This window comes from Pseudarthrobacter sp. CCNWLW207, assembly GCF_037203945.1.
In the GTDB taxonomy this organism is placed as follows: Bacteria; Actinomycetota; Actinomycetes; order Actinomycetales; family Micrococcaceae; genus Arthrobacter.
Window position 1 is genome coordinate 346,029 of record NZ_JBBCBS010000004.1, and the last position, 43,702, is coordinate 389,730.

41 protein-coding genes and 1 pseudogene are annotated in these 43,702 nt (G+C 65.0%); 21 read left to right on the forward strand and 21 right to left on the reverse strand.

The window, feature by feature from the left end; all coding sequences use genetic code 11:
* The first annotated feature begins 65 nt into the window (after positions 1–65).
* The 3 genes from glgC to V9L17_RS09485 are packed head-to-tail and all read left to right on the forward strand — an operon-like array spanning position 66 to position 3,488.
* Positions 66–1,469, forward strand: a complete 1,404-nt coding sequence (gene glgC, locus V9L17_RS09475; RefSeq protein ID WP_337348294.1) for a glucose-1-phosphate adenylyltransferase — start codon at positions 66–68, stop codon at positions 1,467–1,469.
* Positions 1,470–1,528: 59 nt separating this feature from the next.
* Positions 1,529–2,980, forward strand: a complete 1,452-nt coding sequence (locus V9L17_RS09480) for an SDR family NAD(P)-dependent oxidoreductase (RefSeq protein ID WP_337351231.1) — start codon at positions 1,529–1,531, stop codon at positions 2,978–2,980.
* Positions 2,981–3,020: 40 nt separating this feature from the next.
* The gene (locus tag V9L17_RS09485; RefSeq protein ID WP_337351232.1) at positions 3,021–3,488 is read left to right on the forward strand and encodes a pyridoxamine 5'-phosphate oxidase family protein; all 468 of its coding nucleotides are present in this window, start codon (positions 3,021–3,023) and stop codon (positions 3,486–3,488) included.
* A gap of 58 nt (positions 3,489–3,546) precedes the next feature.
* Here V9L17_RS09485 and V9L17_RS09490 read toward each other — a convergent pair whose 3' ends face one another.
* From V9L17_RS09490 to V9L17_RS09500, 3 genes are all read right to left on the reverse strand, one after another.
* On the reverse strand, positions 3,547–4,398 hold the full coding sequence (locus tag V9L17_RS09490) for a transglutaminase family protein (protein WP_337348297.1): 852 nt from the start codon (positions 4,396–4,398) through the stop codon (positions 3,547–3,549).
* Entirely contained in the window at positions 4,395–5,321 is a 927-nt protein-coding gene (locus V9L17_RS09495) for an alpha-E domain-containing protein (RefSeq protein WP_018761308.1), read from the reverse strand. Before V9L17_RS09495 ends, V9L17_RS09490 begins: the two co-directional genes overlap by 4 nt.
* 63 nt (positions 5,322–5,384) lie before the next feature.
* Positions 5,385–6,941: a circularly permuted type 2 ATP-grasp protein gene (locus tag V9L17_RS09500; RefSeq protein ID WP_337348298.1), complete on the reverse strand. Its 1,557-nt coding sequence runs from the start codon at positions 6,939–6,941 to the stop codon at positions 5,385–5,387.
* A 113-nt stretch (positions 6,942–7,054) separates the two neighbouring features.
* On the opposite strand from V9L17_RS09500, the gene V9L17_RS09505 reads away from it, so the two are divergent.
* Complete coding sequence (locus V9L17_RS09505; protein WP_337351233.1) at positions 7,055–8,104, forward strand: YeiH family protein; 1,050 nt, start codon at positions 7,055–7,057, stop codon at positions 8,102–8,104.
* 70 nt (positions 8,105–8,174) lie between these two features.
* Positions 8,175–10,808 carry an aminopeptidase N gene (pepN, locus tag V9L17_RS09510; protein ID WP_337351234.1) on the forward strand — a complete coding sequence of 878 codons (2,634 nt, stop codon included), beginning with the start codon at positions 8,175–8,177 and terminating at the stop codon, positions 10,806–10,808.
* Positions 10,809–10,819: 11 nt separating this feature from the next.
* Here the strand turns inward: pepN and V9L17_RS09515 are convergent, their stop codons facing one another.
* From V9L17_RS09515 to V9L17_RS09535, 5 genes are all read right to left on the reverse strand, one after another.
* A complete protein-coding gene (locus V9L17_RS09515) occupies positions 10,820–11,911 on the reverse strand; it encodes a lipoate--protein ligase family protein (RefSeq protein ID WP_337351235.1) in 1,092 nt (363 codons plus the stop codon).
* 100 nt (positions 11,912–12,011) lie between these two features.
* Complete coding sequence (locus V9L17_RS09520; RefSeq protein ID WP_028267311.1) at positions 12,012–12,269, reverse strand: type B 50S ribosomal protein L31; 258 nt, start codon at positions 12,267–12,269, stop codon at positions 12,012–12,014.
* Positions 12,270–12,430: 161 nt separating this feature from the next.
* Complete coding sequence (locus V9L17_RS09525) at positions 12,431–13,240, reverse strand: TrmH family RNA methyltransferase (protein ID WP_337351236.1); 810 nt, start codon at positions 13,238–13,240, stop codon at positions 12,431–12,433.
* A gap of 7 nt (positions 13,241–13,247) precedes the next feature.
* A complete protein-coding gene (locus V9L17_RS09530) occupies positions 13,248–14,033 on the reverse strand; it encodes a sulfite exporter TauE/SafE family protein (RefSeq protein ID WP_337348310.1) in 786 nt (261 codons plus the stop codon).
* An 18-nt stretch (positions 14,034–14,051) separates the two neighbouring features.
* Positions 14,052–14,837 (reverse strand): ABC transporter ATP-binding protein, encoded by a 786-nt coding sequence (locus tag V9L17_RS09535; protein WP_337351237.1) that lies wholly within the window; start codon positions 14,835–14,837, stop codon positions 14,052–14,054.
* Between the two features lie 155 nt (positions 14,838–14,992).
* On the opposite strand from V9L17_RS09535, the gene serB reads away from it, so the two are divergent.
* A complete protein-coding gene (serB, locus tag V9L17_RS09540) occupies positions 14,993–15,886 on the forward strand; it encodes a phosphoserine phosphatase SerB (protein WP_337348312.1) in 894 nt (297 codons plus the stop codon).
* A 28-nt stretch (positions 15,887–15,914) separates the two neighbouring features.
* Here serB and V9L17_RS09545 read toward each other — a convergent pair whose 3' ends face one another.
* Together V9L17_RS09545 and V9L17_RS09550 are read right to left on the reverse strand one after the other, a co-directional pair.
* Positions 15,915–16,781, reverse strand: a complete 867-nt coding sequence (locus V9L17_RS09545; protein WP_337351238.1) for a VOC family protein — start codon at positions 16,779–16,781, stop codon at positions 15,915–15,917.
* Between the two features lie 179 nt (positions 16,782–16,960).
* Positions 16,961–17,713: an SDR family oxidoreductase gene (locus tag V9L17_RS09550; protein WP_337351239.1), complete on the reverse strand. Its 753-nt coding sequence runs from the start codon at positions 17,711–17,713 to the stop codon at positions 16,961–16,963.
* A 196-nt stretch (positions 17,714–17,909) separates the two neighbouring features.
* On the opposite strand from V9L17_RS09550, the gene V9L17_RS09555 reads away from it, so the two are divergent.
* Positions 17,910–18,287: a DUF5655 domain-containing protein gene (locus V9L17_RS09555; RefSeq protein WP_337351240.1), complete on the forward strand. Its 378-nt coding sequence runs from the start codon at positions 17,910–17,912 to the stop codon at positions 18,285–18,287.
* A 29-nt stretch (positions 18,288–18,316) separates the two neighbouring features.
* On the opposite strand, the gene fabG is transcribed toward V9L17_RS09555, so the two are convergent.
* Positions 18,317–19,042, reverse strand: a complete 726-nt coding sequence (gene fabG, locus V9L17_RS09560; RefSeq protein ID WP_337351241.1) for a 3-oxoacyl-ACP reductase FabG — start codon at positions 19,040–19,042, stop codon at positions 18,317–18,319.
* A 142-nt stretch (positions 19,043–19,184) separates the two neighbouring features.
* On the opposite strand from fabG, the gene V9L17_RS09565 reads away from it, so the two are divergent.
* The 3 genes from V9L17_RS09565 to V9L17_RS09575 are packed head-to-tail and all read left to right on the forward strand — an operon-like array spanning position 19,185 to position 20,785.
* The gene (locus tag V9L17_RS09565; RefSeq protein WP_337348317.1) at positions 19,185–19,619 is read left to right on the forward strand and encodes a DUF3099 domain-containing protein; all 435 of its coding nucleotides are present in this window, start codon (positions 19,185–19,187) and stop codon (positions 19,617–19,619) included.
* Entirely contained in the window at positions 19,616–19,891 is a 276-nt protein-coding gene (locus V9L17_RS09570; RefSeq protein WP_337351242.1) for a hypothetical protein, read from the forward strand. The genes V9L17_RS09565 and V9L17_RS09570 overlap by 4 nt, the downstream gene beginning before the upstream one ends.
* Positions 19,892–20,785: an SURF1 family cytochrome oxidase biogenesis protein gene (locus tag V9L17_RS09575; protein ID WP_337351243.1), complete on the forward strand. Its 894-nt coding sequence runs from the start codon at positions 19,892–19,894 to the stop codon at positions 20,783–20,785.
* A gap of 246 nt (positions 20,786–21,031) precedes the next feature.
* Here V9L17_RS09575 and V9L17_RS09580 read toward each other — a convergent pair whose 3' ends face one another.
* Entirely contained in the window at positions 21,032–22,630 is a 1,599-nt protein-coding gene (locus V9L17_RS09580) for an ABC-F family ATP-binding cassette domain-containing protein (protein WP_337348320.1), read from the reverse strand.
* 308 nt (positions 22,631–22,938) lie between these two features.
* Between V9L17_RS09580 and V9L17_RS09585 the strand changes: the two genes are divergently transcribed.
* From V9L17_RS09585 to V9L17_RS09595, 3 genes are read left to right on the forward strand one after another with little or no spacing between them, the layout of a single operon-like run.
* Positions 22,939–23,568 carry a biotin transporter BioY gene (locus V9L17_RS09585; protein ID WP_337351244.1) on the forward strand — a complete coding sequence of 210 codons (630 nt, stop codon included), beginning with the start codon at positions 22,939–22,941 and terminating at the stop codon, positions 23,566–23,568.
* A 5-nt stretch (positions 23,569–23,573) separates the two neighbouring features.
* Positions 23,574–24,290, forward strand: coding sequence for an energy-coupling factor ABC transporter ATP-binding protein (locus V9L17_RS09590; protein WP_337351245.1), 717 nt, complete (start codon positions 23,574–23,576; stop codon positions 24,288–24,290).
* Positions 24,287–24,910 carry an energy-coupling factor transporter transmembrane component T family protein gene (locus V9L17_RS09595; protein WP_337351246.1) on the forward strand — a complete coding sequence of 208 codons (624 nt, stop codon included), beginning with the start codon at positions 24,287–24,289 and terminating at the stop codon, positions 24,908–24,910. Before V9L17_RS09590 ends, V9L17_RS09595 begins: the two co-directional genes overlap by 4 nt.
* Positions 24,911–24,936: 26 nt before the next feature.
* Here V9L17_RS09595 and V9L17_RS09600 read toward each other — a convergent pair whose 3' ends face one another.
* Positions 24,937–26,121 carry a thiolase family protein gene (locus V9L17_RS09600; protein WP_337351247.1) on the reverse strand — a complete coding sequence of 395 codons (1,185 nt, stop codon included), beginning with the start codon at positions 26,119–26,121 and terminating at the stop codon, positions 24,937–24,939.
* 20 nt (positions 26,122–26,141) lie between these two features.
* Positions 26,142–27,545 carry a class I adenylate-forming enzyme family protein gene (locus tag V9L17_RS09605; RefSeq protein ID WP_337351248.1) on the reverse strand — a complete coding sequence of 468 codons (1,404 nt, stop codon included), beginning with the start codon at positions 27,543–27,545 and terminating at the stop codon, positions 26,142–26,144.
* A 50-nt stretch (positions 27,546–27,595) separates the two neighbouring features.
* Between V9L17_RS09605 and ypfJ the strand changes: the two genes are divergently transcribed.
* Entirely contained in the window at positions 27,596–28,474 is an 879-nt protein-coding gene (ypfJ, locus tag V9L17_RS09610) for a KPN_02809 family neutral zinc metallopeptidase (RefSeq protein ID WP_337351249.1), read from the forward strand.
* A gap of 142 nt (positions 28,475–28,616) precedes the next feature.
* On the opposite strand, the gene V9L17_RS09615 is transcribed toward ypfJ, so the two are convergent.
* The 6 genes from V9L17_RS09615 to V9L17_RS09640 form a co-directional block, all read right to left on the reverse strand.
* Positions 28,617–28,949 carry a metal-sulfur cluster assembly factor gene (locus V9L17_RS09615; protein ID WP_337348327.1) on the reverse strand — a complete coding sequence of 111 codons (333 nt, stop codon included), beginning with the start codon at positions 28,947–28,949 and terminating at the stop codon, positions 28,617–28,619.
* A 12-nt stretch (positions 28,950–28,961) separates the two neighbouring features.
* Positions 28,962–29,753 carry a Fe-S cluster assembly ATPase SufC gene (sufC, locus tag V9L17_RS09620; RefSeq protein ID WP_337348328.1) on the reverse strand — a complete coding sequence of 264 codons (792 nt, stop codon included), beginning with the start codon at positions 29,751–29,753 and terminating at the stop codon, positions 28,962–28,964.
* A 115-nt stretch (positions 29,754–29,868) separates the two neighbouring features.
* Positions 29,869–30,228 (reverse strand): non-heme iron oxygenase ferredoxin subunit, encoded by a 360-nt coding sequence (locus V9L17_RS09625; RefSeq protein ID WP_337348329.1) that lies wholly within the window; start codon positions 30,226–30,228, stop codon positions 29,869–29,871.
* Between the two features lie 21 nt (positions 30,229–30,249).
* Positions 30,250–31,536, reverse strand: coding sequence for a Fe-S cluster assembly protein SufD (gene sufD / locus V9L17_RS09630; protein ID WP_337351250.1), 1,287 nt, complete (start codon positions 31,534–31,536; stop codon positions 30,250–30,252).
* Positions 31,537–31,538: 2 nt separating this feature from the next.
* The gene (gene sufB / locus V9L17_RS09635) at positions 31,539–33,002 is read right to left on the reverse strand and encodes a Fe-S cluster assembly protein SufB (protein ID WP_337348331.1); all 1,464 of its coding nucleotides are present in this window, start codon (positions 33,000–33,002) and stop codon (positions 31,539–31,541) included.
* Positions 33,002–33,835, reverse strand: a complete 834-nt coding sequence (locus V9L17_RS09640; protein ID WP_337348332.1) for a helix-turn-helix transcriptional regulator — start codon at positions 33,833–33,835, stop codon at positions 33,002–33,004. The genes sufB and V9L17_RS09640 overlap by 1 nt, the downstream gene beginning before the upstream one ends.
* A gap of 114 nt (positions 33,836–33,949) precedes the next feature.
* Between V9L17_RS09640 and V9L17_RS09645 the strand changes: the two genes are divergently transcribed.
* From V9L17_RS09645 to V9L17_RS09655, 3 genes are read left to right on the forward strand one after another with little or no spacing between them, the layout of a single operon-like run.
* Entirely contained in the window at positions 33,950–34,918 is a 969-nt protein-coding gene (locus V9L17_RS09645) for an ABC transporter ATP-binding protein (RefSeq protein ID WP_337351251.1), read from the forward strand.
* Positions 34,915–35,685 carry an ABC transporter permease gene (locus V9L17_RS09650; protein WP_337351252.1) on the forward strand — a complete coding sequence of 257 codons (771 nt, stop codon included), beginning with the start codon at positions 34,915–34,917 and terminating at the stop codon, positions 35,683–35,685. Before V9L17_RS09645 ends, V9L17_RS09650 begins: the two co-directional genes overlap by 4 nt.
* Before the next feature lie 7 nt (positions 35,686–35,692).
* The gene (locus tag V9L17_RS09655) at positions 35,693–36,637 is read left to right on the forward strand and encodes a COX15/CtaA family protein (RefSeq protein ID WP_337351253.1); all 945 of its coding nucleotides are present in this window, start codon (positions 35,693–35,695) and stop codon (positions 36,635–36,637) included.
* A gap of 371 nt (positions 36,638–37,008) precedes the next feature.
* Here the strand turns inward: V9L17_RS09655 and V9L17_RS09660 are convergent, their stop codons facing one another.
* Positions 37,009–37,971 carry a heme o synthase gene (locus V9L17_RS09660; RefSeq protein WP_337348336.1) on the reverse strand — a complete coding sequence of 321 codons (963 nt, stop codon included), beginning with the start codon at positions 37,969–37,971 and terminating at the stop codon, positions 37,009–37,011.
* Between the two features lie 512 nt (positions 37,972–38,483).
* On the opposite strand from V9L17_RS09660, the gene tkt reads away from it, so the two are divergent.
* The 4 genes and pseudogenes from tkt to V9L17_RS09680 form a co-directional block, all read left to right on the forward strand.
* The gene (gene tkt, locus V9L17_RS09665; RefSeq protein WP_337351254.1) at positions 38,484–40,610 is read left to right on the forward strand and encodes a transketolase; all 2,127 of its coding nucleotides are present in this window, start codon (positions 38,484–38,486) and stop codon (positions 40,608–40,610) included.
* A 24-nt stretch (positions 40,611–40,634) separates the two neighbouring features.
* Entirely contained in the window at positions 40,635–41,750 is a 1,116-nt protein-coding gene (gene tal / locus V9L17_RS09670) for a transaldolase (protein ID WP_337351255.1), read from the forward strand.
* Positions 41,751–41,756: 6 nt separating this feature from the next.
* Positions 41,757–43,391: a glucose-6-phosphate isomerase gene (locus V9L17_RS09675; protein ID WP_337351256.1), complete on the forward strand. Its 1,635-nt coding sequence runs from the start codon at positions 41,757–41,759 to the stop codon at positions 43,389–43,391.
* A 15-nt stretch (positions 43,392–43,406) separates the two neighbouring features.
* Positions 43,407–43,702, forward strand: a pseudogene (locus tag V9L17_RS09680) (glucose-6-phosphate dehydrogenase); the annotation flags it as partial.

The window sequence follows — 43,702 nt, forward strand, 5'->3', positions numbered from 1 at the left end:
TGTGAAGGGGTCCGGGCATGCCGGACTGTTTGGGGAGTTACGAAGGCGTACAGGAGCGACCAATAATGCCGTTGAACAAAAGAGTCCTGGCCATTGTCCTCGCAGGCGGCGAGGGAAACAGACTGATGCCACTGACGGCAGACCGCGCAAAACCTGGCGTGCCCTTTGCCGGCAGTTACCGCCTCATCGACTTTGCGCTGTCCAACCTGGTGAATTCGCGTTACCTCCAGATTGTGGTGCTGACGCAGTACAAGTCACACAGCCTTGACCGCCACATTTCCGAAACGTGGCGCATGTCCACCCAGCTCGGGAACTATGTGGCGTCAGTCCCCGCCCAGCAGCGCGTGGGCAAGAGCTGGTTCCTCGGCAGCGCCAACGCCATCTACCAGTCCCTTAACCTGATCCACGACGCCAACCCGGACATCGTGGTGGTGGTTGGCGCGGACCACGTGTACCGGATGGACTTTGCCCAGATGGTGGAGCAGCACGTCCTCAGCGGCGCCAAGGCCACCGTGGCGGCCGTCCGGCAGCCCCTGAGCATGGCCAACCAGTTCGGCGTGATCGAAGTGGACCAGAACGATGCACAGAAGATTGCAGCGTTTGTGGAGAAGCCTGCCAGCACGCCGGGCCTGGCAGCAGACCCTACCCAGTTCCTTGCATCAATGGGCAACTACGTGTTCGACGCCGACGCCCTGGTGGAGGCCCTCCAGGTAGACGCGGAGCGCCTGGACACCAAGCACGACATGGGCGGCGACATCATTCCCTACTTCGTCAACAAGGGCGAAGCGGGCGTGTACGACTTCACGCTTAACGACATTCCCGGCTCCACCGAGCGTGACCGCACGTACTGGCGCGACGTCGGGACCATCGACTCCTTCTATGACGCGCACATGGACCTCATTTCCCCGCTGCCCGTCTTCAACCTCTACAACTCCGAGTGGCCTATCTACACTCGCCAGAGCATTTCGCCGCCCGCCAAGTTCGTGCGCGGCGAGAAGGATACCGTAGGTACCGCGCTCGACTCGATCGTTTCCAACGGCGTGGTGATCTCCGGCGGTGTGGTGGAAGGCTCGGTTCTGTCCAACGACGTCTTTGTGGCGACCGGCAGCCGGGTCATCGACTCAGTCCTGATGGACAAGGTGAAGATCGGCGAAGGGGCCGTAGTGAACCGGGCCATCATCGACAAGAACGTTAAAGTACCCGCTGGAGCGGCGATCGGGCTTGACGCGGACCTGGACCGCGCCCGTGGTTTCAAGGTCACGGAGTCGGGGATCACGGTGCTGTCCAAGGGCCAGAACGTCCCGGAGCCGGGCGATGAGGAACGTGCACTCGCCGCCAAGAACCTGCACCTTGTACCCAACGCGGTGAAGGCGGCCACCGCCAACTACCCGGAGCTTCGCGAATCCGTGGAGCAAGTGGCAGAGGTGCACGCCGGTGTGGCCAATGCCTCCGGGGCAAACCGCAACTAGTAGCAGGACTTCATTCCGTCCGGGCAGGCCGGATCTCCACAGGCTGTAAAATCGGTACAATGAGCTCCCCCGATCTGACGCCTGAGGAAATCCAGGCCTGCCTCAAGGTTTTAAACACCATCCACGCGTATGACGAGGAGCACCCGGACTACGTCCAGGTTCGGCGTGCCACCGGGAAAATGTTCAAAGCCGTCAAGCGGCACCGCCGCGTGACAAAGCGGGATCTCATCTCCGAAGCGGACCGCGCGGTCATCGCCCAGACGGCCACCGCGGCTCCGGACCGTATCGACGACGAAACCCGGGGCAACAAGCTGGCGACGTCGGCCACTGGTGCCATCGCCGGGCACCTCATCCGTTCGCGTCCGTGCTACATCTGCAAGCAGCATTACACGCAGGTGGACGCCTTCTATCACCAGCTCTGTCCCGAGTGCGCCGCCTTCAACCACGGCAAGCGGGATGCCCGTACTGACCTCACAGGCCGCCGGGCGTTGCTCACGGGCGGACGCGCGAAGATCGGCATGTACATAGCCTTGCGGCTGCTGCGCGACGGCGCGCACACCACCATCACGACGCGGTTCCCCAAAGATGCTGCACGCCGCTTCGCGGCCATGGAGGACAGCGGGGACTGGCTGCACCGGCTTCAGATTGTGGGCATCGACCTCCGCGATCCGTCGCAGGTGATGGCCCTGACAGATTCCCTCAGTGCTGCCGGCCCGCTCGACATCATCATCAACAACGCAGCACAGACAGTGCGCCGCTCGGGCAACGCGTACAAGCCGTTGGTTGACGCTGAAGATGAGCCCCTTCCCGCCGCCCTGGACGCTGCCAACGGCGGTCCTGTGCTGCTGACGTTTGGCCATGCCCACGACAAGCATCCGCTCGCCCTCGCAAGCAGCGTCACCGACCATCCCGTGCTGGCCGGCGATGCCATTACGTCACTGGCCCTCTCCACCGGTTCTGCCTCCCTGGAGCGCATCGCGTCCGGGACGGCGATCGACGCCGGCGGGCTGGTTCCGGACCTGGCCACCATCAACAGCTGGACGCAGGTGGTTGACGAGGTGGATCCACTGGAAATGCTGGAGGTCCAGCTCTGCAACGTGACTGCTCCCTTCCTGCTGGTGAGCCGGCTGCGTGATGCCATGAAGCGCTCAACGGCGCACCGGAAGTACATCGTTAACGTCTCCGCCATGGAAGGACAGTTCTCCCGCGCCTACAAGGGCCCCGGGCATCCGCACACCAACATGGCGAAGGCGGCACTGAACATGATGACCCGGACCAGCGCCCAGGAAATGCTGGAGACCGACGGCATCCTGATGACTGCCGTCGACACCGGCTGGATCACTGATGAGCGCCCGCACTTCACAAAGGTCCGGCTCATGGAGGAAGGCTTCCACGCGCCCCTGGACCTGGTGGACGGAGCCGCACGCGTCTACGATCCCATCGTGATGGGTGAGAAGGGCGAGGACCAGTACGGCGTCTTCCTGAAGGACTACAAGCCAAGCCCCTGGTAGTCCCTGTCCCAGGGCCCGCCTCGGGCGTAAGCTCAGCGGCATGAGCAACGAGTCATCTTCAGAGGTCGAGAACCTGGAAAACCATGAATGCTGGGAACTGTTGCGGACAGTCTCCGTGGGAAGGCTGGCGGTCCTTGCTGACGGCCACCCGGACATCTTCCCGATCAACTACACGGTAGACGGCGGAACGCTGGTGTTCCGCACCGGCGAGGGAACCAAACTGGCTGGCGCCACTGAAGGCGCCCACGTGGCCCTCGAAGCGGACGGCGTGGATGCCACCACCGGCCTTGCCTGGAGCGTAGTGGTGAAGGGCGCCGCGGCTGCGGTGACAGGAACCGAACAGCTGTTGGACACGGCAGCCCTTTACCTGTTTCCATGGCAGGCCGGCAGGAAAGACACGTTCGTCCGCGTGACCCCCGGCAGCATCACAGGACGGCGCTTCAAGGTGACTGCGCCGATGACCTGGTGGACGCAGCTGAGCGGGGCGGTCAAAGCGTCCCCGGAATAAGGACAGCAGGCCATTAACGAAACCGCAGGCCGGGCCAGTCGGCCCGGCCTGCGGTCAGTCATGCGAGCCGGGTGATCTCCACGCTGACGCTCAGCGCCGATCCGCCGCCGCCGGACAGGATGCCCTTCAGCGGCGGCACATCGCGGTAGTCCCGGCCACGTGCCACGGTGACGTGGTAGTCGCCGGCTGGTTTGTGGTTCGTCGGATCCCAGCTCCGCCACTGGCCGTCCCACCATTCCAGCCACGCATGGGACTGGCCGGCAACGGTCTCGCCGATGTCCGCCGTCGAGCGCGGGTGGAGGTAGCCGGACACATAGCGGGCGGGGATCCCGCAGCTGCGGAGGGCTCCGATGGCCAGGTGCGCAAGGTCCTGGCAGACGCCCTGCCGCTGTCCCCAGGCTTCCTCGGCGTTGGTGGTCACCGCAGTGGACCCTGACATGTAGGTCATCTCGCCGCGCATCCAGCCAAAGATGGCCATGGCGGCTTCGTGTGGATTCTTACCTGCGACAACGCCGGGGATAATCCCGAGCACTTCCGCGCCGGGACCACTGAGCTGGGACTGCGGCAGCCAGTCACTGTAGGTGTTCAGGGTTTCGTCGGACGCCAGGACGTCCCAGCCCGCGATGTCCGTCTCCGAGGGGATCTTTTCGGCCCGATGGACCTCCACGGTGATGTTGGAGATGACCTCGAGGTGGTCGTGCGGCATCTGCATGTCAAAGGCCGTTACCCTGGTTCCCCAGTAGTCCCGGTAGCTGCTCACGGCCGCCTGCGACGGCGAGACCTTGAGGACGGACTCCAGGACCACCTGCTGGGGGTCCGTCAGCGGCGTCATGCGGGCCTCGTTGTAGGACAGCGTGACGCGCTTGTTGTACTTGTACGCGGTCTTGTGGATGATGCTCAGCCGGGTCATGAAACTTCTCCCACCCAGGCCAGTTCGTCCGCCTGATTGAAGTACTTACGGGAAATGGCGTCGGACGCCTGCGAAACGGCTTTCTGCACGCGCTCCATGTGTTCGGGGAGTTCGGACATGAGGTCGTCCGTGCGGTGGAACTCCAGGAACGTCCGCGCCTGGCCGACGATCCGTCGGGCGTCGTTGATGAAGCCCACCCGCTGGGCGGAAGGATCGAGCTTGGCCAGGCACTCGTCGGCGTCGCGCAGGGCATACACGATGGAGCGCGGGAACAGCCTGTCCAGAAGCAGGAACTCGGCGGCGTGCTGGTCGCCGAACGCTGCCCTGCGGGTACGCAGGAAGGATTCGTAGGCTCCCGCGCACCGGAGCATGTTCACCCAGGACATGCCGGCGGAGAGGACATCCCGGGTGGAGAGCATGCGGGCGGTCATGTCTGCCCGTTCCAGGGAACGGCCCAGCACCAGGAACAGCCAGCTTTCGTCGTGGCTCACCGTTGTGTCCGCGAGGCCACTGACCATGGCGGTCCGTTCCAGCGTCCAGTTGCAGAAGCGGTATGTGCCCACCACGTCCTTGCGGTGCTGGCTCAGCCCGTAGTACGTGGTGTTGAGGCTCTCCCAGAGGCCGGAGGATACGGTCTCGCGGGCACGCCTGGCGTTCTCCCGGGCAGCGCCCAGGGATCCCGCGATCGAGGTGGCACTGGTTTTGTCGTACGCCAGGGCGTGCAGCAGTTCGGGAAGACCGAAGTCCTCACTCTGCGGCCGGGCGCCCATGACTGCCAGGAGTTCCTGGGCGACGCTGCGGCGCTCTTCCATGGGCAGGTGGTTCAGGCGCTCCAGGTGAACGTCAAGGATGCGGGCCGTGCCGTCAGCACGCTCCACATACCTGCCGATCCAAAAAAGGGACTCAGCAATACGGCTAAGCATTCGTGGCTACCTCCTGCGCGTCCGGAATCCGATGGGAAATTACTGCCGGGGTCAAGGCCCGGCTCACTGCTGCTGCTCCGACTGGCGGTCGCGCCAGTTGCTCTCCACTGGCCAGACCGAGACCCGCTCGCGGATGGCAATCGATGGCCGCGGGATGGTCTCTACGGGTACCTGGGGCGAGTCGGCCAGTACCCAGGTGTCCTTGGAGCCGCCGCCTTGGCTGGAGTTCACAATCAGGGACCCCTCCTTGAGCGCCACTCGGGTAAGTCCGCCGGGGAGGACCCAGACGTCGTCGCCGTCGTTGACCGCGAACGGGCGCAGGTCAACGTGGCGGGGCCCAAATTTGTCGCCGCTGAGCGTGGGGACGGTGGAAAGCTGCAGCACCGGCTGCGCAATCCATCCGCGGGGATCCGCAATGACCCGTTTGCGGAGCGCGTCGAGTTCGTCGTTGGAGGCGTCGGGCCCGATGACAAGGCCCTTGCCGCCGGAGCCGTCCACGGGTTTCACCACGAGTTCGGCGAGGTTGTCCAGGACGTACTCCCGGGCGTCCTTCTCCTCCAGCCGGAACGTGTCCACGTTCGCGATAATCGGTTCCTCGCTCAAGTAATACCGGATCAGGTCCGGAACGTAGCTGTACACGAGTTTGTCGTCGGCAACACCGTTGCCCACCGCGTTGGCGATGGTCACGCCGCCGGCCCGTGCCGCGTTGACCAGGCCCGGGCAGCCGAGCATGGAGTCGGCGCGGAACTGCAGCGGGTCCAGGAATTCGTCGTCGATCCGTTTGTAGATCACATCCACACGCTGTTCGCCGGCCGTGGTGCGCATGTAGACGCGGTTGCCGCGGCAAATCAGGTCGCGGCCTTCCACCAGCTCAACGCCCATCAGGCCGGCCAGCAGGGTGTGCTCGAAGTAGGCGCTGTTGAAGACGCCGGGGGTCAGCACCACAACAGTGGGATCATCGACACCGGACGGTGCAGTCTTGCGCAGCGCCGAGAGGAGCCTCCGCGGGTATTCTTCCACCGGGCGGATGAGCTGCTGGCCGAACGCCTCAGGCAGGCCCTTGGCCATCGCCCGGCGGTTCTCCAGGACGTAGCTCACGCCGGACGGAACCCGGACGTTGTCTTCGAGGACGCGGAAGGTGCCTGCCGCATCGCGGACTACGTCAATGCCGGAAATGTGTACGCGGACCCCACCGGCGGGCTCGAAGCCCTGGACCTGGCGGTGGAAGTGGGCACTGGTAGTGACCAGCTGGCGCGGAATGACGCCATCGGACACAACGGTCATTTTGTCGTAAACGTCGTTGAGGAAGGCCTCCAGGGCCTTGACCCGCTGCGCCACCCCCCGTTCCAGAACGGTCCATTCATCCGCCGGGATGACCCGCGGAACAATATCGAGGGGGAAAGGCCGCTCCTCCCCCGCGAAGTCGAAGGTGACACCGCGGTCCAGGAACGTCCGTGCCATCGAATCAGCCCTGGCGCTGACATCGGCCAGCGAGAGCTTGCTGAGGGCGTCGGCCACCTGCCCGTACGACTCGCGGGCTTCCTGGCCGGGGGCGAACATCTCGTCGTAGGCACCGGAACGCCCGGCGGCCTCGGAGTAATCCTGGAATAGGTCTGACATGTCCTTTAGCCAACCATCTTTTTGTTTCGAAATCATTACTGCCATCCATTGTGGCGTGTTGGACCGCCGCGGCCGGTTCGTGGAATCCGTGTCCTATCCGGCAAAGTAGGTGAGTGCCACTTGGAAAGGACCGTCTCCTGCCGGGCCTGCTGACCGCTGCCCTGGCACTGGCCGCTGCCTTCCTCGTCCACAGCCTGGTTCCCGTCCTGCCCGCCATGACCCTCGCTGTTGTCCTTGGCCTGCTGGCGGCGAACCTTCCGGGCACTGCCGTGTGGGTGGCCGGACGAGCCAGGCCGGGGCTCGATTTCGCCGGCAAGCACTTCATGCGTGCAGGGATCGTGGTTCTTGGGCTCAAGGTCAGCATCATGGATGTCATGGGCCTGGGCTGGCTTGCCTTGTTGCTGGTCGCTGGTGTGGTGCTTGTCAGTTTCGTCGGCACTTATGTGATCTCCAGGGTCTTCCGGCTGCCCGCGGAGACGTCCCTGCTGATCGCCACCGGATTTTCCATCTGCGGTGCCTCCGCCATTGGCGCGATGGCCGCGGTCCGCCGGATCCGACACGTGGACACGGTGCTGCCCGTGGCCCTTGTGACACTGTGCGGAACCTTGGCCATCGGGGTCCTTCCGCTGCTGGTGCATCCGCTGCAGCTCACTCCCCTGGCGTTCGGTGCCTGGACGGGGGCATCAGTGCACGACGTCGGCCAGGTGGTGGCCACCGCACAGACTGCCGGGACGACGGCGCTGGGGATCGCCGTCGTCGTCAAACTCACCCGTGTGCTCCTGCTGGCACCTGTTGTGGCCGCGGCGGGGGTCCACCAACGGTTCAGTGCGGCGAAGGCCGCAGGCAAGGCAGCAGCTTCGCTGCCGCCGGGAACCTTGGCAGCTTCCTCCATGGAGCGCCTCCCGCCCGTGATCCCCCTCTTTGTGCTCGGCTTCATGGCCATGGTTGGCCTGCGGTCCAGCGGATGGCTTCCGCCGGCGGTCCTGGACGCCGGTGCCGGAGTCCAGGACATCCTGCTGGGCGCCGCGCTGTTCGGCCTGGGATCCGCGGTACGGATCCGCACGCTCCTGCACACCGGCGCCCGGGCGCTGTCCGCTGCTTTGGCAGCCTGGTTGCTGATTGCACTGCTGGGCCTTGCGGCTGCCTTGCTCATGACTGCCTAGGTCCGCGCGGGCCCGTTGCACAGCGATTCGGGCGGTGAACGCCGTCGGAGTCCCGTGATTAGATAGCGGAGTGTCACATGAGAATCTGCAGCGCACCGAAGCCGCGCAACGCTCGGCCCTGATCACGACCCACAGCTACGACGTTTCCCTGGACGTGAGCCAGGCGGCCGATCCAGGCGTTGCCGGGTATTCAAGCCGTAGCGTCATCAACTTCTCGGCCGCGGAGCCTGGCGAGGGGCAGTCAGCCTCGACCTTCCTGGATTTCATCGCCAGCGAGGTGCATGGCGTGGTCCTCAACGGCAAGGAACTGAGCGTCCCCGACGTCGTGGACGGCTCCCGGATCCGGTTGGACAACCTGCAGGCTAAAAACCAGGTGACTGTGACGGGCACTGCCCTGTATAGCCGTTCCGGCGAGGGAATGCACCGCTTTGTGGATCCCGCGGACGGCCAGTGCTACCTGTATACGCAGTACGAGCCCGCTGACGCGAGGCGGGTGTTCGCCAACTTTGAACAGCCGGACCTCAAGGCCGAGTTCAAGTTCCACGTCATTGCCCCGTCCGGCTGGGAAGTCGCTTCCAACGGAGTCGAGGCCGCACGCACGCAACTGACTTCGGATCCGGCCACCAGCCGCTGGGACTTCGCCACTACACGGCCCATGTCCACGTACATCACTACGGTGCTCGCTGGCCCCTACGTCAAGGCAGCGGACCACTGGAGCGCCACCTTGGATGACGGCACACCGCTGGAAGTGCCATTGGCTCTGTACTGCCGTGCTTCCATGGCGGAGTCTTTCGATGCCACTGAACTGTTCCGCCTCACCAAGGGCGGGCTGGACTTCTTCAACCGGCTTTTCGGCTACCCGTACCCGTGGGGAAAGTACGACCAGGCCTTTGTCCCCGAATACAACCTCGGCGCGATGGAGAACCCGGGCCTGGTCACCTTCACCGACAGCTATGTGTTCACGTCCCGCGCCACCGACTCGCAATACCAGGCGCGTGCGAACACCTTGCTGCACGAAATGGCCCACATGTGGTTTGGTGACCTCGTCACCATGCAGTGGTGGGATGACCTGTGGCTCAAAGAGTCGTTCGCCGACTACATGGGAACCCTCGGCGTGGACCGAGCGACGGACTGGGACACCGCGTGGGTCAACTTTGCCAACAAACGCAAGGCCTGGGCCTACGTCCAGGACCAGTTGCCTACCACACACCCCATCGTGGCCGACATCCCCGACCTCGAGGCCGCCAAACAGAACTTCGACGGCATCACCTATGCCAAGGGCGCGTCCGTACTCAAGCAGCTGGTGGCGTATGTGGGGTTCGAAGCGTTCATCGCCGGTTCAAGGCAGTATTTCCGTGACCATGCCTATGGCAACACCACCCTGGCGGACCTGCTGACGGCACTCAGTGCTTCCTCGGGCCGCGACCTTGCCGGCTGGGCAGCCCGCTGGCTGCAGACCTCCGGCATCTCCACGCTCTCGGTGCAGGCCGGGACGCACGACGCCGAGCCAGGCGCCGTGGCCATCGTCCAGGAGGCTGTGGACCCGGTTACCGGACGCGTCGAGCTGCGCCCCCACCGGCTGCGCGTGGGTTCCTACAATTTCGACGCCGATGGCGCACTGGTCCGGACTGGAACCGTCGAAACCGACGTAACGGGGGAACGAACGGACATTCCCGAACTTGCCGGCCTGCCCCGGCCCGCGCTCCTGCTGGTGAACGACGACGACCTCACCTACGCCAAGGTGCGGCTGGACCCATTCTCGGAAGCCACTGTGCTGGCCTCCCTGGACCGCATCACCGATCCCATGGCCCGCGCGCTCTGCTGGACTGCGCTATGGAACTCGGCCCGCGACGGCGAAAGCCCGGCCACCCGCTACGTCGACGCGGTTAAGGCATTCGGACCGTCCGAAACCGGGATCGGCGTGCTGGTGAACATCCTCGACAACGCGCAGACCGCCGTCGAACGCTACACACCGGCCGGTGCGCGCGACGCCGTCCGCAGGGCCTTCCTGACGGCCGCAGACACCCAGCTGCAGCTGGCTGGCCCTGGTTCCGACCACCAACTCGCCTGGGCGCGCACTATGGCAGCCGTCAGCCGCCACGACGCCATGCTGCTCCCCCGGCTTCGAAGCCTCCTGGACGGCACGGTTAAAGTGGACGGACTTGCCGTCGACGCTGAGCTGCGCTGGAACATCTGGCACGCGCTGGCAGCCAACAACCAAGCCACGGTGGGCGAACTGGACGCTGAGCTGGACCGCGACACGACGGCGTCAGGCCGGGCCGGCCACGCGACCGCCCTCGCCGCCCGACCAGACACTGAGGTCAAGGCGGGCGCCTGGAAGGCTGCTGTTGAGGGCACGGAGCTCTCGAACCAGCTCCTCAGCGCCACTATCGCCGGCTTCACCACTGCACCCTCTGCCCTGCTGGAACCCTACGTGGAGCCCTACTTCGACAGCCTCCGCGGCGTCTGGGACAACCGGAGCATCGAAATCGCCAGCCGTATTGTCCGTGGGCTGTACCCGATGGCACAGGATCTCCCGGCCGGGACCTTGCCCGAGCAGCATTCCGTGGTGCTCCGCACGGGTGCCTGGCTGGAAGCGAACGCCGACGCCCCGCGCGCCCTGCGCAGGATCGTTCTTGAGCAGCAAAGCCACCTGCTCCGGGCGCTCACCGCCCAGGCCACGTCAGCGCCGCCAGCAGTTTAGGGACCCGCAAGCTAGGGGACCCGGTTAAGCCACTCTTCCGTGCCGAACTTTGTGGCCACCCGTTCACGCGCTGCGTCCAGTTCGGCGTCCGTGAGTTCTGACGACGTGGCCGCGTACCGTTCACTGAACACTTCCATCATCGCGGCGATGATCTCCGTGCGGGCTAGGCCCGTCTGCCGCCGTAGCGGGTCAACCCGCTTCTTGGCGCTGCGGGTTCCCTTATCCGACAGCTTCTCCTTGCCGATGCGCAGCACTTCCACCATCTTGTCGGCATCGATGTCGTAGCTCATGGTGACGTGGTGCAACATCCCGCCGTTGGCCAGCCGTTTCTGCGCGGCGCCGCCGATCTTGCCCTGCTCTGTGGCGATGTCGTTCAGGGGCACATAGAACGCCGTGACCCCGATCTTCTCCAGCGCGGCCATCACCCAGGCGTCCAGGAACGCGTACGAGTCGGCGAAGCTCACTCCGTCCACCAGGGACTGCGGCAGGTACAGGGAGTATGTGATGCAGTTGCCGGCCTCCATGAACATTGCTCCCCCGCCACTGATACGGCGGACCACTGTAATGCCGTGCCGGGCGACGCCGTCGGGATCCAGCTCATTCCGGACGGACTGGAAGCTGCCGATCACCACGGACGGTTCCTCCCAGTCCCAGAACCGCAGCGTGGGGTTGCGACGGCCGGCGCCCACCTCTTCGGTCAGCACCTCGTCCAGGGCGACGTTGACGTGGGTGGGGAGCACTGTGGGGGCAATGACGTTCCAGTGATGGTCTGTCCACGACGTCGCTTTGGCCAGTGCACGGCGTACGGTGACGGCAACGGCGTCGGCTGAAAAGCCGAACAGGACGGCGCCGGGCGGCAGGGAGGCGGCCACGGCGGCCGAGAGTTCAGCCGCCGTCGTGGTTTCCGGGAGTCCGGTGAGGGCGCGGTTGATATCCAGGAGTGCCTCATCGGGTTCCAGGAAGAAGTCGCCGCTGACTGACACCCCCGTGAGGAGTCCGTCCACGACGTCGAGGTCCACCACCACGAGCTTGCCGCCCGGGACCTTGTACTCGCCGTGGAGGCGGCCGGGCTGGTCCTGGGCTGTGGGTGCAGTGTCAGTCATGGCTTCCATCCTGCACCACTACCCAGGATGCCGAAAACGCAAAAAGCCCGCACCGTTGCCGGTGCGGGCTTTCCAAAGAACCTTGGGGGGGTGAAGTGAATTACTTCTTGCCGCCGAAGCCCTTGAAGCGAGCGTTGAAGCGCTCGACGCGGCCTGCAGAGTCCATGATGCGCTGCTTGCCCGTGTAGAACGGGTGGGACTCGGAGGAGATTTCGACGTCGATGACCGGGTAGGTGTTTCCGTCTTCCCACTCGATGGTCTTCTTGGAAGACACGGTGGACTTGGTCAGGAACTTGACGCCGGAAGCCAGGTCGTTGAAAACAACAGCTTCGTACTTCGGGTGGATATCAGACTTCATAATGGGACCTTTGTTCGCACAACTGGATTTTGCCAGTTGCCAGGTATGAATGGGATGGCCGCTGCCTGCAACAGCAGAACATCATTGCGGTCAGCTACCAATAATAGCCGATCACAGGAGTCCTCGCGAACCACTTTGGCCGCAAGAGAGGGCTGCCCCGCCTATACTCGGGGCCTGAGCTCCCAGAACGCCACCGCTGAGGCCGCGGCCACATTCAGTGAGTCCACGCCCGTCCGCATGGGGATCTTCACGGCCAGGTCGACGGCGGCGAGGGTCTCCGCGCTCATGCCCGCCCCCTCCGTGCCAAGCACCAGGGCCAGCCGGTCCGGGTTCCGGGCGGCGAGGTCATCGACGTCCACCGCGTTCTCGGTCAACTCCAGCGCCGCCACGGTGAAGCCGTGTTCCTTGAGGACCGCCAGATCCTGCGGCCACGACTCCAGCCGTGCCCACGGAACCTGGAACACCGTTCCCATGCTGACGCGGACACTTCGGCGGTAGAGCGGGTCGCCGCACCGCGGCGATATCAGCACGGCGTCGATGTCCAGCGCAGCCGCAGACCTGAAGATTGCCCCTACGTTGGTGTGGTCCACGATGTCCTCGAGAACGGCCACCCGGCGGGCGCCCGAGAGGAGCTGGGCCAGCGGTACGGGGGCCGGCCGTTCCATGGCCGCCATCGCTCCGCGGTGCAGGTGGAAGCCGGTGATTTCCTCCAGCAATGACGCATGGCCGATGAATGCCGGGACCTCTGGGTAGGTGTCGAGGACATCCTGGAGGTCTGCCAGCCATTTCTCGGCCAGGAAGAATGACCGGGGCCGGTGGCCGGCGGCCAGGGCGCGGCGGAGAACCCGCGAGGACTCGGCGATGTACATGCCCTCCGCCGGCTCGCGCAGCTTGCGCAAATGGACGTCCGTCAGCTGGGTGTAGTCGGACACGCGGGGATCCCGGGCCGATTCGAGGTAGTGGATTGGCACGGGCTGATTATTTCAGGAGATTGGCGATCATAAAGCCCAGGGCCACCAGCCCGAGGGCAAAGATGACACCCCGGAGGACGGTGGGCGAGAGCCGCCGTCCAACTTTGGAGCCAAGGAGTCCGCCGATCGTTGAACTAACCGCGATCAGGAGCACCACCAGCCAATTGATGCGGTCGAAGGCGAAGACCAGGTACGAAACAGCGGCCACCAGGTTTACACCGAGCACCAGGATGTTCTTCATGGCGTTGGCGTTCTGGATGGTGCCGGTCAGGAACACGCCCAGGATGCCCACCAGCAGGATGCCCTGGGCAGCCACGAAGTACCCGCCATAAACACCGGCAAGGTAGACAAGCACTACAAGGAGGACGCCGTGGCTCTTGTCCCGTACAGCATGTTCCGGGTTCTCTTCGCGGTTGCGCACCCAAGCCTGAAGGCGTGGCTGGAAGACCACCATCAGGAGGGCCAGGACAATGAGGACGGGGGCGACGTAGTGGAAGACTTCCTCAGGAAGATGCAGAAGCAGCCAGGCGCCCGAAATGCCGCCCAGGAGCGACGCCGGCAGGAGCCTAAGGAGCTGCCGTCCCCTCCCTTTGAGCTCGCGGCGGTAGCCGAAGGCGCCTGCGGCGCCGCCTGCCACCAGTCCCATGGCGTTGCTCATGGATGCCACCACCGGGGTGACCCCCAAGGCGATCAGAACGGGAAAAGTGACCAGGGTCCCGGAGCCTACAACGGCGTTGATGGTACCCGCCCACAGGCCGGCAAAGAACACAAAGGTACTGCTGAGAAGATCCACGGTGGGCGGCGCCGCGGCCTAGCGGCGGGCGGTGGCGGTGTAGCGGCCGGCGTTCTCAGACACATCCAAGGCCAAGCCAAAAGTACTGGTGAGGTGCTCGTCCGTGAGGACCTCCGCGATCGGGCCGGCAGCTACTACGCCGCCGTCACGAAGCAGCATGGCGTGCGTGAAGCCTGGCGGGACCTCTTCAAGATGGTGGGTCACCAGGACCATGGCAGGTGCGGCTTCGTCCAGCGCAAGTTCACTGAGCTTGTGGACGAGTTCCTCGCGGCCGCCCAGGTCCAGGCCGGCCGCGGGTTCGTCCAGCAGCAGCAGCTCCGGATCCGTCATAAGGGCCCGGGCGATCTGGACGCGCTTGCGCTCACCTTCGGACAGCGTTGCGAAGGTCCTGTTGAGCAGCGGCCCCATTCCCCAGGCGTTCAGCAAACGGAAGGCACGGCGCTCATCATCGCGTTCGTAGCCCTCGCGCCAGCGGCCTGTCACGCCATAGGCGGCGGTGACCACCACGTTCAGGACGATCTCATTCTCCGGGATCTGCGTGGCAAGGGCAGCGGAGGAAAGGCCGATACGCGGACGGAGCTCAAACACGTCAACGCGGCCGAGGGTTTCATCCAGAATCCCTGCCTTGCCGCTGCTCGGATGCAGGCGGGCTGCGGCTATCTGGAGAAGCGTTGTCTTGCCGGCGCCGTTGGGGCCAAGGATGACCCAGCGTTCGCCTTCGTTGACCTGCCAGTCAACCTTGTCCAGCAGGGTCTTCTTGCCTCGGACAACGCTGACGGAAGCCAATTCCAGAACATCACTCATAGGAGTAGACACTAGGACAAAACGGGGACCTACTGATAACTGATACGGCCGCTGCGACGCGGGTCACAGCCGCCGTCAGAGTACGGCCGTGGTTTAGGGCCTTCTCCCCCGCAATGAATTCGGGCCGAACCCCGCCGCTGGCTAAGATTGCAGCCATGACTCCGAACGTGACTGCGGTCAGCTATGGCCCGAAACTGACTGCCTCCGAGCTTGACCAGCTGCGCTCCGTCCTGGCCGGCAGCGGCGCTACATTCCAGTCCGAATCCCGCGCCGGGGACAGCCGTTTTGAGGTCCACACGGCCGAACTGGCCGTGGCCGACAGCACGGAGTCGGGCATCGCTGCCCTCCGCCACGCTGTGGCCGAGGCAGCGCAGGCGGGCCTGGACACGGCGATCGTTCCAGCCGGACTCCGCGCCGCCCAGCGGAAATTCCTGATCATGGACGTCGATTCGACACTGATCCAGCAGGAAGTCATTGAACTCCTGGCCGCCTACGCGGGCAAGCGCGAGGAGGTTGCCGCCGTCACCGAAGCCGCCATGCGCGGCGAACTGGACTTTGCGCAGAGCCTGCACGCACGGGTGGCCGTGCTCGCGGGACTGCCGGCCGCCGTCGTCGACTCCGTCCGTGCGGAAGTGAAGCTGAGCGAGGGTGCCGCCGAACTGGTGGCCGCGTTCAAGGCTGCGGGACATGTGGTGGCGGTGGTCTCCGGCGGCTTCAACCAGATCCTGCGTCCGATCGCCCAGGACCTGGGCCTGGACTACTGGATCGCCAACGAGCTCGAAATCGTGGACGGCGCCCTGACCGGCAAGGTGCTCGGTGCCGTGATTGACCGTGCCGCTAAGGAAAAGTACCTGCGCGAATGGGCAGCCGCCGAAGGAATCGCGATGGAACACACCATTGCAGTGGGTGATGGGGCCAATGACCTCGACATGCTGGGAGCTGCCGGGATCGGGGTGGCGTTCAACGCCAAGCCTGCCGTCCGGGCGGTGGCCGACTCCGCGGTCAACATGCCCTACCTGGACGCGGTGAGGCACATCGCCGGAGTCTGAGGTTCGGAGTCCGCCCCGTCCGGTTCGCTCAGCCGGTGGGAGGCGTGAACTGGCTCGCTGTGAAGACGGCTCCGGCGGGATCCCGGATCAGGGCGGTGCGCGTCCACTCCGTATCGTCGTGCCCCAGGATGACGGCCCCGAGGCGCTCTGCATCCTCGGCCGTACGGTCCCGGTCTGCGACAGAAAACGTCACGTGCCACTGCGGACGCTCGCCAGGAGCCACCGGGGCCAGCCAGGCAACGGCGTCCTCGAAGCCGCGTGGGGCGAGGTCGCCGGACTGGCGGACCCTGATGTTGGGGTCCACAGTGGCTTCGAGGTGATCCCCATATCCGGGACGGCGGATCATTATTCCGAAGTCGAGGTTGTCGAACTGCCAGCCGAAGGCCTTCGTGTAGAAGGCGATGGCTGCCTCGGGATCTGCTGTGTGGAGATCACTGAAGTTCCATCCGCTGGGACCGTTAACCGCCTGGGCACCGGGTCGCTCCCGGGCCTGCCAGAGACGGAACTCGACGCCTTCGGGATCCGTCAACGCCGCCTGCACGCCTCCCAGGCCCGCGTCGGCAGGAGCCGCCTTCAGTGTTGCTCCGGCCGTGAGCAAACGGCGCACCGCAGCGTCCGCTTCGTCCACGGAGACGTAAGTGTTCCACGCTGCGGCATCGGATCCGGCTGCACCGGGGCCAGGGCCTGCGATCGCGGCGGCCTCCTGCCCGTCCAGCGTGGCTATAACGTACCTGCCAGTGCCACTACCGGCGGCCGGGACAGCGTCCTCGAAATCCCACCCGAAGACTTCGCCGTAGAAATGCATGGCTGCCTCCACGTTGGGCTGCCAGGTGTCCACCCAGCACGGAACGCCTTCCGGATAGGTACGGCGCGTCATCCCTGATTGCTGTGCCATGCATCTGACCCTAGGCGCCCTTGCTTCCATACACAACGGGGCTCCTTAGGCAACGGCGGGTCGATGCACAGGGTTGGTTTCAGGACAGACGAAAGCTCCGGGCAGGAGTACTGCCCGGAGCTTGTCGTGGTGATCGGTTTGCTGCGTGGCAAACCGGAGTGGTGAGATGCCCGAAAGCGCTAGTTGGCGCCCTTACCGAAGTAGTCGGCGCCGCCCGCGTACTCCGTGTGGCCGGATTCGACATCCGCGGTTGCCATGCTGGCCACTACCCCGGCGAACTCCTCCACAGAGTAGAGCTTGCCGGCCTCGGCGCGGCGGGCCTCGATAGCGCCCGGGTTCGAGCGGTCCAGCAGGGTTGCCGTGACGGTGCCTTCGATCATGTCGCCCGAAACAACCACCAGCGAGATGCCCTTCTCGGCAAGGTTGGGCAGCAGGGCGCGGAGAGCGTCCTCGCCGGCACGCTTGCTGCGGGCCACGGGCTCGTACTCGGGCATGGTGGGCACGGTGTTGATGAAGTGCGCCTGGTGGCTGGTCACGAAGACCACGCGGGAGCCCTCCTTCATCAGCGGCACAGCGGCGTTGAGCATGTTGACCTGCGCGTCCCGGTTCAGCTTCAGGGCGTAGTCGTCCTCCATGCCGGATTCCATGCCACCGGAAGCATTCAGCACCAGGACGTCCAGCGAGCCGAAGTTCTCCATGGCTGCACTGGCCAGTGCCTGCACACCTTCCAGCGTGGTCAGGTCCGCACCCACGGCCGTTGCACGGCCGCCCGCGGCTTCAATCTCAGCGACCACTTTGTTGGCGCGCGGCGCCTTTTGACGGTAATTAACGACGACGGCGGCGCCCTCGCCGGCCAGGATCTTCGCCACTTCCGCGCCAATTCCGCGTGAGGATCCGGTCACGATGGCGGTTTTGTTGTCCAGCAGTCCCATATGAGCTCCCTTTTGTTCGAAACGTCTAAATCGCTTGAGGTCTGCAGTCCATCATGCCAGCGCAGGCCCCGTATTCGCTTGTGTGACCCCCACAAAGAAGGCCCTCTGAGCTAGTGTCGGCGTGTCTCCCGGACGCAGACTTTCCGGCGTACTCTCGCCCCATGAGGAACCGCCCGGAGCCTGGGAAGCGCCGCCCATGACCGGCCCTGCCGGCACGGCGTCCACGCCGGAAGAGGTCTTCGGCAACTCACCGGACGGCCTGCGGCTTTGCCAGCTCGTCCGCGACACCATCCTGAACGCCGTTCCAGCCACCGTCCGCACCACTACCAGCCAAGTGGCCTTCCGGAACCGACGCGGCTTCGCCTATCTCTGGAACCCGCGGCGGCATCTGAACACAGATGTTCCGGCGGTTCTCTCCATTGCACTGCCCCGGCGAGTGGATTCGTCGCGGTTCAAGGAAGTGGTCCACCCGTCCCCCGGCGTGTGGATGCACCACCTGGAACTTTCCACCGCTGACGACGTCGACGAACAGGTGGCGCAATGGCTAAAGGAGGCGTTCGGCGCCGCTGGCTGACGGACGCCTGGCCGCAGGGTCAAACCCTGTTAGTGGCCCATGCCAAGTCCACCGTCAACGGGGATGACAGCACCGGAAATATAAGCCGCCTCGTCGCTTGAAATCCAGCGGACCACGTTGGCCACCTCAGACGCCTCGGCAAAACGGCCTGCCGGAATGCTGGAAAGGTAGTCCTTCTGGGTGGCTTCGGGCAGTTCGGCCGTCATATCGGTGTTGATGAACCCCGGTGCCACAACATTGGCCGTGATGCCGCGGGATCCCAGTTCGCGCGTCAAGGAACGCGCTACACCCACGAGGCCGGCTTTGGAGGCAGAGTAGTTGATCTGGCCGGGCGCGCCGTAGAGGCCGGACACAGAGGAAATGAGGACTACGCGGCCCTTACGCATCCGGATCATCCCCTTGGACGCGCGCTTGATGACGCGGAAGGCGCCCGTGAGGTTGGTGTCGATCACGGAGGTAAAGTCATCTTCGCTCATGCGCAGCAGGAGGGTGTCCTTGGTGATGCCCGCGTTTGCCACGAGGACCTCAACCGGCCCGTGGGCCGCTTCCACTTCCGTGAAGGCCGCATCCACAGAGGCCTCATCCGTCACGTCGGCTTTGACGCCCAGGATCCCGGCCGGCAGTTCTGACGCACTCCGGTAGGTCACGGCTACCTTGTCGCCGTTAGCCAGGAAGGCTTCGGCGATGGCCAGGCCGATGCCACGGTTTCCACCGGTGATCAGGACGCTTCGGGCCGCAGTAGCTGCTTCAGACATTAATTGCTCCGGGATTCTGCGGCACGCGGGGCCGCGGTAGGAAGGGGCGTGATTTTGCTGCCTCCGATCTTAGCCCGCGTTTGGGCGCCACTGCCGATGGTGAGAGAATTGAGGCAAGCCTTTGGAGCGTGATTAATCAACCGTGACCCTTGAAAACCATGCTGGACAGCCCGTGCCCGGAGACCCTGAGCGGTTCTCCGGCGATTCCGGAGTCCACAGCATCACGGACGCTGCGTCAGCCCACTCCGAGGACATGCGCCAGCGGATGATCAAGTACGCGCTTGCCATGGGAATCCGCATGGTCTGCCTCATCCTCATTTTTGTGGTGGACGGCTGGTTCAAGCTCCTGATGGTGGCGGGCGCCGTCTTCCTGCCCTGGATCGCGGTTGTCATCGCCAACGGAAGCGACAAAGCGGAGATCCACAGCGATTCGTTGCTCGACTCCGCGCCGCTTGCCGAACTGGAAGGGCCCAGCTGGCCAGCGGGTGAAGCCGAACCGGACAGCGACATCCTGCAAGGCGAACTCATTGATGATGACGACGAACCAAACCACGGCGAGGAACGGCGCGCTTCATGAACATTTTTGACTTGGCTGCGGGGACTCCCGGTCCCCCTCCGGCCGCAGTTGCCATGTGCTCCCGGAAAGCCTGCCGCTCCGAGGCGTCGTGGCAGCTTCTCTGGAACAACCCGAAAATCCACACCCCAGAGCGCCGGAAGATCTGGCTCGCCTGCGGCGAACACCGCGACTGGCTGGAGGATTACCTCCAGACCCGCGGACTGTGGAAGGAAACCGTGCCGCTGGGAACGGACGCCGGGACGGGCTCCGCGCCGCGGGGGCAGGAAGGCTGAATGTACCGCTTCCTCTTTTCCAGTAAGTGGCTGGGCTACCTCCTGCTTGCCGCAATCTTCGCCACGGCATGTCTTTTCCTGGGCCGCTGGCAGATGGACCGGCGGGCTGAAACGCTCGCTGAAATTAACCGGGTAGTCTCCAATTACTCGGCCACGCCGGTCCCCTTCACCGCGGTCAAGGATGAATTCAACCGGCTGGAGCCTGAGAAGGAATGGACCCAGGTTGAGCTGAAGGGCCAATACGACGCCGCGGGCCAGCGGATTGTCCGCAACAGGCCCTTGAACGGTCAGCCCGGCTACGAAGTGGTGGTGCCTTTCAAGCTGGAGTCCGGTGAAACCGTGGTGATCGACCGCGGCTGGCTGCCCATCGGAAACAACAACCCTGGCCGCCCGGACTCCATCCCGGCCCCACCCACAGGTGAGGTGACCGCCGTCGTCCGCCTCAAGGCTGGCGAGCCGACGCTCCAGCGCAGCGCCCCGGATGGCCAGCTGGCGTCCATTGACCTTCCCGCCTACGCCGAGGAACTCGGATACCCCGTGCTCACGGGAGCCTACGGCCAGCTCGCGTCTGAGACTCCGGCGCCGGCAGAGATGCCTTTCCCATTCCCTATGCCCTCCACGGAGGAAGGCACGCACTTGTCGTACTCCCTGCAGTGGTTTGCCTTCGGGGTGTTGATGTTTGTGGGCTTCGGCTACGCTGCCCGGCAACAGGCGCGGAACGCCGCGATCGACGCCGAGGACGAAGTTGAACGTGAGGACGTAGCGCGCGACTCCGGAAGCCCGGAGCACTCGGCCGCCGCGGCAGCCCGCCGTCGTCCGCCCGTCCCACGCAAACGGAAGCGCCCAACCGCAGAGGAAGAGGAAGACGCCCTCCTCGACGCCCAAGGCTACTGACCGATGCACACACGCCAGGAAGTTGGCGGAGTAGCCCCCGTATGTTCAGCATCACCTACAACGACCTGCAACGGATCACGAAGGCTCCGGAACTGACCGTCCGATAGTTCGCTAAAGGTGACCTGAGCGCCAGCGCCTGCGGCCGGGTGATTTGTGTAGCTTGCGTCAAGGGCGAGGAACGAGCCAGCAAGCGGCAAATTACGCGGTTGGGGGCGCGAACGCAACCAGTGGTCGGCGGGAACCGGATTAAGCCAGCGTAATCAGGTCCAGATAGTCTTCGTTCCAGTGATCCTCAATACCATCAGGCAACAGCACAACCCGCTCGGGATTCAGTGCCTCGACTGCGCCTTCGTCGTGGCTCACCAGGACGACGGCGCCGGAGTAGTTGCGCAGGGCGCCGAGGATTTCGGCGCGGCTGGCGGGGTCCAGGTTGTTGGTGGGCTCGTCGAGGAGGAGCACGTTGGCGCTGGAGGCCACGATGGTGGCCAGGGCCAGCCGGGTCTTCTCACCGCCGGAGAGTACACCGGCGGGCTTGTCGACGTCGTCGCCCGAGAACAGGAATGAGCCGAGGATGCCGCGGACCTCGGCGTCCTTCATGTCCGGAGCAGAGGAGCGCATGTTCTCGAGGACGGTGCGGTCGACGTCGAGCGTTTCGTGTTCCTGGGCGTAATAGCCCACCTTCAGGCCGTGCCCGGCAATGACGTCGCCGGTATCCGGCTTGTCTACACCGGCGAGCATCCGCAGGAGGGTGGTCTTGCCGGCGCCGTTGAGGCCAAGGATGACCACCTTGGAGCCGCGGTCGATGGCGAGGTCGACGTCCGTGAAGATTTCCAGCGAACCGTAGGACTTGCTGAGGCCCTCGGCGGTCAGCGGGGTCCTGCCGCAGGGCGAAGGGTCGGGGAAGCGGAGGGCTGCCACGCGGTCGTTTTCGCGCACGGCCTCCAGTCCGCTGAGCAGGCGTTCGGCACGCTTGGCCATGTTCTGCGCGGCAACAGCCTTGGTGGCCTTGGCCCTCATCTTGTTGGCCTGGTCGAAAAGGACCTGGGCCTTCTTTTCGGCGTTGGCGCGTTCGCGCTTGCGGGCGCGTTCGTCTGTTTCGCGCTGGGTGAGGTAGCGCTTCCAGTCCATGTTGTAGAAGTCGATCTGGGCGCGGTTGGCGTCAAGCAGGAACACCTTGTTGACGGTGGCTTCAAGCAGCTCCGTGTCGTGGCTGATCACGATCAGGCCGCCCTGGTGGTTCTTGAGGAAGTCACGCAGCCAGGCGATGGAATCGGCATCGAGGTGGTTCGTGGGCTCATCGAGGAGCATGGTCTCGGCATCCGAGTAGAGGATGCGGGCCAGCTCCACACGGCGGCGCTGGCCACCGGAGAGTGTCTTAAGCGGCTGGTTGAGCAGGCGGTCCGGCAGGGCCAGGTTGGAGCAGATCGCAGCGGCCTCGGCTTCGGCAGCGTAGCCGCCGGCGGCCAGAAACTCGGATTCGAGCCGGTCATAGCGGTTCATTGCCTTGCGCTGGATGGTGGCGTCCTCGCTGGCCATTTCTTCGTGGGCGACGCGGAGCTTGCCCACGGCGATGTCCAGGCCACGGACGGACAGGATCCGGTCGCGGGCGAGCTGCTCCATGTCCGGGGTGCGCGGGTCCTGGGGCAGGTAGCCTATTTCGCCGGTGCGGGTCACCTTGCCCGCCGCGGGAAGCCCTTCGCCGGCAAGGACACGTGTGAGGGTGGTCTTGCCTGCACCGTTCCGGCCCACGAGGCCGATTTTGTCTCCCTTGTCGATGCGGAAGCTCACCTGGTCCATAAGGAGCCGGGCGCCGGCGCGCAGTTCAAGATCCTGGACAGTAATCACAGCAGGTAAGGCCTTTCACAACAGGGAACGCCACAGCCCAACGGATGAAGTCTGGAAGGAACCGGGCAGAGAGGCCGGAGAACGGCCTATACAAGTCTACCGGCCGCAGCTTCACTGCATAACCGCGGCGATTGTCCTAAAGCCTGGCCGTACGCGGCAGCCCTGCTGCGGCGCCACACGGGCCCTTGTGCCTTGCCATCACATCAGGGCATCTTGTTTAGTGGATCCCCTACAAAATAGAGTCCGACGGCGGACGGTAACGTCAGGAACATCCCCTGCTTTGCTTGTACAACCCCGACAGGATTCCCATGAGCCAGACTGACACCGCCGTCGAAGGCACCGCTTCTCCCGTCCGACGCCGCTGGAACGCCACCGACCTTGGCCTGATAGCCGTCTTCGCCGCGCTGGTAGCGGGTTCCGCGTTGGTTCCCGGCATCGCGGCGAACGTCTTCGGCATCCCCATCACTTTCCAGACCCTCGCCGTGATGCTCACCGGCCTGATGCTGGGCCCAGCACGTGGCTTCGCCGCCGTCGGCCTTTACACGCTCCTGGGGCTGGCCGGGCTGCCGATCTTCAGCCAAGGACGCAGCGGCCTGGGCATCCTGGCCGGACCGTCAGCCGGCTACATTATCGCCTTCCCCATTGCCGCGGCACTGGTCGGTTGGCTGGCCACTGTGGTCATCCGGCGTACCAACCGCGCCCGGGCACTGTGGTTCTTCCTGGCGGCCACGGTGACCAGCATCCTGGTGGTGCATTCCCTGGGGATCGCCGGCATCGTGATCAACACCAAGACCGGCTTGGGACAGGCCTTTATGGCGGACCTGATCTTCTACCCCGGAGACATCATCAAGAACATCCTCGCCGCCGTGATTGCAGTCGCCCTCCACCGCGCGTTCCCTGACGTACTGGTCCGCCGCGTGAAGCGGACCAACCGCTAAATCCCATGTCCACTATCTCCTTCCGGCAGGCCTGCGTGGCCGTAGCTGTCGATAGCCAGCCGGAGCCCAAGACCCTGCTCCACGGTGTCACCCTGGAGCTGGCAGAACGGCGCATCGGCGTGATCGGAGCCAACGGGTCCGGTAAATCGACCCTGCTGCGCCTGGTCAACGGCCTGGTCCAGCCCAGCTGCGGCACGGTGGCGGTGGATGGCGACGATACTGTCCGCGCCGTACGGGCAGTCCGGCGAAATGTCGGGTTCGTCTTCACAGATCCCCTGTCCCAATTGGTGATGCCCACGGGACGCGAAGATGTGGAACTGTCGCTCCGCCGTTCGGTCCGGAATGGAGCGGAGCGGCGGCGCCTCGCGGAGGCAGCGCTGGAGCGGTTCGGGCTGCTGGGACTGGCTGACCAGAGCATTTATGAACTCTCGGGCGGGGAGCGCCAGTTGATGGCGCTGGCCGCTGTCCTGGCCGTAAACCCCTCGGTGCTGGTGCTCGATGAGCCCTCCACCCTGCTGGACCTGCGGAACCGCGAACTCCTGCGCCGGACGCTGAAGGGCCTGGATCAGCAGATCCTGATGTCCACGCACGATCTTGAGCTGGCCCTGGACATGGACCGCGTGCTGGTGATTGAGGCCGGACACGTGGTGTTCGACGGTGCGCCCGCCCAAGCCGTGGACAGGTACCGCGCCCTCTGCGCCGAAGGCCTGGCCGCGCCGTGAGAGGACACGGGTTCCTGCTGGCGAACTACGTCCCGGGAGAATCGGTCATCCACCGCTGCCCGCTGGTCCTGAAGTTCCTGCTGGTGTTCGGCTGCGGCCTGGCCTCCTTCCTGATTATTGACTGGCTCGTGTCCGCTGCGGTCCTTGCCGTGATGTGCATGCTGTACTTGCTCACCGGGGCCGGTGCGCGCAGGCTGCTCGGTGCCATCCGACCGTTGCTGCTTGTCCTGCCCGTGATCGGGCTGTTTCAGTGGTGGCAGCTCGGCGGGCCCACGGCGGCCCGGATCGTCCTGAACATCCTGGTGTGCGTGGTGGCGGCATCGCTGCTGACGGCGACCACGCCCATGCAGCGCCTACTGGACGGCGTGGTGTCATTGGCCACGCCGTTTCGGCGTTTCGGTGCCGACCCGGAACGCTTCGCGCTGACCATCGCAGTGATGTTGCGGAGTATCCCGTACATTGCGGGCGCGTTTGCGGACGTTCGGGATTCCGCCCGGGCACGGGGCCTGGAGCGGAACCCGAGGGCGCTGGTGCTGCCCGTATTTATTACCACCGTGGCCTTTGCACGCCAGACTGGTGAGGCGCTGGCCGCCCGCGGCCTCGGCGAGGCTGACGACTGACAGCCCGCCGGGCCGTTTCGGCTGCTTCAGCCAGTGATTTTCTCGTACCGCAGCAGCGCGGCTGTCCCCATCCCGCCGGCGATACTGATCAGCGCCAGCGCCAGCAGGCCGGGCTGGCCGGTGGAACGGGCCTGTGCCAGCAGGCGTGTCACCAGGACAGCTCCGGACGCACCGTAGGCGTGGCCCAAAGCCAGGGCGCCGCCGTCGGCATTTGCCCGGTCCGCGTCAATGCCCAGATGATCCAGGCAGGCGAGAGCCTGGGCGGCGAACGCCTCGTTGAATTCCACGAGCCCCACACTGGCGGCTGTAAGGCACTGGGTGGCCAGGAGCCTTTCTCCAGCCACGGCCGCGCCGATCCCCAGCAGTTCGGGGTCCACCCCGGCAGTGTCCGTGGCCAGCACCAGGAGTCCGTCCGTCACGCCCAGTCCACGGGCGCGTTGGAGGGAAGTGATGACGACGGCGGAGGCGGCGTCGGCGTCAAAGCATGAGTTTCCTGCGGTGACTGTTCCTCCGTCAACAAAAGCCGCCGGGAATCGCTTCAGGACAGCCGCATTGAGTCCGGGACGTGGCCCGTCGTCCCTGTTGACGGTTCCGCCCGCTGTTTCCAGCGGCGTGATCTCGCAGTCGAACCGACCGGCCCGGGCCGCTGAGACCGCGCGCTCGTGGCTGGCCAACGCAAAGGCGTCCTGCCGGTCCCGGCCGACGGCGAAGCGCGCGGCAACGTTTTCGGCCGCCACCCCCATGTCCGGGTCGCCGAAGCTCAGCGGCACAAACTGGGCCCGGGAGAAAAAGTCCGGTTCGCCGTCGTCATTCCGGTAGGCGCGCAGCGGCGCGGTGCTGATGCTCTCCACTCCCCCGGCGAGATACACAGGGTTCCCCCCGGAAGCCACCAGCCTGGCGGCCAGCACAATGGCGTCCAGGCCGGACCCGCACTGCCGGTCCACGGTAAGGCCCGGCACAGTGACCGGTAGCCCGGCCTCGAGCAGGGCCAGGCGGGCTATGTTGCCGCCTCCGCCCACGGCGTTGCCAACCACCACATCTGCCACGTCTTCCGGGGACAACCCGCATTCAGCAAGGAGCTGCGCCAGGACGGGGGCCAGCAACTGGTGCGCACGGAGATCCTTCACCGCCCCGTTCGCCCGGCACACCGGGGTCCGCCGGGCGGCGATGATCACGGGCTGCCGGTCGGGAGGCAGCAGTTCAGGAGTCATGCTGTCAGTATTCACGAGTCTCACTGCCCAAGGTGGCGGACCCTTTGGTCATGGGACGTGATCCACTCAAGGAGCATGTTCCGGCTCACCTTGCCGCGGTCGGTGGTGGGCAGTTCGGACAGGGCGAAGTACTGCAGGGGCCGTTTGTCGCGCGCCAGGACATTCTCCAGGCCGGCTTTGAGCTGGGTGGCGGTGATTCCGCCGTGGGCCGGGACCACGCCCGCCACGACGCGCTGGCCGCGGAGGTCATCGGGCATTCCGGCCGCCATGGCCGCCGCGACACCGGGAACGGACGCCAGTGCCAATTCAACCTCATGCGGATAGACGTTCTTCCCGGACGTGAGGATCATGTCAGCGCGACGTCCCAGGATGTGGAGCTCCTCGCCGGCCAGGTAGCCCTGATCCCCCACGGTGAACCAGTCGCCGAAGGACCGGAGGGCCTGGCCGTCGTCGCCCCACAGGTAGCCGTTGCTCACCAGCCCGCTGCGGACGCAGATGTTACCGGCTTCACCATCGGGCAGCGGGGATCCGTCGTCGTCCAGGATCCGGACCTCCACCCCTGGAAACGCGTGCCCGATTCCGGTGCCGCCGGCGTCGAGTTCTCCGGCGGGCAGGCCGGCTCCCGAGACGAAACTCAGTTCGGACGCGCCGTAGTACTCGAAGATCGTGGCGTTGGGCGCCCACCGGCGTGCCGCTTCAAGGGTGCGCGCATCGAGTTTTGAGCCGGCGCAGATGATGGTCCGCACTCCTGCCGCGTCCACGCAGCCGGTGAGGCCGCGCTCACTGAGCAGCCGCAGCATGGTGGGCACCAGGACCAGGCGCGTCACGCCGTCGTGCGTGATGGCCGCGTGGACGTCACCGACATCGAAGTGCTCCAGCGTTTGGAATTCTGAGCCCGCATAAAGGCACTCCGCCAAGGCATAGAGGTTCAGGCTTGCCGCGAGGGGGCCGGGGGCAAGGGTGACGTCGTCCTGCCGGAGGCCGAAGAACTCAATGGACGCGTCGAAGGATTTCCGCCACGACTGCCTGGACCGGGTGAAGGCCTTGGGCACTGACGTGGTGCCGGAGGTCAGTCCGATCAGGAACGTGGTTTCGGGTGGCCCGTCGGCCAAGGGGTCATCCGGGGCCACATCCCCGGGCCGGGCTGAGCCGTCCAGCCGCCCACGGATTTCATGCTGCAACTGCTCCGGCCACGCCGGGTCCAGCACGGCGCACTGCCGTTCCCCGGCCACTGCTGCGGCAAACCGGACAGCAAAGTCAACGGAGTTTGCCTCCGCCAGGACAGTGACCGCTTTGGAACCGGACACTTCAGCAGCCGCGGCGTCGCGGAGCGCAGCCCACGTCAGGCGCCGGCCGGCCACTACGACAGCGGTGTCGAGAGGGCGGTCCGTGGCCCAACGCTGGATTCGATCAAGAAAAGGCATCAGCCCAACTTTACCGGCCGGCCACTGCCTGCTGGGTCTATTGTGACTCTATGAGCTTCAATGACAACGTCCAGCTGGATCCTTCCCAGGTGCAGGACCGCCGTGGCAGAGGCCGCGGCGGCCTTATTGGCGGTGGAATCGGGGGCGGGCTCATCCTGCTTATTGCCGCTCTCCTGGGCGTTAACCCCCAACTGCTCGAAGGACTGGCAGGCGGGGCGCAGGAGCCTCAAAGCCAGGGCACAGCGCCCGCCTGCGAGACGGGCGCCGACGCCGATGCCCGTCTCGACTGCCGTATCACGGGCACTGTCAACAGCCTCAATGCGTTCTGGCCGGCGTACCTCCAGGAATACAGCGTGCAGTATCCCCAGCCTGAGACGGTTATCTTCGACGACGCCGTCAGCACCGGCTGCGGTACGGCCTCCAGCGCGGTGGGACCCTTCTACTGCCCCACGGACACCACCGCCTACTTCGATCCCGGCTTCTTCCAGGACCTCGTGGACCGCTTCGGCTCCTCAGGTGGACCCCTGGCCCAGGAGTATGTGGTGGCACACGAATTCGGCCACCACATCCAGAATGTCCTGGGATACCTTGAACGCGCGCAGCAGGATCCCCAAGGCCCTGAATCGGGGGCCGTCCGCGTGGAGCTCCAAGCGGACTGCTATGCCGGCCTCTGGGTTAAACACGCCTCAACCCAACCCGGCCCCGACGGCCAGCCATTCCTTGAACCGATCACCCAGCAGGACCTGAATGACGCCCTGTCAGCGGCTTCGGCAGTGGGCGATGACCGGATCCAGGAGGCTGCCACTGGCCAAGTATCCCCGGAAGCGTGGACGCACGGTTCCAGCGAACAGCGGCAACGGTGGTTCTACCAGGGCTACCAGACCGGCGACATCAACCAGTGCGACACGTTCTCGGCACCCAGCCTCTGACCCTATCCATCGGCTGCTCCGTAACCGCCGTTTTGGGTGCTCAAAAAGGCGCTGACGGAGTACTCGATGAACTAACGACGACGGCCGGTCACCTTCGGGATGAAGGTAACCGGCCGTCGTCGTACTCTATGGCGGTGGGGATCTAGATGTTGAAGCCGAGGGCCCGCATCTGGTCCTTGCCGTCGTCAGTGATCCGTTCCGGACCCCACGGCGGCATCCAGACCCAGTTCAGGCGCCAGTCATCAACAATGCCGTCCAATGCCTTGCCAACCTGCTCCTCGATGACATCGGTGAGCGGGCAGGCGGCCGTGGTGAGCGTCATGTCGATCAGCAGCGCGCCGTCGTCATCGGAGTACTTCAGGCCGTACAGCAGCCCGAGGTCAACGATGTTCACGCCGAGCTCGGGGTCGATGACGTCCTTGAGTGCCTCTTCGACATCCTCAAGACCCGTACGGGCCGTATTGGTTTCGGTCATGGCTGGTCCTTACTAGGCCTGTGCGGCTGCGGCGGCGATGGTGGCTGCGCCGGCGCCCTTGGCGTAGCGGTCGTAGCCTTCTTCTTCGAGGCGGTCGGCCAGTTCCGGGCCGCCCTCTTCGACAACCTGGCCGTCAACGAACACGTGGACGAAGTCAGGCTTGATGTAGCGCAGGATACGCGTGTAGTGCGTGATGAGCAGCGTGCCCATGTTGCCTTCGGCGTGGGCGCGGTTGACGCCCTCGGAGACAACCTTCAGGGCGTCGACGTCCAGCCCGGAGTCGGTTTCGTCCAGGATGGCGAACTTCGGCTTGAAGAGTTCGAGCTGAAGGATCTCCACGCGCTTCTTCTCGCCGCCGGAGAAGCCTTCGTTGACGTTGCGCTGGGCGAAGTCAGCGTCGATGCGCAGCTTCTCCATGGCGTCCTTGACTTCCTTGGTCCAGGTGCGCAGCTTGGGCGCTTCGCCGTCAATGGCGGTCTTGGCGGTCCGCAGGAAGTTGGTCATGGAGACGCCCGGGACCTCGACGGGGTACTGCATGGCCAGGAAGACACCGGCACGGGCGCGCTCGTCGACGCTCATAGCGAGGACATCTTCGCCGTCGAGGGTGATCGAGCCACTGGTGACGTTGTAGCGCGGGTGCCCGGCGATGGTGGATGCCAGGGTGGATTTGCCGGAACCGTTGGGGCCCATGATGGCGTGGGTCTGGCCGGTCTTGATGGTCAGGCTGACGCCCTTCAGGATCTCCTTGGTGCCCTGCTCCGTGTCAATGCTGACGTGCAGGTCCTTGATCTCAAGAGTAGACATAGGTCTTGTTCTCCTTTGCACCGTGCCCTCCGGCGGCGGTGCGGTCTTTGTCTGGAAGTTTTTGTTCTGTTGCTTCGTATTGCTGCCGGCGGCGGATCTTGTCCGGCTGATGCTGCTAGCTGAAGTTCGGGGCTTCCGCTCCGTTGAGGACGTTGGTGAAGTCCACGTAGACCTCATCGCCAAGGACCTCGACGGCGAACACCGGGACGGGATCGTAGGCAGGCAGCTGCAGAGGTTCGCCGCTGCGCAGGTCGAACTGGGAGCCGTGGCCCCAGCACTCGATCATGCACCCTTCCACTTCGCCCTCCGACAGTGAGATGTCCGCGTGCGAGCAGGTGTCCCCGATGGCGTGGATTTCGCCCATGGAGTCCTTGACGATGGCTACGGGGTAGTCGTCGATCAGGATCCGCAGCGCCTGCTTGAGCTGGATTTCATCCACCTTGCAGACAAGCTCGCCCTTTGGCTGGTCAGTCATCTGTGTAGTACCGCGCCGTCTTTAGTTGTCCGTCAGCGCGAGTTCGCGCTCAACAGCGTCGATGAGGCGCTCTTCGAGAGCCGGCACCTTGATCTGCTGGATGATTTCGTGCAGGAAGCCGCGGACCACCAGGCGGCGGGCAACATCCTCGGGGATGCCGCGGGCCATCAGGTAGAACAGGTGCTCGTCGTCCAGGCGGCCGGTGGCGCTGGCGTGGCCTGCGCCCTCGATCAGTCCGGTTTCGATTTCCAGGTTCGGCACCGAGTCGGCCCGTGCGCCCTCGGTCAGGAGCAGGTTGCGGTTTGCCTCGTAAGTGTCGGTGCCTTCTGCTTCCTTGCGGATCAGGACGTCACCCACCCAGACAGCGTGGGCATTCCGGCCCTGCAGCGCGCCCTTGTACAGCACGTTGGACTTGCAGTTTGCCACGGCGTGGTCAACGAAGAGGCGCTGCTCAAGGTGCTGGCCGGCGTCGGCGAAGTAAAGGCCGAACATTTCGGCTTCCCCGCCCGGGGCGGTGAAACGGGCCGACGGCGTGACGCGCACCAGGTCCCCGCCGAAGCTGACCATCACGTGCTTGAACTTGGCGTCACGGCCGATTTTCGCCTGCTGGGAGGAGGCGTGCACGGCGTCGTCGTTCCATTCCTGGAGCGTAACGACCGTCAGGCTTGCGCCGTCTTCGACAACAATTTCGACGTTCTCGGACACCACGGCGGAGCCCTGGTGGTCCAGGATGACCAAGGACTTGGAGAACTTCTCGGCCACAATCACGATGTGCTGGGCAGCAGCTGCTGTGTCCTGGCCCGTGATGAGGACGTTGATGTCGGCGTCCGCCTCAAATTCAGACGGGATGGTGACAATCGTGGCCTCGCTGAAGTTCTCCCAGGCGTTGGCGGACACCCGGTCTTCCGGAATGCCGGCGGAGCCGATGCGCTTGTCGTCGCGGGCCACGGTTTCCACCGTCACCCGGTCCGGACCGGTGACAGTGACGGTGGGGGCTGCACCTGACAGGATCTCGTTGTGCAGGCCGCGCAGGCGCTTGAGCGGGGTGAACCGCCAGTCTTCCTCCAGGCCGGTGAGCGGCTTGAAGTCCGCCAGCTTGTAGGAAGTCAGGCGTCCGGCGCGTGAGCTGTCCGGGATGCCTACTCCGCCGCCGTGCGAGTGGCTCTTGACCGCTTCGCCGGCCAGCGGGGCCTTGGAGCCGGCCGCGTTGATCGGAGACAGGCTTTCGCCCTCTTCCGTGAAACCGTCGATAAACGGCTGGGATGAGGGCGCGCCGATGCGGGCCTTTTCAGTAGTGATTTCAGTCATCGTTATCCGACGGACCCTTCCATCTGCAGTTCAATCAGGCGGTTCAGCTCAAGTGCGTACTCCATCGGGAGTTCGCGGGCGATGGGCTCGATGAAGCCACGGACGATCATCGCCATGGCCTCGTCTTCGCGCATGCCGCGGGACATCAGGTAAAAGAGCTGCTCTTCGCTGACCCGGGAAACAGTTGCTTCATGGCCCATCACCACGTCATCCTCGCGGATGTCGATGTACGGGTAAGTATCCGACCGGCTGATGGTGTCCACCAGCAACGCGTCGCAGCGAACGGTGTTGGCCGAGTGCTTGGCGCCTTCACGGACCTGGACCAGGCCACGGTAGGCAGCACGTCCGCCGCCGCGGGCCACGGATTTGGAAATGATGGAGCTCTTGGTGTTCGGCGCGATGTGCACCATCTTTGATCCGGTGTCCTGGTGCTGGCCGGCGCCGGCGAAGGCGATGGAGAGGGTTTCGCCCTTGGCGTGCTCGCCCACCAGGTAGACGGCCGGGTACTTCATGGTCACCTTGGAGCCGATGTTGCCGTCAACCCATTCCATCGTGGCGCCTTCTTCGCAGATGGCACGCTTGGTCACCAGGTTGTACACGTTGGTGGACCAGTTCTGGATAGTGGTGTAGCGGACGCGGGCGCCCTTCTTGACGATGATCTCCACCACGGCGGAGTGCAGCGAGTCCGAGGTGTAAATCGGCGCGGTGCAGCCTTCGATGTAGTGGACGTAGGAGTCCTCGTCGGCGATGATCAGGGTCCGCTCGAACTGGCCCATGTTTTCAGTGTTGATGCGGAAGTATGCCTGCAGGGGGATGTCTACGTGGACGCCCTTGGGGACGTATACGAAGGATCCGCCGGACCAGACGGCAGTGTTCAGTGAGGCGAACTTGTTGTCGCCCACGGGAATGACGGTGCCGAAGTACTCCTGGAAGATCTCCGGGTGCTCGCGCAGGGCGGTATCGGTGTCCAGGAAGATAACGCCCTGGGCTTCGAGGTCCTCGCGGATCTGGTGGTACACCACCTCGGACTCGTACTGTGCGGCGACACCCGAGACGAGGCGGCTGCGCTCAGCTTCCGGGATGCCCAGCTTCTCGTACGTGTTCCGGATATCCTCGGGCAGGTCTTCCCACGTGGCGGCCTGCTTCTCAGTGGAGCGGACGAAGTACTTGATGTTGTCGAAGTCGATGCCGGAGAGGTCTGCACCCCAGGTGGGCATGGGCTTGCGGTCGAAGTACTTCAGCCCCTTGAGGCGAAGGTCCAGCATCCACTGCGGTTCACTCTTTTTGTCCGAAATATCACGGACTACTTCGTCGTTGATACCGCGGCGGGCGTTGGCGCCGACATCGTTCTTGTCGGACCAGCCGTACTCGTACGTGCCGATGCCGTGGAGCTCGGGATTCTTTTCCAGAATCTCCGAGATCACAGTGTCTTCGGCTACCGCTTTCTCTGATAGTTGGTCCGTCATCACGGCCTTTCTTGCTGATGGTTGGTTACTTCATCCAGGCTGGCGGGGGCTGTCTGCGGGACACTGGGTCCCCCGGCAGCCAGCCGGCCTGTGGGTATGTGGGTAGTGCAGACATGTCCGCCGCGCGCGAGTGTCGAGAGCCGGCGGACGTCAACGCCTACCAGCCGGGAGAACACTTCGGTTTCCACGTCGCAGAAGACCGGAAACTGAGCGGCGAGTTGCTGGATCGGGCAATGGCCCTGGCACAATTGGACGCTGGACAAGGCGGCCGGCAGCGGGGCTTTGGCCTCGATCGAGGCGGCGGAGGCTACGAAGCCGTCGCGGCTGAGCGCCTCGGCCAGTACCCGGGCCCGCGCAGTAATGTCCGGTCCGGCCTGCTCGATCTCCGGTGTGTAACGACGCTCCATTTCGGCAAAGCGTTCGACGGCGAATTGGCGGACGGCTTCTTCACCCGCCATCGCCTGGAGCTGCTTGAGCGCCAGCGTGGCGATGTCAAGGTAGTCGTTGCCCAGCGATGACTGCCCCTGGGAACTCAGGACATAGCGCCGCGCAGGGCGCCCGGCGCCGGAGCCCGCCTTCGCGACGCGCTTGACTTCAATGACGCCGCTGCGGGACAGATGGTCCAGGTGGCGGCGGACGGCTGCCGGGGTGAAGCCGAGGAGGTCGCCAAGTTCCGCTGCACTGACGGGGCCGTGTTCCAGGACTGCGCTGAGGACGCGGTCGCGGGTGCGCTCGTCTGCGTCCGCCACCGGCAAGGCAGCGACGTGGCCGCGGTCAGCGGGGGCACTTGGCGCCCGATGACCGCCAAAAGGCACAGCAGTAGCACTGGTCATGGAATACACAACACAATCATGTCGTAATTTACTCCCCCGTTCCAGTAAGGTGAGGCTGGCCTGCGCTGCTGCCGGGATCGTCGCAACGAGTACTACATCCCGTAGAATGCTGGGGTGCGTTCCCCCAAATCCCCGGTTCTGTCCATCAGCGGGTTAATTAAGGATGTTGGTCCGCTGGCCACCCTGGACGGGAAGATGCTCCGGGTGGTGAGCGGCGTCTCCCTTGTCGCCGAACGGGGGGAGGTCACGGCCCTCCTCGGTGCCAACGGCGCCGGTAAAACCACCACCATTGAATGTGCCCAGGGCTTACAGGTGCGCAGTGGCGGAACGATCTCCCTGCTGGGCCACGATCCTGCCCAGGCAGGCGCAAACCTTCGCGCCCGCGTAGGTGTGATGCTCCAGGACGGCGGCCTCCCGCCGTCGGCCCGTCCCATCCCGCTGCTGCGGCACATCGCCGGCATGTATGCCGAACCCCGCCCGGTGGACGATCTGGTAGAGCGGCTGGGCATCGACACGTTCAGCAGGACATCGGTCCGCCGGCTCTCCGGGGGACAAAAGCAGAGGCTGGCCCTGGCCGCCGCGCTGATCGGCAACCCTGAGGTCCTCTTCCTCGATGAGCCCAGCGCAGGCCTGGATCCACAGTCACGGCAGTTGGTCTTTGAACTCATTGCCGAGCTGCGGGACGCCGGGATGGGCATCATCCTCACCACGCACCTCATGGATGACGCGCAGCGGCTGGCCGACTACGTCTATATCATCGACGCCGGCCGGAACGTTGCCGAAGGGACCGTGGCGCAACTCCTCCAGCGGGACCCCGTCGTGGAGGCGGGCGCCGAGCACATCCGGACACTTTTCTTTGAGGCTCCTGCGGGATTGGACCTCGCCGGCGTGCTCCCGGAGGCCATTGCCGTCAGCGAGACCCGTGCCGGCAGCTATGTTGCCACCGGACCACTCACACCCGAAGACCTTGCGTCGCTTGCCTCATGGTGGGTAGCCCACGGCATCATGCCCGGCTCGCTCAGCCTCGAAGCGCGCAGCCTCGAAGACGTCTTCCTGGACATCTCGGGAAAGGACATCCGATGACAGTTCCCTCCATGGCTCCCCCGGCCCAGGCACCTGCGCCGCTGCTTCGGCGCATCCTGTTGCAAGGCAAGTATGAATCGCTGGCCATGCTCCGGAACGGCGAGCAACTGATCCTGGCCGTCGTCCTGCCCCTGCTCGCCTTGGTGGGCCTGACGGTGACTCCCCTTCTGGACGGACTCGGCGGGAGCCGTATCAACGTTGCAGTCCCCGGAATCCTGGCGCTGTGCGCCATGTCTACGGCCTTCACCGGACAAGGCATCGCCACCGGCTTTGACCGCCGGTACGGCGTGCTGCGCTTCCTCTCCACCACCCCGTTGGGCCGTACCGGACTTATTGCCGGCAAGGTACTGGCCGTGCTGGCTGTACTTGCCCTCCAGGTTGCCGTGATCACGGCCGTGGCACTCCCCCTCGGCTGGAGCCCGCCGGCAGCAGGCTGGCTGCCCGGCCTTGCGCTGCTGGTCCTGGGCGCCGCGGCCTTTACCGCCCTTGGGCTTCTGGTGGCGGGTACCGTTCGGCCGGAGGCCACTCTGGCGATCACCAACCTGCTGTGGATCCTGCTCGGCGCGTTGGGAGGCATCGTTATTCCTGCGGAACGGCTGCCCGTCCCCGCGCAGGGGATAGTTCACTATCTGCCTTCGGGCGCACTTGGGGAGGCCTTGCGCGAGGCCTTCCTGCTCGGCACCGTAGATGGCGGTGCCGCCCTTATCCTGTTGGTCTGGACAGTTCTTGCCGGAGCAGCAGCCATCCGTTGGTTCAAGTGGAATTGAGATATCCGTGAGCACGGCTTCACGCCTCCCCCAGTTCGCCGGACGCCTGGCGTCCCGGCTGCCCCGTACCGTTGATGCCCGGGTCCGGCGACTGGCAGTGGCGTCCCTGATCGGACAGACGGCCCTGGTTGTCACAGGCGGCGCCGTTCGGCTGACGGCGTCGGGGCTCGGTTGCCCCACCTGGCCGCGCTGTACGGACACCTCCCTGGTCAACACCCCGGAAATGGGAATCCACGGGTTCATCGAATTCGGCAACAGGCTGCTGACTTTCGCCCTCGCCGCCGTCGCAGTCCTGATGCTGGTGTACTTGTGGAACCTGCGCAAGGAACGCCGCGACCTCTTCCTGCTGGCGCTGGGCCTGCTGGCCAGCATTCCAGCGCAGGCTGTGATCGGCGGCATTACCGTGCTGACCAACCTCAACCCCTGGGTGGTGGGACTGCACTTCCTTGTGTCCATGGCGCTGGTGGTAATTGCCACACTGCTCGTCAACCGGGCTTACGGGCGGACCGGCCGGTTTGCCACTCGCTCCCTGCCCGCATTGCCGGGCGTGTTACGCCCGGTGAGCGCCGCCGTCGCGCTTTTCTCTGCAATGGCCGTGATGCTTGGAGTAGTGGTCACGGGTGCCGGCCCCCACGCCGGTGATGCAGACGCGCCGCGAAACGGCCTCGACTGGGACCTGTTCTCCCACATCCACGCGGTTCCGGCCTACCTCATCACCGCCGGAACGCTCTTCGCGCTCGTCGTGGTCCTCATGCGCCGGATTCCCGGTCCCTTCCGGACATCGGTGATCCTGCTCCTGGCGGTGACGCTGCTGCAGGCCGTGATCGGTTTTACGCAGTACTACAACGGCATTCCGGCGCTGCTGGTGGGGACGCACATGCTCGGGGCGGCACTGCTGATGAGTGCGGCAACCAACGCCGCCGACATCGCCCGTTCCAGCCCTGTGACGTAGTCGGGCACGACGGCTAAACCCGCGTTCCCAACCATGAGGCGCCCTGGTTCCTACGAGCCGGGGCGCCTTCGGTTAACGGGACGCTCTCTCATTTCCTGGCTGAACGTACGACGGCGTCACGCCAGACAGTCTTTTGGCCCACCATAGGTGCCGCTCCCCCGCAATGCCGGGACGCCCCGTTGTTCACTCCTCAAAAGCGTCCATTGCGTGACGCCCGCCGGCCTCTGGGTCCTCCCGTATAGGCACCCACAACAGCTTGGTTAATACATAGGAACACTCCCGCGTCCTGAACCACACCAAAAACCCTCCCACACCGGCAGTGAGAGAGGGTGCTGGAATTTCCTGCAGGAAGTGAGAGAGGGTCCTGGTAATCAGCCGGCCATCACTGCCGGGCCGACGAACGGGTCCACCGCCAGGGCGATGAAGAGCAGCGTCAGGTAGCTGATGGAACCGTGGAAGACCTTCATGGCGCGCTTGTCCGAGATGTCCTCCCGCTGCGCCCGGTTGTACAGGGAGTGTGACTCGTACAGGAACCAGGCACCGGCAAGGACCGCCGTAGCTGTGTAGACCCAGCCTGCGCCGCCGGCCGGAACCATCAGCAGGGAGCAGACAACCATGGCCCAGGCGTACAGGACCACCTGGACCGAAACCACCTTGGCGCCGGCGATGGCGCCGAGCATGGGCACGTTGGCGTTGCGGTAGTCCTCGCCGTAGCGCATGGACAGCGGCCAGTAGTGCGGCGGCGTCCAGAGGAAGATCACCATGAACAGGATGACGGCCGGCCACTCCACCGAGTTGGTCACGGCGGCCCAGGCGATCAGCACCGGGAAGCAGCCCGCGGCCCCGCCCCACACAATGTTCTGTGCCGTGCGCCGCTTGAGGATGATGGTGTAGATGACCACGTAGAAGAAGATGGCGCCCAGGCCAAGCCAGGCGGCCAGCGGGTTGGCGCCGAACCATAGGATCGCAATGGCGGCAGCCCCAAGGAGCCACGAGAAAATGAGGGCCTCACGGGGCGTGACCTCGCCCGTGACGAGCGGCCGGTTTTCGGTTCGGTGCATCAGCTTATCGATGTCGCGGTCGATGTAGCAGTTGAACGCCCCGGCGCTGCCGGCCGCGAATGCACCGCCGACCAGCGTGGCCAGGATCAGGCCTATGGAGGGGAAGCCGCGTTCGGCGTAGATCATGGTGGGCAGCGTGCTGACCAGCAGCAGTTCGATGACGCGAGGCTTGGTGAGCGCCAGATACGCCTTGGCTTTGCGGGCCAGCCCGGTTCCCCCTCGGGTGCGGGAAGCGTTCAGCGGCGTATCGGTTGTGCTCACGGTGGCGGTCACCCGTTCTGTTTGGCAAGTCTGTCTGGCGGTGCAGCTGTCGGTGCGGCCGTTATCCGGGCAGCCCGCCAATGGTCATCAGAAGAAAGTCCCGGCAACACCCTTTGGACCGCCGTGAACCCCTTAAGGAGCACGGCCACCCGGCGTCAGCCTCCAAATATCATACCGTGCGCATTTGTAACAGAAGCCCCTTCAATAGGCCCTGATGATCGCTCGCAGGCCGATTCGAGCAGATTAACTCAACCTCACGGAACGGTGATTCACATAAGGGGAAATTGCGTCCAAAACGTGAGATTTGGGCCTCCCGCAGGATGGAATAGAGCTAAGCTGTCACCAGATCAGCACGCAGAGAAGAAGCGGTGGAAACCGCATTCCCAGATTCGACATGTGGCTGAGTGATAGATCAACGTTTCGACGGTGAACGGCTGGTACACACCAAAGCGGGCACCCCAGCGTGCCCCCGTACGGACCCCGTGTACCGCCCGCCGTCAGCACTAGAGAGGGGCCCGGTTTTCGTGCCACATTTTGAAGAGCAAGAACTGTCTTGGACCAGCCTGGACCAGCGCGCGGTGGACACCGTCCGCGTTTTGGCCGCAGATGCCGTGGAGAAGGTTGGCAACGGCCACCCGGGCACGGCCATGAGCCTGGCGCCTGCCGCCTACCTTCTCTTCCAGAAGCTGATGCGCCACGATCCCCGGAACCCTGACTGGATCGGCCGCGACCGTTTCATCCTGTCCCCGGGCCACACGTCCCTGACGCTGTACATCCAGCTGTTCCTCTCCGGCTACGGCCTGGAGCTGAAGGACCTTGAGGCCCTCCGCACCTGGGGCTCCCTGACCCCGGGCCACCCGGAGTACAAGCACACCGCCGGTGTGGAAATCACCACCGGCCCGCTGGGTCAGGGCCTGGCGTCGTCCGTAGGCTTCGCCTACTCCCAGCGCCGCCAACGCGGCCTGTTCGACGCCGATGCTCCCGCCGGCGAGAGCCCGTTCGACCACACCATCTGGGTCATCGCGTCCGACGGCGACCTCCAGGAAGGCGTCACGGCCGAGGCTTCCTCGCTGGCCGGCCACCAGGAACTGGGCAACCTCGTTGTTGTCTACGATGAGAACCACATCTCCATCGAAGACGACACCGACATCTCCTTCACCGAAGATGTCCTCAAGCGCTACGAGGCCTACGGCTGGCACACCCAGCGCGTGGACTGGACCAAGACCGGCGAGTACGTCGAAGACGTGCAGGAGCTGTACTCGGCGCTGCTCGCCGCCAAGGCCGAAACCTCCAAGCCCTCCATCATTTCGCTGCGCACCATCATCGGGTACCCGGCACCGAAGAAGCAGAACACCGGCAAGATCCACGGCTCCGCACTGGGCGCCGAGGAAGTTGCGGCCCTGAAGGAAGTACTGGGCTTCGACCCCGCCAAGTCCTTCGATGTCGACCAGGAAGTCCTGGCCCACGCCCGTTCCGTGGTTGACCGCGGTGCAGCTGCCCGCAAGGAATGGGAAGAGTCCTTCAACGCCTGGCAGGCAGCCAACCCGGAGAACGCCGAACTGCTGCAGCGCATCGAGGCCCGCGAACTGCCCGAGGGCCTGGACGCCGCACTTCCGGTCTTCCCGGCCGGCAAGGACGTCTCCACCCGCGCCGCGTCCGGCAAGGTTCTCAACGCGCTGGGCCCGGTCCTGCCGGAACTCTGGGGCGGCTCCGCCGACCTCGCCGAGTCCAACAACACCACCATCGAAGGTTCGCCGTCGTTCGTGCCTGCCTCCAAGCAGACCGACGCCTGGTCCGGCAACCCCTACGGCCGTGTGCTGCACTTCGGTATCCGTGAGCACGCCGCCGCCTCGATCGTGAACGGCATCGCCCTGCACGGCAACACCCGCGCATTCTCCGGAACGTTCCTGATCTTCTCCGACTACCAGCGGCCCGCCATCCGGCTCGGCGCCCTCATGGGTGTCCCGTCGCTGTACGTATGGACCCACGACTCCATCGGCCTGGGCGAAGACGGCCCCACCCACCAGCCGGTGGAACAGCTGGCCTCCCTGCGCGCCATCGTGGGCCTGGACGTTGTCCGCCCCGGTGACGCCAACGAGGTCGCTGTGGCATGGAAGACCATGCTGGAGAACCACGAAAACCCGGCCGGCATCGTGTTGACCCGCCAGAACATCCCTACCTACGCCCGCGGTGAAAGCGAAGCCGACGGCGACACCTTCGGTTCCGTAGCCGGCGTCGCCAAGGGAGGGTACGTCCTTGCCGAAGCATCCAAGGACGGCGCCACCGTTCCTGCCGACGTCATCCTCATCGGCACCGGCTCCGAGGTCCAGCTGGCCGTACAGGCCCGCGAAGCGCTCCAGGCCGAAGGTATCGCCGCCCGCGTCGTCTCCATGCCGTGCGTCGAGTGGTTCAACAAGCAGGACGCCGCCTACCGCGAGTCCGTGCTCCCCGCCGCCGTCAAGGCCCGGGTATCCGTCGAAGCCGGTCTGGCCCTGGGCTGGAGGGAGTTCGTCGGCGACGCCGGCCGCTCCATCAGCCTCGAGCACTACGGCGCTTCCGCTGACTACAAGCGCCTTTTCCAGGAGTTCGGCATCACTGCGGAGGCTGTCGCCGCCGCCGCCAAGGACTCCCTCGCTGGCCTGCAGGCCTGAACCCTAATCCAGGAGATACAAAAAATGACTACCCCCACTCAGCAGCTCTCCGACGCCGGAGTCTCCATCTGGCTCGATGACCTTTCCCGCAGCCGCCTCGAAACCGGGACACTGCGCAAGCTCATCGAAGAGAAGAACGTTGTTGGTGTCACCACCAACCCGTCCATCTTCCACGCCGCCATCACTGCCGGCACGGACTACGACGCCACCATTGCGGCCCAGGCCGCTGCCGGCGCCAGCGTCGAAGACACCATCTTCGAGATCACCACCACCGACGTCGCCGACGCCTGCGACCTGTTCGCTCCGGTCGCCGCCGCTACCAAGGGCGTTGACGGCCGAGTGTCCATCGAAGTCGATCCGCGCCTTGCCTGGGACACCGCCGGCACCATCGCCGAAGCGAAGCACCTGTACAAGAAGGTCAACAAGGACAACGTCCTCATCAAGATCCCGGCAACGCTCGAGGGCCTGGAAGCCATCACCGCCACCCTCGCCGAAGGCATCAGCGTCAACGTGACCCTGATCTTCTCGCTGGAGCGCTACCGCGCCGTCATCAACGCCTTCCAGTCCGGCCTGGAGCAGGCCAAGGAAAACGGCCACGACCTCTCCAAGATCCACTCGGTCGCGTCGTTCTTCGTTTCCCGCGTGGACTCCGAAATTGACAAGCGCCTTGACGCCATCGGCACCGACGAAGCCAAGGCACTCAAGGGCAAGGCCGGCGTCGCCAACGCCCGCCTGGCCTACCAGGTCTACGAAGAGCTCTTCGCCACCGAGCGCTGGGCCCTGCTGGCCGAAGCCGGCGCCCTCCCCCAGCGCCCGCTCTGGGCCTCCACCGGCGTCAAGGACCCGGCGTACCCGGACACCCTCTACGTCACCGAGCTCGTTGCCCCCGGCGTTGTCAACACCATGCCGGAGAAGACCCTCGACGCCACATTCGACCACGGCGTCGTCACCGGCGACACCGTTTCCGGGACGTACGCCGAGGCCAATGCCACGCTCGACGCACTGGACGCCCTGGGCATCTCCTACAACGACGTCGTCGCGATCCTCGAATCCGAAGGCCTTGACAAGTTCGTGGCCAGCTGGAAGGAACTGCTGGCCGACGTCGAGGGCGCCCTCGCCTCTGCACGGAAGGCTTCCTAACCCACCATGAGCACACTCAGCTACGACGCCACCGGTGCCGCACAACAGGCACTCGAGCAGCACCTCCCGACCCTCGTCGAGGACCGTATTGCCACCCGGATCTTCGCCAAGGACCACACGCTGTGGGGTCCCGACGCCGAAGCCGAGTCGGCTGTCCGCCTCGGCTGGGTTGAGGCGGCCACCGTCTCCCAGCCGCTGGTTGCGGACATTTTGGAACTCCGCGACGCCCTGAAGGCAGAAGGCGTGACCCGGATCGTGCTTTGCGGCATGGGCGGATCATCGCTCGCTCCGGAGGTCATAGCGGGCACCGCTGGCGTCGAGCTGACTGTGCTGGACAGCACGGACCCGGACCAGGTCCGTGTTGCGCTGGCGGACCGGCTGGCCGAGACCGCCATTGTGGTCTCGTCCAAGTCCGGTTCAACCCTGGAGACCGACTCCCAGCGCAGGATTTTCGAGCACGCCTTCACCGAGGCCGGGCTCGATGCGAAGAGCCGGATCATCATTGTTACCGATCCGGGTTCCCCGCTGGATAAGGCGTCCCGCGAGGCAGGTTACCGCGCTGTTTTCAACGCCGACCCCAACGTGGGCGGCCGCTACTCGGCCCTCACCGCCTTCGGCCTGGTCCCGTCCGGCCTGGCCGGCGTTGACATCCAGGCTTTCCTGGATGAGGCCGAGGAAGCCGCCGAGATCCTCAATGACGACGCCGCCGAGAACATCGGCCTGGCGCTCGGGACGGCCCTCGGCGGAACCAGCCCGCTGCGGAACAAGATTGTCATCGCAGAAGACGGATCCGGGATTGTGGGCTTTGCGGACTGGGCCGAACAGCTCATCGCGGAATCCACCGGAAAGCTGGGCACCGGCGTCCTGCCCATAGTCGCCGGTCCCGCGTCACCGGAGGTCACCTCCGGTGCGGCCGACGTCCTCGTGGTGCGGCTGGTAGCCGCGGATGCCGACGTCGAACTCGGTGAAAACGAAGTGGCCATTGCAGGTGGCCTCGCCACCCAGATGATGGTGTGGGAGTTCGCGACTGCCGTGGCCGGGCGCCTTCTGGGCATCAACCCGTTCGACCAGCCCGACGTGGAAGCCGCCAAGGTCGCCGCGCGGGGTCTGCTGGATGCCCAGCCCGAACCCACGCCTGCGGCTTTTGTCGACGGCGCCATCGAGGTCCGCGGCGGAGACTGGCTCGGCTCCGCAGCAACCGCTGAAGAAGCCGTCCGTGCGCTGCTGGGTACGCTCGAGGCCGACAGCTACCTCAGTGTCCAGGCCTACTTCGACAGGCTCGCCTTTGCCCAGCTCGAGGGCGTGCGGGACGAGCTCGCCGCAGCCAGCGGCCGTCCGGTGACGTTTGGCTGGGGCCCGCGCTTCCTGCACTCCACGGGCCAGTTCCACAAGGGCGGCCCCGCCATCGGGGTCTTCCTCCAGGTCACCGCAGCTCCCACAGAGGACCTGTCCATCCCGGATCGTCCCTTCACATTCGGGGAACTGATTGCTGCGCAGGCCGCGGGCGATGCCCAGGTCCTGGGTGAGCACGGCCGGCCTGTGCTGCGCCTGCACCTGACTGATCGGGCCGCCGGTGTGGCGCAGCTGCAGGACATCGTCGCTGCGCTGTCCGCCCGGTCAGCCTCCGTTACCGAAAGCTAAGGTACAAAAGCAACCATGCCAGAAACTGAATACGGCAGGACCTCCGGGTCGCGTGCCGGAAAATCAGGGCGCAATCCGCTCCGGGATCCGCGTGATCGTCGTTTGAACAGGATTGCTGGTCCGTCGTCGTTGGTGCTTTTTGGGGTGACTGGTGATCTTGCGCGTAAGAAGCTGATGCCGGCTGTGTATGACCTGGCGAACCGGGGGTTGTTGCCGCCGAGTTTCGCGTTGGTGGGTTTCGGGCGGCGGGCGTGGAGTGATGGGGAGTTCGCTGCTGAGGTGAAGTCCTCGGTGCAGGCTTATGCGCGGAC

What these genes read in the sequence shown, in the direction of transcription:
- glgC (WP_337348294.1), top strand. Translation starts at nt 66, where the DNA reads ATGCCGTTGAACAAAAGAGTCCTGGCCATTGTCCTCGCAGGCGGCGAG.
- V9L17_RS09480 (WP_337351231.1), top strand. Translation starts at nt 1,529, where the DNA reads ATGAGCTCCCCCGATCTGACGCCTGAGGAAATCCAGGCCTGCCTCAAG.
- V9L17_RS09485 (WP_337351232.1), top strand. Translation starts at nt 3,021, where the DNA reads ATGAGCAACGAGTCATCTTCAGAGGTCGAGAACCTGGAAAACCATGAA.
- V9L17_RS09490 (WP_337348297.1), bottom strand. Translation starts at nt 4,398, where the DNA reads ATGACCCGGCTGAGCATCATCCACAAGACCGCGTACAAGTACAACAAG.
- V9L17_RS09495 (WP_018761308.1), bottom strand. Translation starts at nt 5,321, where the DNA reads ATGCTTAGCCGTATTGCTGAGTCCCTTTTTTGGATCGGCAGGTATGTG.
- V9L17_RS09500 (WP_337348298.1), bottom strand. Translation starts at nt 6,941, where the DNA reads ATGTCAGACCTATTCCAGGATTACTCCGAGGCCGCCGGGCGTTCCGGT.
- V9L17_RS09515 (WP_337351235.1), bottom strand. Translation starts at nt 11,911, where the DNA reads ATGACTGACACTGCACCCACAGCCCAGGACCAGCCCGGCCGCCTCCAC.
- V9L17_RS09520 (WP_028267311.1), bottom strand. Translation starts at nt 12,269, where the DNA reads ATGAAGTCTGATATCCACCCGAAGTACGAAGCTGTTGTTTTCAACGAC.
- V9L17_RS09535 (WP_337351237.1), bottom strand. Translation starts at nt 14,837, where the DNA reads ATGAGTGATGTTCTGGAATTGGCTTCCGTCAGCGTTGTCCGAGGCAAG.
- serB (WP_337348312.1), top strand. Translation starts at nt 14,993, where the DNA reads ATGACTCCGAACGTGACTGCGGTCAGCTATGGCCCGAAACTGACTGCC.
- V9L17_RS09545 (WP_337351238.1), bottom strand. Translation starts at nt 16,781, where the DNA reads ATGGCACAGCAATCAGGGATGACGCGCCGTACCTATCCGGAAGGCGTT.
- V9L17_RS09550 (WP_337351239.1), bottom strand. Translation starts at nt 17,713, where the DNA reads ATGGGACTGCTGGACAACAAAACCGCCATCGTGACCGGATCCTCACGC.
- V9L17_RS09555 (WP_337351240.1), top strand. Translation starts at nt 17,910, where the DNA reads ATGACCGGCCCTGCCGGCACGGCGTCCACGCCGGAAGAGGTCTTCGGC.
- fabG (WP_337351241.1), bottom strand. Translation starts at nt 19,042, where the DNA reads ATGTCTGAAGCAGCTACTGCGGCCCGAAGCGTCCTGATCACCGGTGGA.
- V9L17_RS09570 (WP_337351242.1), top strand. Translation starts at nt 19,616, where the DNA reads ATGAACATTTTTGACTTGGCTGCGGGGACTCCCGGTCCCCCTCCGGCC.
- V9L17_RS09575 (WP_337351243.1), top strand. Translation starts at nt 19,892, where the DNA reads ATGTACCGCTTCCTCTTTTCCAGTAAGTGGCTGGGCTACCTCCTGCTT.
- V9L17_RS09585 (WP_337351244.1), top strand. Translation starts at nt 22,939, where the DNA reads ATGAGCCAGACTGACACCGCCGTCGAAGGCACCGCTTCTCCCGTCCGA.
- V9L17_RS09590 (WP_337351245.1), top strand. Translation starts at nt 23,574, where the DNA reads ATGTCCACTATCTCCTTCCGGCAGGCCTGCGTGGCCGTAGCTGTCGAT.
- V9L17_RS09600 (WP_337351247.1), bottom strand. Translation starts at nt 26,121, where the DNA reads ATGACTCCTGAACTGCTGCCTCCCGACCGGCAGCCCGTGATCATCGCC.
- V9L17_RS09605 (WP_337351248.1), bottom strand. Translation starts at nt 27,545, where the DNA reads ATGCCTTTTCTTGATCGAATCCAGCGTTGGGCCACGGACCGCCCTCTC.
- ypfJ (WP_337351249.1), top strand. Translation starts at nt 27,596, where the DNA reads ATGAGCTTCAATGACAACGTCCAGCTGGATCCTTCCCAGGTGCAGGAC.
- V9L17_RS09615 (WP_337348327.1), bottom strand. Translation starts at nt 28,949, where the DNA reads ATGACCGAAACCAATACGGCCCGTACGGGTCTTGAGGATGTCGAAGAG.
- sufC (WP_337348328.1), bottom strand. Translation starts at nt 29,753, where the DNA reads ATGTCTACTCTTGAGATCAAGGACCTGCACGTCAGCATTGACACGGAG.
- V9L17_RS09625 (WP_337348329.1), bottom strand. Translation starts at nt 30,228, where the DNA reads ATGACTGACCAGCCAAAGGGCGAGCTTGTCTGCAAGGTGGATGAAATC.
- sufD (WP_337351250.1), bottom strand. Translation starts at nt 31,536, where the DNA reads ATGACTGAAATCACTACTGAAAAGGCCCGCATCGGCGCGCCCTCATCC.
- sufB (WP_337348331.1), bottom strand. Translation starts at nt 33,002, where the DNA reads ATGACGGACCAACTATCAGAGAAAGCGGTAGCCGAAGACACTGTGATC.
- V9L17_RS09640 (WP_337348332.1), bottom strand. Translation starts at nt 33,835, where the DNA reads ATGACCAGTGCTACTGCTGTGCCTTTTGGCGGTCATCGGGCGCCAAGT.
- V9L17_RS09650 (WP_337351252.1), top strand. Translation starts at nt 34,915, where the DNA reads ATGACAGTTCCCTCCATGGCTCCCCCGGCCCAGGCACCTGCGCCGCTG.
- tal (WP_337351255.1), top strand. Translation starts at nt 40,635, where the DNA reads ATGACTACCCCCACTCAGCAGCTCTCCGACGCCGGAGTCTCCATCTGG.
- V9L17_RS09675 (WP_337351256.1), top strand. Translation starts at nt 41,757, where the DNA reads ATGAGCACACTCAGCTACGACGCCACCGGTGCCGCACAACAGGCACTC.